At 72.5% G+C, this 56,021-nt stretch carries 54 protein-coding genes; 29 read left to right on the forward strand and 25 right to left on the reverse strand.

The features are described 5' to 3' along the window. The first annotated feature begins 322 nt into the window (after positions 1 to 322). From H488_RS21875 to H488_RS36935, 3 genes are all read left to right on the forward strand, one after another. Positions 323 to 1,147 (forward strand): sugar phosphate isomerase/epimerase family protein, encoded by an 825-nt coding sequence (locus H488_RS21875; RefSeq protein WP_017832222.1) that lies wholly within the window; start codon positions 323 to 325, stop codon positions 1,145 to 1,147. Positions 1,148 to 1,176: 29 nt separating this feature from the next. Continuing rightward, positions 1,177 to 1,950, forward strand: a complete 774-nt coding sequence (locus H488_RS21880; protein WP_031282360.1) for an SDR family NAD(P)-dependent oxidoreductase — start codon at positions 1,177 to 1,179, stop codon at positions 1,948 to 1,950. A 75-nt stretch (positions 1,951 to 2,025) separates the two neighbouring features. After that, entirely contained in the window at positions 2,026 to 2,280 is a 255-nt protein-coding gene (locus tag H488_RS36935) for a hypothetical protein (protein WP_017832224.1), read from the forward strand. 207 nt (positions 2,281 to 2,487) lie between these two features. Here the strand turns inward: H488_RS36935 and H488_RS21890 are convergent, their stop codons facing one another. Both H488_RS21890 and H488_RS21895 read right to left on the reverse strand, forming a co-directional pair. Beyond that, positions 2,488 to 3,519 (reverse strand): transketolase family protein, encoded by a 1,032-nt coding sequence (locus H488_RS21890; RefSeq protein ID WP_017832225.1) that lies wholly within the window; start codon positions 3,517 to 3,519, stop codon positions 2,488 to 2,490. Next, on the reverse strand, positions 3,516 to 4,379 hold the full coding sequence (locus H488_RS21895; protein ID WP_017832226.1) for a transketolase: 864 nt from the start codon (positions 4,377 to 4,379) through the stop codon (positions 3,516 to 3,518). Before H488_RS21895 ends, H488_RS21890 begins: the two co-directional genes overlap by 4 nt. Before the next feature lie 386 nt (positions 4,380 to 4,765). Between H488_RS21895 and H488_RS21900 the strand changes: the two genes are divergently transcribed. From H488_RS21900 to H488_RS21910, 3 genes are all read left to right on the forward strand, one after another. Further along, entirely contained in the window at positions 4,766 to 5,425 is a 660-nt protein-coding gene (locus H488_RS21900; RefSeq protein WP_017832227.1) for a GntR family transcriptional regulator, read from the forward strand. A gap of 884 nt (positions 5,426 to 6,309) precedes the next feature. Then, entirely contained in the window at positions 6,310 to 7,737 is a 1,428-nt protein-coding gene (locus H488_RS21905; RefSeq protein WP_017832228.1) for a GntP family permease, read from the forward strand. Positions 7,738 to 7,772: 35 nt separating this feature from the next. Next, entirely contained in the window at positions 7,773 to 8,648 is an 876-nt protein-coding gene (locus H488_RS21910) for an NAD(P)-dependent oxidoreductase (RefSeq protein ID WP_017832229.1), read from the forward strand. A 143-nt stretch (positions 8,649 to 8,791) separates the two neighbouring features. Here the strand turns inward: H488_RS21910 and H488_RS21915 are convergent, their stop codons facing one another. Both H488_RS21915 and H488_RS21920 read right to left on the reverse strand, forming a co-directional pair. Continuing rightward, on the reverse strand, positions 8,792 to 9,892 hold the full coding sequence (locus H488_RS21915; protein ID WP_373419172.1) for an IS30 family transposase: 1,101 nt from the start codon (positions 9,890 to 9,892) through the stop codon (positions 8,792 to 8,794). A gap of 136 nt (positions 9,893 to 10,028) precedes the next feature. Further along, entirely contained in the window at positions 10,029 to 11,150 is a 1,122-nt protein-coding gene (locus H488_RS21920; RefSeq protein WP_237740411.1) for an MFS transporter, read from the reverse strand. Between the two features lie 312 nt (positions 11,151 to 11,462). Between H488_RS21920 and H488_RS21925 the strand changes: the two genes are divergently transcribed. The 3 genes from H488_RS21925 (at position 11,463) to H488_RS21935 (ending at position 13,357) form a co-directional block, all read left to right on the forward strand. Continuing rightward, entirely contained in the window at positions 11,463 to 12,011 is a 549-nt protein-coding gene (locus H488_RS21925) for a B3/B4 domain-containing protein (RefSeq protein ID WP_373419171.1), read from the forward strand. A 71-nt stretch (positions 12,012 to 12,082) separates the two neighbouring features. Beyond that, entirely contained in the window at positions 12,083 to 12,982 is a 900-nt protein-coding gene (locus H488_RS21930) for a dihydrodipicolinate synthase family protein (protein WP_017832233.1), read from the forward strand. Positions 12,983 to 13,051: 69 nt separating this feature from the next. After that, positions 13,052 to 13,357 carry a hypothetical protein gene (locus H488_RS21935; RefSeq protein ID WP_017832234.1) on the forward strand — a complete coding sequence of 102 codons (306 nt, stop codon included), beginning with the start codon at positions 13,052 to 13,054 and terminating at the stop codon, positions 13,355 to 13,357. A 120-nt stretch (positions 13,358 to 13,477) separates the two neighbouring features. On the opposite strand, the gene H488_RS21940 is transcribed toward H488_RS21935, so the two are convergent. Both H488_RS21940 and H488_RS21945 read right to left on the reverse strand, forming a co-directional pair. Then, a complete protein-coding gene (locus tag H488_RS21940; protein ID WP_043738533.1) occupies positions 13,478 to 13,837 on the reverse strand; it encodes a PadR family transcriptional regulator in 360 nt (119 codons plus the stop codon). Further along, positions 13,834 to 14,835 (reverse strand): hypothetical protein, encoded by a 1,002-nt coding sequence (locus H488_RS21945; RefSeq protein ID WP_017832236.1) that lies wholly within the window; start codon positions 14,833 to 14,835, stop codon positions 13,834 to 13,836. Before H488_RS21945 ends, H488_RS21940 begins: the two co-directional genes overlap by 4 nt. Before the next feature lie 360 nt (positions 14,836 to 15,195). Here H488_RS21945 and H488_RS21950 point away from each other — a divergent pair, with 360 nt between their 5' ends. Further along, positions 15,196 to 15,477, forward strand: a complete 282-nt coding sequence (locus H488_RS21950) for a hypothetical protein (protein WP_150110264.1) — start codon at positions 15,196 to 15,198, stop codon at positions 15,475 to 15,477. Between the two features lie 134 nt (positions 15,478 to 15,611). Next, entirely contained in the window at positions 15,612 to 16,049 is a 438-nt protein-coding gene (locus H488_RS21955) for a VOC family protein (protein ID WP_031282369.1), read from the forward strand. Here H488_RS21955 and H488_RS21960 read toward each other — a convergent pair. From H488_RS21960 to H488_RS21970, 4 genes are all read right to left on the reverse strand, one after another. Then, positions 16,012 to 16,497 (reverse strand): hypothetical protein, encoded by a 486-nt coding sequence (locus H488_RS21960; RefSeq protein ID WP_017832239.1) that lies wholly within the window; start codon positions 16,495 to 16,497, stop codon positions 16,012 to 16,014. The two genes, H488_RS21955 and H488_RS21960, sit on opposite strands and share 38 nt — an antisense overlap. 26 nt (positions 16,498 to 16,523) lie before the next feature. After that, positions 16,524 to 16,691 carry a hypothetical protein gene (locus H488_RS37350; RefSeq protein WP_017832240.1) on the reverse strand — a complete coding sequence of 56 codons (168 nt, stop codon included), beginning with the start codon at positions 16,689 to 16,691 and terminating at the stop codon, positions 16,524 to 16,526. Positions 16,692 to 16,923: 232 nt separating this feature from the next. After that, positions 16,924 to 19,461 carry a PEP/pyruvate-binding domain-containing protein gene (locus tag H488_RS21965; RefSeq protein ID WP_017832241.1) on the reverse strand — a complete coding sequence of 846 codons (2,538 nt, stop codon included), beginning with the start codon at positions 19,459 to 19,461 and terminating at the stop codon, positions 16,924 to 16,926. Positions 19,462 to 19,700: 239 nt separating this feature from the next. Next, positions 19,701 to 20,393 carry a LysE family translocator gene (locus H488_RS21970; protein WP_017832242.1) on the reverse strand — a complete coding sequence of 231 codons (693 nt, stop codon included), beginning with the start codon at positions 20,391 to 20,393 and terminating at the stop codon, positions 19,701 to 19,703. Positions 20,394 to 20,505: 112 nt separating this feature from the next. On the opposite strand from H488_RS21970, the gene H488_RS21975 reads away from it, so the two are divergent. Beyond that, positions 20,506 to 21,432 (forward strand): LysR family transcriptional regulator, encoded by a 927-nt coding sequence (locus H488_RS21975; RefSeq protein WP_017832243.1) that lies wholly within the window; start codon positions 20,506 to 20,508, stop codon positions 21,430 to 21,432. 74 nt (positions 21,433 to 21,506) lie between these two features. Here H488_RS21975 and H488_RS21980 read toward each other — a convergent pair whose 3' ends face one another. The 5 genes from H488_RS21980 to H488_RS22000 form a co-directional block, all read right to left on the reverse strand. Further along, the gene (locus H488_RS21980; RefSeq protein ID WP_017832244.1) at positions 21,507 to 21,863 is read right to left on the reverse strand and encodes an MmcQ/YjbR family DNA-binding protein; all 357 of its coding nucleotides are present in this window, start codon (positions 21,861 to 21,863) and stop codon (positions 21,507 to 21,509) included. Between the two features lie 37 nt (positions 21,864 to 21,900). Then, positions 21,901 to 22,476: a dihydrofolate reductase family protein gene (locus tag H488_RS21985; RefSeq protein ID WP_031282373.1), complete on the reverse strand. Its 576-nt coding sequence runs from the start codon at positions 22,474 to 22,476 to the stop codon at positions 21,901 to 21,903. 82 nt (positions 22,477 to 22,558) lie between these two features. Next, positions 22,559 to 22,888 carry a hypothetical protein gene (locus tag H488_RS21990; RefSeq protein WP_017832246.1) on the reverse strand — a complete coding sequence of 110 codons (330 nt, stop codon included), beginning with the start codon at positions 22,886 to 22,888 and terminating at the stop codon, positions 22,559 to 22,561. Between the two features lie 294 nt (positions 22,889 to 23,182). Then, on the reverse strand, positions 23,183 to 23,674 hold the full coding sequence (locus H488_RS21995) for a beta-class carbonic anhydrase (protein ID WP_017832247.1): 492 nt from the start codon (positions 23,672 to 23,674) through the stop codon (positions 23,183 to 23,185). A 209-nt stretch (positions 23,675 to 23,883) separates the two neighbouring features. Then, positions 23,884 to 24,579: a hypothetical protein gene (locus H488_RS22000; protein ID WP_051063713.1), complete on the reverse strand. Its 696-nt coding sequence runs from the start codon at positions 24,577 to 24,579 to the stop codon at positions 23,884 to 23,886. Positions 24,580 to 24,813: 234 nt separating this feature from the next. Here H488_RS22000 and H488_RS22005 point away from each other — a divergent pair, with 234 nt between their 5' ends. The 4 genes from H488_RS22005 (at position 24,814) to H488_RS22020 (ending at position 29,780) form a co-directional block, all read left to right on the forward strand. Further along, positions 24,814 to 25,509, forward strand: coding sequence for a FadR/GntR family transcriptional regulator (locus tag H488_RS22005; protein WP_031282375.1), 696 nt, complete (start codon positions 24,814 to 24,816; stop codon positions 25,507 to 25,509). A 184-nt stretch (positions 25,510 to 25,693) separates the two neighbouring features. After that, positions 25,694 to 26,692, forward strand: a complete 999-nt coding sequence (locus H488_RS22010) for an asparaginase (protein ID WP_017832250.1) — start codon at positions 25,694 to 25,696, stop codon at positions 26,690 to 26,692. A gap of 109 nt (positions 26,693 to 26,801) precedes the next feature. Then, positions 26,802 to 28,205, forward strand: a complete 1,404-nt coding sequence (locus tag H488_RS22015; protein WP_017832251.1) for an aspartate ammonia-lyase — start codon at positions 26,802 to 26,804, stop codon at positions 28,203 to 28,205. A gap of 42 nt (positions 28,206 to 28,247) precedes the next feature. Continuing rightward, a complete protein-coding gene (locus H488_RS22020) occupies positions 28,248 to 29,780 on the forward strand; it encodes an amino acid permease (RefSeq protein WP_081615684.1) in 1,533 nt (510 codons plus the stop codon). Between the two features lie 37 nt (positions 29,781 to 29,817). On the opposite strand, the gene H488_RS22025 is transcribed toward H488_RS22020, so the two are convergent. Both H488_RS22025 and H488_RS22030 read right to left on the reverse strand, forming a co-directional pair. Next, the gene (locus tag H488_RS22025) at positions 29,818 to 30,315 is read right to left on the reverse strand and encodes a hypothetical protein (protein WP_126346297.1); all 498 of its coding nucleotides are present in this window, start codon (positions 30,313 to 30,315) and stop codon (positions 29,818 to 29,820) included. A gap of 307 nt (positions 30,316 to 30,622) precedes the next feature. Further along, on the reverse strand, positions 30,623 to 31,015 hold the full coding sequence (locus H488_RS22030; protein ID WP_017832254.1) for a VOC family protein: 393 nt from the start codon (positions 31,013 to 31,015) through the stop codon (positions 30,623 to 30,625). A 36-nt stretch (positions 31,016 to 31,051) separates the two neighbouring features. On the opposite strand from H488_RS22030, the gene H488_RS22035 reads away from it, so the two are divergent. Beyond that, a complete protein-coding gene (locus tag H488_RS22035) occupies positions 31,052 to 31,846 on the forward strand; it encodes a hypothetical protein (RefSeq protein ID WP_017832255.1) in 795 nt (264 codons plus the stop codon). Positions 31,847 to 31,922: 76 nt separating this feature from the next. Here the strand turns inward: H488_RS22035 and H488_RS22040 are convergent, their stop codons facing one another. Further along, positions 31,923 to 32,225: a hypothetical protein gene (locus H488_RS22040; protein ID WP_017832256.1), complete on the reverse strand. Its 303-nt coding sequence runs from the start codon at positions 32,223 to 32,225 to the stop codon at positions 31,923 to 31,925. A gap of 162 nt (positions 32,226 to 32,387) precedes the next feature. Between H488_RS22040 and H488_RS22045 the strand changes: the two genes are divergently transcribed. The 10 genes from H488_RS22045 to H488_RS22090 all read left to right on the forward strand — a co-directional run bounded on the left by H488_RS22045 (position 32,388) and on the right by H488_RS22090 (position 43,861). After that, positions 32,388 to 33,695 carry a Mur ligase family protein gene (locus H488_RS22045; RefSeq protein WP_031282377.1) on the forward strand — a complete coding sequence of 436 codons (1,308 nt, stop codon included), beginning with the start codon at positions 32,388 to 32,390 and terminating at the stop codon, positions 33,693 to 33,695. A gap of 11 nt (positions 33,696 to 33,706) precedes the next feature. Beyond that, positions 33,707 to 34,429 (forward strand): type 1 glutamine amidotransferase, encoded by a 723-nt coding sequence (locus tag H488_RS22050; protein ID WP_017832258.1) that lies wholly within the window; start codon positions 33,707 to 33,709, stop codon positions 34,427 to 34,429. A 141-nt stretch (positions 34,430 to 34,570) separates the two neighbouring features. Further along, positions 34,571 to 35,332 (forward strand): YebC/PmpR family DNA-binding transcriptional regulator, encoded by a 762-nt coding sequence (locus tag H488_RS22055; protein ID WP_017832259.1) that lies wholly within the window; start codon positions 34,571 to 34,573, stop codon positions 35,330 to 35,332. Positions 35,333 to 35,358: 26 nt separating this feature from the next. Beyond that, a complete protein-coding gene (gene ruvC, locus H488_RS22060) occupies positions 35,359 to 35,955 on the forward strand; it encodes a crossover junction endodeoxyribonuclease RuvC (RefSeq protein ID WP_017832260.1) in 597 nt (198 codons plus the stop codon). Between the two features lie 90 nt (positions 35,956 to 36,045). Then, on the forward strand, positions 36,046 to 36,690 hold the full coding sequence (gene ruvA, locus H488_RS22065) for a Holliday junction branch migration protein RuvA (RefSeq protein ID WP_017832261.1): 645 nt from the start codon (positions 36,046 to 36,048) through the stop codon (positions 36,688 to 36,690). A gap of 26 nt (positions 36,691 to 36,716) precedes the next feature. Next, positions 36,717 to 37,814 (forward strand): Holliday junction branch migration DNA helicase RuvB, encoded by a 1,098-nt coding sequence (gene ruvB / locus H488_RS22070; protein ID WP_043738545.1) that lies wholly within the window; start codon positions 36,717 to 36,719, stop codon positions 37,812 to 37,814. A 106-nt stretch (positions 37,815 to 37,920) separates the two neighbouring features. Continuing rightward, entirely contained in the window at positions 37,921 to 38,373 is a 453-nt protein-coding gene (gene yajC / locus H488_RS22075) for a preprotein translocase subunit YajC (protein ID WP_017832263.1), read from the forward strand. A gap of 90 nt (positions 38,374 to 38,463) precedes the next feature. Continuing rightward, entirely contained in the window at positions 38,464 to 40,305 is a 1,842-nt protein-coding gene (gene secD, locus H488_RS22080; protein ID WP_017832264.1) for a protein translocase subunit SecD, read from the forward strand. Further along, a complete protein-coding gene (gene secF / locus H488_RS22085; RefSeq protein ID WP_017832265.1) occupies positions 40,305 to 41,324 on the forward strand; it encodes a protein translocase subunit SecF in 1,020 nt (339 codons plus the stop codon). The genes secD and secF overlap by 1 nt, the downstream gene beginning before the upstream one ends. Positions 41,325 to 41,536: 212 nt before the next feature. After that, a complete protein-coding gene (locus H488_RS22090) occupies positions 41,537 to 43,861 on the forward strand; it encodes a RelA/SpoT family protein (RefSeq protein ID WP_305808698.1) in 2,325 nt (774 codons plus the stop codon). 17 nt (positions 43,862 to 43,878) lie between these two features. On the opposite strand, the gene H488_RS22095 is transcribed toward H488_RS22090, so the two are convergent. Both H488_RS22095 and H488_RS22100 read right to left on the reverse strand, forming a co-directional pair. Then, positions 43,879 to 44,475 carry a type IV toxin-antitoxin system AbiEi family antitoxin gene (locus tag H488_RS22095; protein WP_017832267.1) on the reverse strand — a complete coding sequence of 199 codons (597 nt, stop codon included), beginning with the start codon at positions 44,473 to 44,475 and terminating at the stop codon, positions 43,879 to 43,881. Positions 44,476 to 44,566: 91 nt separating this feature from the next. Beyond that, positions 44,567 to 45,994 carry a DUF349 domain-containing protein gene (locus H488_RS22100; RefSeq protein WP_017832268.1) on the reverse strand — a complete coding sequence of 476 codons (1,428 nt, stop codon included), beginning with the start codon at positions 45,992 to 45,994 and terminating at the stop codon, positions 44,567 to 44,569. Between the two features lie 377 nt (positions 45,995 to 46,371). On the opposite strand from H488_RS22100, the gene hisS reads away from it, so the two are divergent. Beyond that, positions 46,372 to 47,730 carry a histidine--tRNA ligase gene (hisS, locus tag H488_RS22105; protein ID WP_017832269.1) on the forward strand — a complete coding sequence of 453 codons (1,359 nt, stop codon included), beginning with the start codon at positions 46,372 to 46,374 and terminating at the stop codon, positions 47,728 to 47,730. Positions 47,731 to 47,921: 191 nt separating this feature from the next. Here hisS and H488_RS22110 read toward each other — a convergent pair whose 3' ends face one another. Continuing rightward, complete coding sequence (locus H488_RS22110; RefSeq protein WP_017832270.1) at positions 47,922 to 49,220, reverse strand: APC family permease; 1,299 nt, start codon at positions 49,218 to 49,220, stop codon at positions 47,922 to 47,924. 144 nt (positions 49,221 to 49,364) lie between these two features. Between H488_RS22110 and aspS the strand changes: the two genes are divergently transcribed. Then, positions 49,365 to 51,167, forward strand: coding sequence for an aspartate--tRNA ligase (gene aspS, locus H488_RS22115; protein ID WP_017832271.1), 1,803 nt, complete (start codon positions 49,365 to 49,367; stop codon positions 51,165 to 51,167). A 168-nt stretch (positions 51,168 to 51,335) separates the two neighbouring features. Here aspS and H488_RS22120 read toward each other — a convergent pair whose 3' ends face one another. From H488_RS22120 to H488_RS22135, 4 genes are all read right to left on the reverse strand, one after another. Continuing rightward, positions 51,336 to 52,637, reverse strand: a complete 1,302-nt coding sequence (locus H488_RS22120; RefSeq protein ID WP_017832272.1) for a winged helix-turn-helix domain-containing protein — start codon at positions 52,635 to 52,637, stop codon at positions 51,336 to 51,338. A gap of 147 nt (positions 52,638 to 52,784) precedes the next feature. Continuing rightward, complete coding sequence (locus H488_RS22125) at positions 52,785 to 54,080, reverse strand: APC family permease (RefSeq protein ID WP_017832273.1); 1,296 nt, start codon at positions 54,078 to 54,080, stop codon at positions 52,785 to 52,787. Then, a complete protein-coding gene (locus tag H488_RS22130) occupies positions 54,077 to 55,315 on the reverse strand; it encodes a glutathionylspermidine synthase family protein (protein ID WP_017832274.1) in 1,239 nt (412 codons plus the stop codon). The genes H488_RS22125 and H488_RS22130 overlap by 4 nt, the downstream gene beginning before the upstream one ends. Continuing rightward, positions 55,315 to 55,743 carry a hypothetical protein gene (locus H488_RS22135; protein ID WP_126346302.1) on the reverse strand — a complete coding sequence of 143 codons (429 nt, stop codon included), beginning with the start codon at positions 55,741 to 55,743 and terminating at the stop codon, positions 55,315 to 55,317. Before H488_RS22135 ends, H488_RS22130 begins: the two co-directional genes overlap by 1 nt. Positions 55,744 to 56,021: the final 278 nt, after the last annotated feature.

Raw genomic sequence — 56,021 nt, forward strand, 5'->3', positions numbered from 1 at the left:
GCCCGGGTTCACGGCTGCGCGCGACGTTCACGACGTCGTCGCGGAACTCCTTGGGATAGGGCTTGGGCATGGTGTACATCCTTCCATCGACGCCTCTCAGCGCCACAGATCAGGTGTCACCGAACCGTGCATCAGTCCCCTGTGGTGAGTTCATGACGTCAGCATTCCAGGGTCTGTGGTCCCCGCGCGGGTTGGGCGCAGCCCTTTGGCTTCCTGACGAAAGAGTCACACCGAGATGACGAATGTTGACTGTCAACAGTCGGCCGCGATAGCGTGATGCACAGCACACGTTCTCGACGGCTACAGGCAAGGACGGCATCGCATGATCTCTTCCCGGTTGGGCTGCTCGTCCATCAGCTTCCGGCACCAGCCGCTGCCCGAGGCGCTACGCACCATTGGAGGGCTCGGCTTCGAGGAGATCGATCTGGGGGCCCTGCCGGGGGTCTGCGACCACGTCCCCTACGTGCTGGACGCCGCTGCCGTCGAGCAGGTCGCCGCCGACGTGCACCACTCGGGTCTGCGCGTGCGCTCGGTCAACGGGGACGTGGGTGATCTCAACGTGGTCCTGGACGAGGCGCAGCGTGCAGAGCGCGCGGACCACCTCGACATGCTCCTCGAGCTCACGGCCGCCGTCGGCGCCGAGGCCCTCGTCCTGCCCCGCGGGGCGCTGGACCACGAGCCGATCCGCTCCCTCGAGGAGGACGTCCGTACGGTGGCCGGGGAACTGGCCCAGGCATCCCGGCGGGCCGCGGCGGCCGGCGTCGAGCTGTGGTGCGAGTCGTTGCACTTCTTCCGGCTGTGCTGGAACGAGGACCGCGCGCGGCGGCTGGCGGACGAGCTCGAGGGCACCGGCGTGGGTGTGGTCATGGACTTCAGCCACATCGTGGCCTCCGGCGGGGATCCGGTGCGCTTCGTGGAGAGCTTCGCCGAGCAGCTCACCCACGTGCACCTGCGCGACGCCACCGCGGGAAACATCAACCTGAGCATCGGCAACGGCGAGGCCGACTTCGCCGCCGGCCTGCGGGCTCTGGAGCGTGTCGGGTACACCGGCCACTTCTCGCTCGAGCTCGAGACCCGCGACGTCAGCCACGACCAGCGCCCGGCGGCCGCCCGCGTGGCCGCCGCGCACATCACGTCACTGCTGTAGAACCCATCATCACTCACCCTAGGAGCACCATGTCGATCGTTCAGCGCACCGCCGTCATCACCGGAGCCACGTCCGAGAAGGGCATCGGAGTCACCACAGCCCGCCGTTTCGCTCGTGAAGGATGGGGGGTGGTGATTCTCGATCTCGACGCCGAGAAGTCCGCCCGGGTCGCCCAGGACATCGGGCAGGAGTGCGGCGTGCCGGCCTTCGGCCACGCGATCGACGTCGCGGACGAGGCCTCGGTGACCGCCGCCCACGACGCGGTGGCCGCCGAGGTCGCTGCCGGCGCCCTTCCGCCGGTGGGGGCCGTGGTCAACATCGCCGGGATCACCTCCCCGGTCCCGTTCCTGGAGACCACCCTGGAGCTGTGGCACAAGGTCATGGACGTCAACGCCACCGGCACCTACCTGGTCACCAAGGCGTTCCTGCCCGAGATGATCGAGCAGGGCTGGGGCAGGGTCGTGAACATGTCCTCCGTGTCCGCCCAGCGCGGCGGCGGGGTCTTCGGCAAGGTGCCCTACTCCGCGGCCAAGGCCGCCATCCTGGGCTTCACCAAGGCGCTGGCCCGCGAGCTGGGCACGACCGGGGTCACGGTCAACGCGGTGACCCCCGGGGCGGTCGACACCAACATCCGCGTGGGCAGCACCGACGAGCAGGAGGCCGCCATCGCCGCGGGCATCCCGGTCGGGCGCACGGCCACCACCGAGGAGATCGCCGCGTCCATCACCTTCCTCGCCTCCGAGGACTCCTCCTACCTCACGGGAGTGACGCTGGACATCAACGGCGGGAGCCACATGCACTAGAGCGTTCTGCCCGCCACGTGCCCGCCGCCTCCCCGCACCTGCGGGGAGGCGGCGGAACCATACCCAGGAGAACCCATGCTTCGCCCCGTCCAGCCCCGCTCCGCCGCCGCCCTGGGCCGCCCGTCCGGGACGGGTGTGCAGATCCGTGCCGTGTCCGACCTCCGTGTCGGTGACGTCGTCGAGATCCGGACCTGGGACACGGTTCACTGCCGCGGAGAGGTCGACGCGGTCTGTCCCCGGCTGGGAGTGCTGTGGGTCCTCGACGGACGACTTCGAGATCGGATGATGGTCGAGGCCTCCGGGCACACCGTGTGGAGGCTGCCGCGCTGACCGGGTCCGGCCTCCCGCACCGTGGCAGGAGAGGCGCCGTGCTCGGCGCTCTGGGAACCGCGGGGCGGTGAGTTGCCGGTCGGCCGGATCGGACGGGTCGCGAGATCGGCGCAGCATCTGAGGTCCGGGCAACGACAGCGGTGGGGGCCGGACGGAGAAGTTCTCCGTCCGGCCCCCACCGCTGTGCCGTGCTGCTCGGTGCCGTGCTCAGTCCACGCGTTCCGTGTGCCGCGGGTGGAGCAGCGTCCTGACCTTCTCGGCGATCTTGGTCGTGGAGACCCCGTAGCGGTCGTTGAGGGTGGGCAGGGCGCCGGCGTCGAGGAACTCGTCGGGCAGCCCGATGGGGGTGATCTGCCGCAGGACGCCGTCGCGGACGGCGGTGTGGGCGACCGCGTCGAAGAGGCCTCCGATGACGGTGTGGTTCTCGCAGGTGAGCACCAGCCGGTCCTTGGCGAGCTCGGCCAGGATGGTGGCCTCGTCGAGGGGCTTGAGGGTGGGCACGTGCAGCACGGCGACGTCCACCTTGTCGGCCTCCAGGGCCTTGGCGGCTTCCAGGGCGCGTTCGGTCATCAGGCCGGTGGAGATCAGCAGGACCTCGGCCCCGTCGCGGATCAGCTTGGCCTTGCCGAGCTCGAAGGTGTAGTCGTACTCGTCGAGCACCCGCGGGACCTTCCCGCGCAGGATCCGCATGTAGGTGGGTCCGTCGTGGGCGGCCAGCTGGGCGACGGCCTGCTCGATGTCCACCGCATCGCAGGGGTCCACGATCGTGAGGTTGGGCATTCCCCGCAGGATCGCCACGTCCTCGGTGGCCTGGTGGGAGGGCCCGTAGCCGGTGGTGAGCCCGGGCAGGGCGCAGACCATGTTCACGTTGAGGTTCGCCTCGGCGATGTCCAGGCACAGGAAGTCGTAGGCCCGGCGCGTCGCGAACACGGAGTAGGTGGAGGCGAAGGGCACGAAGCCCTCCATGGCCAGCCCGGCGGCGGCCCCGAGCAGGGCCTGCTCGGCCATGCCGACCTGGTAGAACCGGTCGGGCATCGCGTCGCGCAGGATGTGCAGGTCGGTGTACTTGGCCAGATCGGCCGACAGGCCCACGACCCGGTCGTCGCGTTCGGCGAGCTCCACCAGGGCGTGGCCCAGGGGAGCGGCGGTGGTCCGCTGCCCTTCCCGGGCCAGGGAGGCGCTCATCGCGTCCGAGGTCAGCCGCTTCTTCTGGGTGGCGGTGTTCGGGGTGGTGTTCATGCCTGGGACGACTCCTTCAGTCGGTCGTGGGCCTTCTGCCACTCGTCGGCGGCGACGGTCATGAAGTGCAGCTTCTCGCGGTTCTCCAGGAAGTCCACGCCCTTGCCGAGCTTGGTGTTGGCGATCAGGCACCGCGGCTGGTTCGCCTCGATGGTCCGCAGTTCTTCCAGGGCGGTCAGGACGGCGGCGACGTCGTTGCCGTCGACCCGGCGGGTGATCCAGCCGAAGGCCTCGAACTTGCCCTCGATCGGCTCCATGCCGAGCATGTCCTGGCTCTTGCCGTCGGCCTGCTGGTCGTTGAAGTCCACGATCGCGATCAGGTTGTCGAGCTCGTGGTGGGCGGCCACGGCGGCGGCCTCCCAGGTGGAGCCCTCGTTGAGCTCTCCGTCGGAGAGGATGTTGTAGACGAACGCCGGGTTGTTCTTGCGCTTGAGCCCCAGGGCCACGCCGTTGGCGACCACCAGGCCGTGGCCCAGGGACCCCCCGGAGATCTCCACCCCCGGCGTGTAGGACGCCATCGCCGACATCGGCAGCCGGGAGTCGTCGGTCGCGTAGGTCTCCAGCTCCTCCAGCGGCAGGAACTTCGCCTCGGCCAGGGCGGCGTACAGGGCGATGGCGTAGTGGCCGATCGAGAGCAGGCACCGGTCCCGGCCCTCCCACTCCGGGTCCTCCGGGCGCAGGTTCAGCTGGTCGGCGTAGAGCACCGCCAGGACGTCGGCGATGTCCAGGGCCTGGCCGATGTAGCCCTGCCCCTGCACCTCGCCCTGGATCAGTGCGTTGGTCCGGATGCGGAAGGCCGCCTCCTTGATCCGGGTCAGACGCTCGGGCTCGACCGGAGCGATATCAGTCGTTGGCTGCATGGGTTTCCCCTCATGTGGTGGTGGTCGGATCAGCCGGTCGCGCGATACGGCGTCCTGGTGGCCGCGGAACTGGTGCCTGTCGACACGGTCTGTGGTTGGCATCACAGTACGCCGTTCAACTGTTAACAGTCAACAGAAAAGATGACATCTTGATCCTCCCGGAGAAGTGCCGCCCCCGCACATCCGGCTCGGTCAACGGTTAACCGGGCCCGTATGATCGAGGGGTGAGTCGCAGTCACTGTGCGGCGGTACGTTCATGGCACTGATGTCGTCAGCGGAGCCGACCGGGCCGACACTTCCGGGGTTCCGTTCAACGCGCGGCAGGAGGCGGCGGTGCCCCCGCCGCGTCCGACCAGTCCACCTCCAGCTTCCGAAGGATGACCACGATGACCTCTCAGACAGCGGCCCTGGCCGGACTGGCCAAGGTGAACCTGCGCCAGCAGGCTCTGACGGCGCTGCGTCGGGCCATCACCACCGGCGAGCTGCCCCCGGGCACCCACCTGGTGGAGACGGAGCTGTCCGAGCAGCTGCAGATCAGCCGGGGCACCCTGCGTGAGGCCATGCGCCAGCTCCAGCAGGAGGGGCTGATCGCCGCCGGAGCCCGTGGCCGGCTGTCCGTGCGCAGTCTGGATGCCAAGGAGATCGTCGACATCTTCGCCGTCCGGGCGGCCCTCGAGTCCCTGGCCGTGCGCACGCTCAGCCGAGCGGAGCATCGCGATGCGGCCGTGGCCACACTGCGTGACGCGGTGCGGGCCATGGATGAAGCCGTCGGCCACACGTTGGAGGAGCGGATCGAGGCGGACCTGAACTTCCACCGAACGCTGTGCCGCCTCACGGACAACGCCATGCTCCTGCACTCGTGGCAGGCCCTGGAGGGGTCGATCCGGATGTCGTTCATGTGGGCCGGCATGGACCGGGCCGTGGGCAACATGCGCGTGGACCGGCACACCGCCATCGTCGATGTCATCGCGGCCGGGGACGCCCCGGCAGCCGCCGACTACATGCTCTCCCACATGGACGAAGCCGCGGCCAACCTCGTCTCCTGAGCACCGGCTGTCGAGGTGCCGCCTCCGGCCGATCGCCTCGGACTCGCAGGCCCGGGCACTGCGATGCCCAGCCGGGGGCCGACGGCCCGGAACCGGATGACGTCTCGCCGAAACTGAGCTGACCGGTCGACGCGAGCCCCTCTGTCCACGGGGGCGGTCGGACGAGCCCGGACGGATCCGCACCAGCACCCCGCGAACTGCGCCATGTCATCCCCCCGCGCGGCATATTGCGGGCCGGAGACATCGCACGGCTCCGTATGCCGTCCGCAACTCGCCCGGCTGTCAGCCCTTCTGACCCAGGGAGCTGGTGCTCCAGCCCGTCGTGGACCCTGACGGTGGGCCTGCCAGACCCATCGGCCGACTTCGGCCTGTCCGCCCTGTCCAGCGGGCCACGGCTGTGCTGCCGGTCTTCGCCCGGTTGCGGCTCTGGCTGCGGCTCCCGCCTGCGCCGGGGAACCGATGGGCTTCTTGGGCGGCATCATGCGGAGGTTTGCCGGAGGGGCCGCCCCCCGCAACCGGAGAAGCCCGTCACCAGGGCTGGATGGACCTATCCCATCTCGTCGATCAATCATTGCGTCTCGTGTGTGCTCTGTGCCACACTTCCAGCAACAGCAGTTGACTGTTAACAGTCAACTGAAGTCGTGGTCAGTGGTGAGCCGGCCGAGGACAGACATGCGTCCGCCCGAGCCCGTGCCGGGAACCGCCGCTCTCGGGTGGTAGGACCGGTCGGGTCAGGCGGCGGTGTTTCGGTGCAGTGAAGCCCGATCACCGGTCGCTGCGGCATGCCACGGCCCTGCTCGCCTCCGTCATGCGGAGCACCGCCCGTGTGACCCGACCACCATCCGCTTGCCGGTCCGTCCGGCGTCATCCACAGAGGAGCAGACATGGACACGCTCGTCCTGGTCCATCTCGCCATCTCGGTCATCGGCATCGTCCTGATGATCGTCTGGGCGAAGATCAACCCCGTCGTCGCACTCGTCGTCGGCGCACTGTACCTGGGCGTCGCCGCCGGGCTCGGCTTCACCGAATCAGTGGCCGCCGTCAATGCCGGCTTCGGGGCGCTGATGGCCGAAGTGGGCCTGATCATCGGCTTCGGCGTCATGATCGGCACCACGCTGACGGCCACCGGCACGATGCAGCGTGTCGTCGACGGGCTGCTGAAACTCGTCGGGCCCAAGCGGTCGCCCTACGTCCTGGGACTGACCTCGGGCATCATCTTCCCGTCGATCTACTTCGACGTCGCCCTGGTCATCCTCGCCCCGATCGCCGGTGCCATCGCCAAGCGCACCGGCAAGAGCATCGCCACCCTGGCCGGTTCACTGGCCATCGGCCTCGAGGTCGGGCTGCTCATCGTGGTCCCGGGTGTGGCGGCGATCGCCGTCGCCGGACCACTCGGCGTGGAGATCGGCACCATGCTGATCTGGGGCATCCCCCTGGGCATCTTCTTCATCATCTCCAGCATCTTCGTGCACGACCTGATGATGCGGAAGATCTTCGACCCCGCCACGGACCAGGACCACAGCTTCGACGACTCCATCTTCGGCGAGTCGATCGAGGAGGAACGCGCCCGCCTCGAGACCCAGCGCGAGACGGGCCCCACCACCGTGGGCACCACCGAGGTCGCCGGCACCTCGGCGGGCACCCTGACCGTGACCGCCCCGACCCGGCAGATGCCACTGGTCGTCGCCATGCTCCCCGTGATCGTGCCGATCCTGCTCATCATCCTGGACACCGTCACCGGACTCATCGGCCAGGAAGTCCCCGTCCTCGGCTTCCTCGGCAGCCCCGTCGTCGCCCTGCTCATCGGCCTGCTCATCGGCATCGTCCTGGCGGTCCCCGCCGTGACCCGCGACGGCATCGACGACCTGCTCACGCGGGGCGCTCAGACCTCCGGCTCGATCCTCCTGTTCACCGGCGTGGCCGGGTCCCTGGGCCAGGTGATCACCGAGGTCGGCATCGGCGACATGATGGCCGCCCTTTTCCAGGCCAATGCCGCGATCCCGGTGCTGCTCACCTGGACCGTGGCCGCCGTCCTGCGCATCGCCCAGGGATCGGCCTCGGTGGCCGCGATCACCGCGGCGACCCTGCTCGCCCCGATCATGGGCTCCATCGAGGCCGCGCCGATCCTGATCCTGCTGGCCGCCGGCACCGGCGCCGCGTTCGGCGCCCACGTCACGGACAACACCTTCTGGATCTTCAAGCAGATGCTCGGGTTCACCACCAAGGGCACGTTCAAGATCTACACGCTCGCCCAGTCCACCTTCGCCGTGATCGGCTTGGGCGTGTGCCTGCTGCTCGACCTGTTCATCTGAGTATGCCCTGCCCGTCACGCCCTCAGGAGGCTCCCATGTCACCCGCTCCACCGCCCCGGATCACCTTCATCGGAATCGGAGCCATCGGCCTGCCCATGGCCGAGCAGCTCCTCGGCGCCGGATTCGACGTCACCGGTGTCGACCCGTTCGCCGAGCAGCGGGCGAAGGCCACCGCACGGGGCCTGCGCGCCGAGGAGACCCCGGAATCCGCGGTCGCGGCCGACGTCGTCGTGTGCATGGTGGCCACACCGGAGCAGCTGCGGGCGGCCACCCTGGGCGAGGCAGGGGTGCTCCGGCAGATGCCGGCCGGCAGCGTCCTGGTGGTGATGAGCACCGTCGGCCCCCGTGCGGTGCGTGAGGTGGCCGCCGCGGCCCCACCTGCGGTGAGCGTGCTCGACGTGCCCGTCACCGGCGGGGTCGCCCGGGCGATCACCGGTCAGCTCAGCCTGTTCGCCGCCGGCGACCCCGCCGCGATCGACGACGTGCGGCCGGTCCTCGACGCACTGGGGGCGATCATCGACTGCGGCACGGAGATCGGCCAGGGCCAGGCCTACAAGGCGGTCAACCAGCTGCTGTGCTCGGTGCACATCGTGGCCGCCGCCGAGGCACTCGCCCTCGCGGAGGAGCTCGGACTGGACCCGGAGAGGGTGCTGCCCGCCGTCGCCGGCGGTGCCGGGGGGTCCTGGATGCTCTCCGACCGCGGCCCGCGCATGCTGCAGGGCCTGGACGCCGAGGTGACGAGCACCATCGGCATCTTCGTGAAGGACTCGACCCTGGTGAAGGACATCGCCGACGAGATCGGCTTCGACGCCCCGATGATCAGCGCCGCCCAGGCGAGATACCAGGCCGCCAAGGACGCCGGCTGGGACCGGAAGGACGACTCCCAAGTCATCCAGACCTACCGGCGGTGATCCGCCCGCCCACCCCACCACGTCCAGACGAGCACCATGGGTCGGCGCCCCGGACACGAGGCGGCGAGAGAGATCGCCGCGTGGCCTGCGGCCCGGTCGGCGGCGGACCAACGTTGCAGTAGGGGTTCGGCGGATTCTGGTGGTCATTGCAACAGCAGGTCGCCGATCACTTCGATCGGTTTCTGGAACTCTAGGCGTTTGCGGGGACGGTCGTTGAGCTCCTCGGCGACCGCGTCGAGCTCTGCGGCAGTGAACGCTGAGAGGTCGGCGCCTTTCGGGAAGTATTGGCGCAAAAGGCCGTTGGTGTTCTCGTTGATACCGCGTTGCCAGGGCGAGTGTGGGTCGCAGAAGAAGATCTCGATCCCGGCGTCCACCCGCACCTGCTTCCAGTCGCGCATTTCCGTGCCTTGATCCCAGGTCAGCGACCGTCGCAGCGCCTCCGGCAGTGTCTTGATCTTCGCGGCCAGCCCGTCACGGACCTGTTCGGGTTTGTAACCCTCGGGCAGGTGAACAAGCATCGTGTAGTTGGTGGTGCGTTCCACCAGGGTTCCGATGGCGCTCTGATTGTTCTTGCCAATGATCAGGTCACCCTCCCAATGGCCCGGCACTGCGCGGTCCTTGGCCTCAGCGGGCCGGTCGCTGATGTTGATCATGTCCGGGACCCGGTTCTTGAGTTGCCCGGCCTTGCGGCAGGGCCGGCGCACAGCTCGTCCGGTGCGCAGGTATCGGGTCAGCTCCTGTTTCAGGGCCCCACGGGACTGCACGTAGAGGGACTGGTAGATCGTCTCGGTCGACACCCACATCTCCGGCTTGTCGGGGAATTCTCGTCGCAGGCGCCCAGCGATCTGCTCCGGCGAATACTTCTTGGCGAGGTCTCTCACGACGATCGCACGCACCTCGGGATGGGTGTGCAGCTTCGCCGGCTTCGGGCGCGCTGCTCTTTCATAGGCCAGCACGTGCGCTGTCGTGGCCCGATAGCCGCCTTGGGCGGTGGCGTTACGTCGCAGCTCTCGAGAGATCGTCGACGGTGATCGGCCGATCGCCGCCCCGATCTGCCGCAAAGACTGTCCCTGAACGCGCAACAGGGCGATCTCCTCCCGCTCGGCGAAGCTCAGGCACCGGCCCTTGAGGTCGCGTCCGCGGCGTGGCCGCACCCCACCGGCCTCCTCCAGGACCCGGGCCCCGGTGCGCCGGCTTGTACGGATAGCTGCCACCGCCCCGGTGATGAACTCCCCGGCCTGCATCCGCTCCCAAAACACCTGGAGCAGATCCGGCCTGATCAAGATCGAGTACCCACCCACAACACCACCCCCAACGCTCAGTGTTGCAACCACCGCAAGAACCCGGGGTTCCTCGTCCGCGCCAGCAGTGTCTGCGGCATCAATTCACCTGCGGCCCGGCGGTGCGACGCCGCAGCGCGAGCGGCAGAGTCAGCAGTGAGATCGCACCCGTGATCAACAACGCGGTGCTGAACGAGGTCCCTGCGGCGATCATGCCCACCAGGACCGACCCGAGACCGGTCCCGATGTCGAAGCCGATGTTCCACACCGCACTGGCCGTACCGTAGTGCGGCCGGCTGACGGCGTGGAAGGTCACGACCAGGGTGAGGTTCTGCAGGCCGCCGTAGCTGATGCCCACCATCGCTGCTCCGATCATCAACATCGGGGCCTCGGTGGCCCGGGGATCGCGGACCGCCCAGGCGATGGTCATCATGCCGGCCGTGGTCAGCAGCACAAGCGGCGCGATGAACCGGCGTGGGCCGTACCTGTCGGACAGTGCGCCGATCCGCCAACGAGTGAGTGCGGCGGCGAGGTTCATCAGCAGCAGCGCCAGGGCGGTCAGCGCGGCACTGCTGCTCATCTGGGCCATGAAGGTGATCAGCGCGCCGCCGGCCAGGGTGACGCCGGTCAGCAGCGCCATCGGAGGGAGGAGGCGCAGGTAGGGCGCCCGCTCATCCTCCTCGTCCCCCTCCGGGACGCCGTCCAGCATCCGGGCCAGACCGATCGCGGGCACGACGGCGACAACGGGCAGGGCTGCCAGGGTGAACACGACCCAGAATCCGAGCTGTTCGGCGATCCAGGGTCCCGCCGACAGGAACAGGATCTGCGGTCCCGCGATCGCCAGGCCGTAGGCACCGATCGCCTTCCCGCGACGCTGTGGCTCCACCAGCTCGGCCACCAGTGCACTGCCGGTCACGGTCAGTACGCCGAATCCGAGCCCGCGCACCGCGGAGAGCACCAGGGTCGGCCCCAGGGCGTCACTGACGCCGTGGGCCAGGGCGGGCAGTCCCAGCAGGAGCATGCCCGCCACGAGGACCGGCGCCCAGCCGAAGCGGCGCAGGGCCCTGGGGACGAACAGCTGGGTGAGTACGGTGAAGAGCATGAGCACGCCGTTGACCAGCCCCGCGCCGGCGGTGTCAGCGCCGCCGTGCACCGCCCACAGTGGCGCGACGGCCAGCAGCGCGGCATATCCCGAGAAGCCCAGGGCGGTCATCGTCAGCATCAGCGGCATCCCCGGCGCCCGCCAGACCGAGTTGTTCACCATCGATCGTGGCCCGTGACGACGGCCCCGTCATCGTGGCGCGCCTCAGCGGGGGCTGTGCGGCGTAGCGGCCCTACGGGTGACTGCTGGTCGCGGACAATGATGATCGACATGATGACGCCAGCCTATGTCCGGCATCCTTCGATCCCTCGACCTGGGGGATCGCGACAGGGCCGGTCGCCAGCACGGGCGCCGGGCCCCAGCGATGCGGCCGGTGAGGCCCTGCTGCAGGAAGCCGAGGCCGCCACCGCCCGTGCCCTGGCCGACCGGCCGGTGGACCAGCTTCCGCACGTGGCCGCGTGGCGGGAGGCCTACCGGGCGTTCGGGGCGAAACCGCAGCGCACGCGCAACAGCCTGGAGGCCCTGACGCGCCGAGCGGCCTCCGGGCTGCCGCGGGTGAACCGGCTGACCGATCTCTACAACGCGGTCTCGGTCCTGCACCAGATCCCACTCGGCGGGGAGGACCTGGCCGGCTACCACGGAGCGCCGCGACTGGTACGCGCCACCGGCCAAGAGCCCTTCGACACGGTGGCCGGCGGTGAACCGGTGATCGAGCACCCCGAACCCGGCGAGCTGGTGTGGTGCGACCAGTCCGGGGTGACCTGCCGCCGCTGGAACTGGCGCCAGGGCCGGCGCACCGCACTGACAGCGGAGACCACCACGGCCCTGTTCATCCTCGACGCGCTGGCGCCCATGACGGACGAGGCCCTGCACGCCGCCGAGGACCTCGCCTCCCGCCTGGCCGATCTCGGCCCCGACGTGCGGAGCGCCCGCCGCCTGTTCACTGCCGGCGACCAGCACACCCCAGGGGACCCGTCATGACCCTTCGTCGCCCTTCCCCCACGGCGGTGCCGCCGCGATCCACCATCCGTTCCACCGAAGGAGACAGCACCATGTTCACCGGTTTGAGCGCCTTCCCCCTCACCCCCCTGGCCGACGATGCGGTGGACGAGTCCGCTTACGTGGGCCTGATCCGACGGCTGGCGGCGGCGCAGGTGGACTCCATCACCGCCCTGGGCTCCACCGGCTCCTACGCCTACCTCAGCACCGAGGAACGACGCCGTGTCGCCCACCTGGCCGTCGAGCACGCCGGGGACGTCCCGGTGTTCGTCGGCATCGGTGCCCTGCGCACCTCCCACGTCCTCACCCACCTCGAGCACGCCCAGCAGGCCGGAGCCGCCGCGGTGCTGCTGGCTCCGATGAGCTATCAGCCGCTGACCGACGACGACGTGGTCGGGCTCTTCGACACCGTCACCGCGCACTCCTCGGTGCCGGTGATCGTCTACGACAACCCGGGCACCACCCACGTCACCTTCACCACCGAGCTCTACGGCCGCATCGGGCAGCTGCCCGGTATCGCCTCCCTCAAGATCCCCGGCGTGCCCGCCGACCCCCAGCAGGCCCGGGCGCGGGTGCGCGAGATCCGCGCGGTGCTCCCGGCCCACGTGAGCATCGGCATCTCCGGGGACGCCACGGCCGCCGCCGGACTGACCGCCGGCTGCGACGCCTGGTACTCGGTCCTCGCCGGCACCCTGCCGGCCCCGGCCCTGCGCATCGCCCGGGCCGCCCTGGACGGACGGGCCGAGGAGGCCGCGGCAGCCTCCGACCGGCTGGCACCGCTGTGGGAGCTGTTCGCCGAGTTCGGGAGCCTGCGGGTCGTGGCCGCGTGCGCCGAGCAGCTGGGCCTGGCTCCCAGGGCCTGTCTTCCGCTGCCCCTGCAGGGCCTCGACGAGGGGCAGCGCGATCGGGTGGCCCGGGTGGTCGGCGACCTCGGACTCGACCATCACCGCTGACATCAGGAGCTCCGCAGGGCGGATCGCCGGGGCGCAGCACTGGCGCGACATGTCTTCGCCGCGACCCCGGTGCGCAGCACCGACGGGGGAGCGGCGGACGCCATCGTGCTCGTGGCCCGGGGCGGCGGACTGTCCGGATGGGTGGCGGGACTGTGGGCCTCGGTCACCGCTTCCCACCTGCTCGGACCGTTCATCGCCCGGCGCCTGGACACCGCCCGCGACGGGCGCAAGGTCCTCGCCATCCCGGCCCGGACACTGCGCCTGGTCCTCAGGTGCGGCCCGCTGCGCGGGGCGGCGGACCGCCTCAGGAGCGCCCTCGCCGTCCTCGCTGCCGCCGCCGTTGCCAGCATCGTCGATCGATCCCGCCCGATCTGAATCAGGCCACAGCTCAGGCCGTCCCCTCCGATTCACCTGTGGCCCGCTACCGGTCACTGCCCGCGAGAACGACGTCACCGTTGAGGTTCCGTTCCGGTATGGGCCCAGGCGTTGGCGTGGCTATGTCTTGGTCGGGGGTGCTTGATCGGCAGTAGCGGCTGGGTCGGGGCGGCCGAGGGTTTCGACCGCGGTCATGAAGGCCTCCCACTGCTCGTTCAGTTCGTGGAGCTGTTCATGTCCTGCGGTGGTCAGTTCGTAGACCTTCCGCGCGGGGCCCGGTCCGCTCTGCTCCCACCGTGCGGTGATCGCACCATCGTCTTCGAGCCGTCCGAGGGCGGGATAGAGCTGGGCTCCCTTGATGGGTTGAAGTCCTGCCGAGACGAGCGCCTGGGAGATCCCGTACCCGTGCCGTGGTGCCACCGCGAGCACGCGGAGGAGGAGCATCGGCAGGGATGCGCGCTGCCACGCGGGGAGGGTCATTGCCTCGCCCCCCAGGGTCGGTCGCCCCAAGCGGTGCCCAGCACCACGGCCGCGGACAGCACGAACGCCAGCGCGACCGGGATCGTCAGCGCCCCCCAGCTGTGGGCGGTGACGATGAGGGCGGCGATGACCAGGGGTGTGAGCGTGCCGGCGAGTGTGAGGACCCACCAGCGCCGTGTCCGAGCGATCCGATGGGTCGCGGCCAGATCGCGCGCCAGCACCAGCGGGTGCCCGAACTCGGCGTAGGCCGAGGTGCCGGACAGCTCCAGGGCCTGCTCGATCTCGGTGACGTGGTCCCGGACGGATCTGGAGGGCACCAGGCGGGTGCGCAGACCGCTGGTGAAGCGACGCAGCCACTGCTCGTCGTTCCATTCCTGGCGTAGCACCTGTTGCGGCATCCGCTGGGAGACCGCCAGCAGGACCACCCCGGGGGTGAGCATCGCCGAAGCCAACAGTGCCACGGGGACATCGCGTGCCGCGTAGTGCCCGGATCCCAGGTTTGCGGCGAAGGCGATTCCCGCGACGACGACCGCGCCGAGGACGACAGAGACGCTGATCGCCACCCCCGATCGGCCGGCTGCGAACAGAGCTCGAAGCACCACCCACCCGAGGAAGGCCAGGAGCACACTGGCGGCGACGAGCACATGGGCGATGTCCACGTCGATGGACCACCCGTGGCGCAGGACCATGAGCAGCGCCGCGACAGCGCTGATGCCCGTCAGTCTGCCGCCGATTTCCTGCAGTACCGGCCGCAGCCCTGCGCCGAGGGAAGTTCGTACCTCTTCCTCGACTGTCGCAAGTTCAGCGGCATCTTCCGTGGCCAGTGCCGTGGGATCACCGAAGAGCTCGGCAGCAGAGACCTGGGCCACCCGGACCGCGTCGAGCAGCTCGTGCTCACGTTCCTCGAGCGAGGACTCCGGGACGTGCTTGCCCGTCATCACCGTTAGGTAGCGCGTAGCCCATCCCCGGTCCTGCGCCGACCACTGATCCGCATCCATGCTGGCCACCTTGTATCTAGGTCAAAAACGTATCTACAGATAAGCACGACGCGGCGGTGTTGGCAACGTCCTGCCGGTCGGGTGTGGCGGATGGGTCTGTGGCAGGCAGTGCGCCCGATCTCCACCGACTCCCGGTTCCGGAGCGCCCCACAGTTAATCTAGGGGCGGGGAGCCGGCCACCCAGGTCGCCCGCCATCTGGACATCTCTGGGGCGGCCTTGTACCCCCGGATACAGGGATCGGCCATCTGGATGCCGCTGCGGACGCACGGCACTCCTGCGGGCCCATGCCGTCCTGAGGGCCACGCACCGATTCCATCGAATACTCCACCCTCGGTGGAGCAGAGGAGGGACAACTCTTGGTGAAGGCCCCGGTTCCTGAGAAGCGGAAGCGCATCCTGGCGACGATCGCCTGGGCGTCTTTCCCGGTCTCCACCGCGCTGACGCTGATGCTCCTCGATTGGCAGGGCACGGGAGTGGCCAAGCCGCTGTGGACGTTCGCGCTGCCCCCGGTCAGTGGACTGGTGGGTGGCATTGCCGGATTCCGCGCGCAGAAGGAGATTCTGGGGGCTGTGGCTGTCGCCTTCGGTCTGCTCTGCGTTCCGGTGGCGATCTTCGTGGTCGGACTGCTCTACGGGCCCTGACGATGATGACGACGGCGATCCGCAGCTCAGGGTCCCGACGGGTGCTGCACGGCAGTCGCCGGTGAGGATCCGTCTTTCAGAACATGAAGACGCTTCGGCAGACCGGATTGCCGCGGCTCGGTACCATGCACCACATGTCCATCAAGTTCGAGAACGTCGGTATCGCCGTCCGTGACCTCGACGCGGCGATCGCCTTCTTCACCGACCTCGGGCTGACCGTCCTGGGTCGGGACACGGTCAGCGGCGAGTGGGCGGACACCGCCGTCGGCCTCGACGGCAACCACGTCAACATCGCCATGCTCCAGACCCCGGACGGCAGCGGTCGCCTCGAGCTCTTCGAGTACATCCACCCGGAGGCGATCGAGACGCAGCCCACCCGGCCCCACGAGATCGGGATGCACCGCGTCGCCTTCTCCGTCGACGACATCGACGACGCCCTCGAGATCGCCGCGCAGCACGGCTGTCACCCGCTGCGCGGGGTAGGGACCTACAGGGACGCCTACAAGCTCGCCTATGTCCGGGGCCCCAGCGGCATCATCGTGATGCTTGCCGAGGAACTGCACAGCCACTGACGACGGGTCGATCCGTACGTTGCCAGAGGTTCTCGGCCTGCTGCTCCCAGCCGGCTTTCTCGAGGGTGCCGGTCGAAGGGTCATCGGTGACGAGGGCGACGTCCTGCCGGGGGAGTCCACCTGAGAGCTCGACGACCTTGTCGCTCCGGATGGTGGAGCATCCACCGATCCAGTCGTCGGAGGTGGCGCCGACCTGGATCAGGCAAGCCTCGTGGTCGGCGCCCGAGGCCGGTCGCGCCGCGAAATAGGAATAGCCGTCGATCTCCCCCAGGTAGCGGGCGGAGTCGCCGGCGAACTGTTCATCGGACTGGATGACTTTCGGCACCGGTCGGGTGGAGGACTCGGAGTCGAGAACAGCGAGGCCGTGACCGGTGGAGGCGCAGGCTGAAGCGGCCAGGACGATCCCGAGCGCCATGCCTGCTGCGCCGGATCTTTCGGAGTTCATCATGAGACGTCTCCTCTGCTCCACTCAGCCTATGGGCGCCAGCTGCCCGCGCGGTCGCCGTGCTTCTGCACGTAGTCCTTGATGCCGGCAGTCACGCCCTTGCGCACCACCCAATAGAACAGCAGCAACGAGATGGTGAGCATGAGCAACGGGATGAGCAGTCCGAGGAGTGCTCCGAAGCCAGCGATGTCCGTCATGAGAAGTCTCCTGTCGTCCGGTCCTTCCACGTTATCGAGTGATGGCCGGTGCTGCTGTTCCTGGCCGCGGCAGGAGTGTCGTTCCGTATGAACGAACGCTGGTTCTTCGCACCAGACCGCGCGGGCAGGACCGTGCGGGACTCGAGCACGAAGCGTGCAGCGCCGGCCGTCCGCGGCGATCGCTCCTCCGGCGTCGGAATGGTCATGCTGCACGAACCGTCCTGACATGAGCCTATTCTCCGGCTGCGGCCGGGCCCGGTCGCCCGGCCCGGTGTGCTCGAGCGTCCGGGTCGTCCGGTCGCTGCGCACCGCCGGCCGTGCCGTGCATCCGGATCAGCCCGGTGGCGCCGTCGATGGTGACCACCTGGCCCTCGGTCAGCAGGGTGGTGGCGTCGGGCACGCAGATGACGGCCGGGATGCCGTACTCGCGGGCCACGGTCGGGCCGTGGGCGATCGTGGAGCCGGTCTCCGTGATGAGTCCGCCGAGGGTCAGGAACAGCGGGGTCCAGCCCGGGTCGGTGGTCGGGGCGACGAGGATGTCACCGGGCTGCAGCCTCGCCTCCGACGGGTGGTGGACGATCCGCACCGGCCCGGTCACGATCCCGGTGGCCGCCGGCTGGCCGATCAGCACGTCCGGCCCGTGCTCGGGCGCGGTGTCGTCGGGCAGGGCCTGGGGGTTCGTGCCGTCGGACAGCAGCAGGCCGGGGACCTGCCGCCGTCGGGCCTCGCGGTGGTGCTCCCGGCGCCGACCGGTCACCACCGCGCGCAGGTCCGCGCCGTGCGAGGCGTCGAGGGCCTCGTCCAGGGTCAGGAACATGATGTCCTCCGGCTGCTCCAGCAGGCCGCGCCCGGTGAGCTCGGCCCCCGCGGCGAGCAGCTGCCGGCGCACCTCGGCCAGCGGGGTCAGCCAGAGGAACTTCGGCAGCTCGCGCAGGCCGGCCAGATCCCGGCTGCGGCGCAGCATGGACCCGGCAAGGCGGGCCCGCAGCGGCCGGGTGCGCCTGGCGCGTGCGACGAGGTCAGCCAGGGCGGCCTCGGCCTCGACGGCGGCGCGGGCGAACCGGGCCGGCGGGGCCTGGTCCGGGTCGGTCACCTGCAGGTACCCGGCCAGGGCGGCGAACACGGGAGTGGGGTCGTCGGCCCACCGGGGGGAGCCGACGTCGATCTCGGCGCTGCCGCGGATCCCGTACTCCGCCAGGAAGGCCGACAGGCCGAACTCGGGCAGCTCGCCGCGCGAGAAGCGCGCGGCGAGCTCGTCCGGGGCAGCGCCGACCAGCAGATCGCGGTGCGGGCGGGCGGCCTCGGCCACGGACCAGAGCTTCAGGTCCATCTGGGTGGTGACGTTGTGGGGCATCCCGCGCAGGGTCGCGTTCAGCTCGCCGGGCTGCAGGATGCCGTCCAGCAGCCAGCCGGCCACCCCCTGGGCGATGAGCGCCGCCCACAGGGGCGGCAGGGAGCGCATCATCGGTCCGGTCATCGTCGCGTCCTGCAGCCCGGCGGCGGAACGGACCCTTTCCGCCGTGTCCGCCGGTTCGGTCCGGGGCTGCCGGCGGACCTGTTCGAGTTCGTGGAACGCGCGCTCGCGGGCGGCGGCGGGCCGGGCCAGGGCCCGCAGCGCGCCGAGCAGCGAGGCGGGGACGGTGGCCAGGAGCAGCCGCGCGGTCGCACCGGCGGAGAACACGCGCTGACCGGGACGGGCGGGACGGGGCGCGTAGCGGGGGTCGTCCAGGACGCGCCGCACGCCCCGCGCCACGGCCGGACCGTAGACCTGCACCATCTCGGGGACGCGGGAGTGCAGGCGCGGGCTGCGGACGAGGCCGGTGAGGTCCATGAACAGCCGGCCGCCGATCTCGACGAGGAACGGATCGACCACGGCGTCGTCGACGCCGATGATCTGCAGCCAGCGGCGGGTCGTCTCCCGCAGCACGGACACGCCCATGGGGGTGACCGGGCGCCGCAGGCCCTGCATGTGGCCGACCTCCATGTAGACCCGTGGGTCGCCCTGCACCGGGTCGGTCCCGGCCGGGAGCGGGAAGAGCGTGGTGATGGGCCGGGACTGCAGCAGCCAGAGCGTGCCCTCGGCGTCGTAGGCGAACTCGATGTCCTGCGGGCTGCCGAGGGCGCGCTGCACCCGCTGCCCGGTCGCCTGGAGCTCGCGGAGCTGGTCGGGGGAGAGGCAGCCGTGCTCCTGTGTCCGGGGGAGCGGACCCTGGCCGGGCAGGACGTAGTGGTCGGTGTCCATGGTGCCGTCCACGACTCCGGTGCCCAGCCCCGGGACCGCGTCGATGACGGTCTCCGTGCGGGTGCCGGTCAGCGGGTTGGCCGTGAACATCACCCCGGCGGCCGCCGGGGTGATCATGCGCTGCACGACGACGGCCATCGCGAGGTCGCCGGTCTCCAGCCCCTGACCGGCCCGGTAGGCGACGGCGCGCTCGCTGTGCACGGAGTCCCAGCACTGCCGGATGGCCTCGAGCAGTGCGTCCCCGCCCTCGACGTCGAGGACGGTGTCCTGCTGGCCCGCGAAGCTGGCGTCCGGCAGGTCCTCGGCCGTGGCGCTGGAGCGGACGGCGACGGGACCACCGCCGAGGTGCTCGTAGGCCGTCAGCACCGCCCGCTCGGGGACGGCGCCCGAGCGGTAGGCCTCGGTGGTCAGGCAGAACCCGTCCGGCACGCGCTCGCCGGCGGACAGGAGGGCTCCGAGACCGACGGCCTTGCCCCCGACGAGCGCGGTGGTCGCCGAGGTGATGTGGGCCAGGTCGATCACGTCCATGGGATGCCTCTCTGGTGCCCCGGGGCCGGCGGGAGGTGCGGAACGGGCAGCGCCATGGGGCGTCCGGTGGCCCGTTCACAGCCGATGATCCGGTCGGCCGGTCGGCAGGTCAACCTCCCCGTGCCGTGAGGAACCAGCGTGACGGCGCGGCGGTGCCGGTGGTCGACACGGACCGGTTCGGCCGACGTGGCCCGTGCCTCCACCCCGGTCGTTCCGGCCGGCCGCGCGGGGGAGTCCGCTCAGATCCAGGTGGTGAGCACGGGGACGGTGGTCGTCAGTCCCAGTGCCACGAAGACCGCCCCGGAGGTGAGCTCGATCCTGCGGGCCACGGTGGGACGGTTGAGCCAGGTGCCGGCGGTGTGGGCGGCCAGGGCCACGAGGAGCAGGTAGATCCCGATGGTGGCCGCCACCGTCCCGCCCATCACCACCACGACGAACAGCGCCCCGGCCCCGGGCGGGGTGAACTGGGGCAGCAGGGCCAGGAAGAACAGCCCGGTCTTCGGGTTGGTGAGGCAGCACACCAGCCCTGCGGCGAACGCCGATCGCGCCCTCGGCTCGGAGGGCTCCCGGCGGTCCGGGGCGGCGGTGACGGTCGACCCCGCGGTCCGTGCCAGGCCGACGGTCATCGGCACGGCGGCGGCCGGGGCGGGAGCGTGGGCGGTGATCGCCCGGTAGCCCAGGTAGAACAGGTAGGCGCCCCCGAGGATCCGCAGAGCCTGGAAGGCGGCCGGGGAGCTGTCCAGGAAGGCGGCCACGCCCACCGCGACCAGCCCCGCCCAGGCGAAGACCCCCACCGCGGACCCGGCGGCGGCCAGCATCCCGGCCCGGCGCTGCCGCAGGGCGTAGCCCAGGGTCAGGACGGTGTCGGGTCCCGGGGTGAGGGCCAGGACCACGGCCACGCCCAGCAGGGCCAGATAGCTCGAGGTGTCCACGGCAGCTCCTTGTCGGTCAGTGGTCCGCAGACCTCTACCGTGCCACCGCGTCACCCTTCAGCACCAGCAATGATTTCCGTGGTATTGGCAGGTGAAAGCGTACGATCGGGGCATGCTCGATCCGCACCGGCTCACCATCCTGCGCGCGGTCATCGCCGCCGGCTCGATCCACGCCGCCGCCCGGAACCTCCACCTGGCCCCGGCCACCGTCAGCCAGCACCTCCGCGCCCTGGCCCGGCAGACCGGGCTGGTGCTGTTCGAGAAGAGCGGCCGGGGCATCGAGGCCACCCCGGCCGCCCGGCACCTGTGCGAGGCCAGCGCGGAGACCCTCAGCAGCCTGGAACGCCTCGAGCGCACCGTGGAGGATCTGCGGCAGGGCCGGGCCGAGCAGATCGCCGTCGCCTGCTTCGCGTCCCTGGCCGAGGCCTGGATGCCCGGGGTGGTGCTCGCCCTGCGCGCTCGGTCCCCGGACGTGGTGGTGGAAATCAGCATCAACGAGCTGCACTCCACCGGAGGCCGCCGGGCCCCCGACGTCGACGTGCGCAACGAGTCCCTCGACGGGCCCCTCGTCCACCTGGAGGGATACCAGCGCCATGCCCTGCACGAGGAGGACTTCTGCGTGGTGCTGCCGGTCGACCACCCGCTGGCCGCACGCCCCGCGGTGACGATGGCCCAGCTGCGCGACGAGCCCTGGATCGACCACGACATCCACGACGGCCCCACCGGGCGCATCATCACCCGCGCCTGTCACGCCGCCGGCTACACCCCGCACTACGTCGCCCGTCTCGACGACCACCATGCGGCCACCAGCCTCGCCGCGGCCGGGCTGGGCATCACGGTGCTGCCCCGGATCGCGCTCGCCGGGCTGCCGGCGGCTCTCACCTCGAGGCCGCTGGTCGACCCGGCCGTGCACCGGCGCATCGTCGCCCACACCCACACCCGCACCCACCCCACCCGGGCGCGGCTGATCCACACGGCCCTGACGGCGCTGCGCGAAGCCGCTCGACGGAGCCGCCCGGCACCACCGGACGAGCACTGACTCCGCGACCGCTCGGACGGACTCCGTGCTCGCATCGCGCCCCCGACGCCGGACGCGGACGGCAGGACGCCCGCTCAGGGCTGTGCTCCGGTGCGCGTGTGGCGCAGCACCGGGCGCTTGGCCCGGGGGAGTCCTTCGACGACGAGCTCGTAGGCGTTCAGCACCAGCTCCTCGACGAGGTCCGGGGTGATCCCCGGGCCGGCGGCGAGGGAGATCCAGTGCTGCTTGTTCATGTGGTAGCCGGGGGTGATCGTGGGGAACTCCTGGCGCAGCGCCATCGCGTGCGGGGGCTCGCACTTGAGCGTCACGATCGGCTTCCCGGGTGCTTCCGTGGTCATCAGGAAGATCTTGCCCACGACCTTGAACACCTCGTGGTCCGGGCCGAAGGGGCAGGTGTGCGTCACGGCCGGCAGTCCGGCGGCCGCTTCCATGGCGATCTGCTGAAGTCTCGTCCCGTCCACGCCGCTGCTATCCGGGGGACCGGGGGTGGCGGACCTCGTAGCCGACCTGGACCATGCCGTTGTCGAAGCGGCGCTCCCGGAGGAGGCGCAGCTCCAGGGACAGCCCGTCGGGGAAGACCGGGGTGCCGCCGCCCACCGTGACCGGGCACAGCAGCAGCTCGACCACGTCGACCAGCCCCAGCCGCAGGGCGCTGCCGGCCAGGGTCGGGCCCTCGATCGTGAGGTCGCCGGACGCCTCGGACCTCGCGCGCTCGAGAGCCGCGGCGGTGAACTCCCGCTCGAGCCGGGTGCGGTCGGTCCAGGTCCGGCCGAGGGAGGAGGAGAAGACGATCTTCTCGGCGCGCTTCCAGGTCTCCGCGAAGCGCGCCGACTCCGGGGACCATGTCGCCGCGGACGGGTCGGTCTCCCAGACGGCCATGGTCTCGTACATGCGCCGCCCGTAGAGGTAGGTGCTGACCGGTGCCAGGTCGGTGGTCAGGGCGGCGACGACGGCCTCGTCGGGCACGGCCCAGGAGAAGCTGCCCTGCTCGTCCGAGTTGTAGCCGTCCAGCGAGGAGGCGACGGAGTAGATCACTTTCCCCATGCCCCCACTCAACCCGCCGGAGCCGCCCGGGCACAAGAGGGGCAGCGGATCCGAGGTCCGTCGTGCGTCCAGCGGCGGGTCGTCAGCCGTGCCCGTCCCGGTCCTCGCCGCGTCGGGTCGCCTCCGCTTGCGCGGCAGCACGCACGTGCGGGTCGGTGGCGTTGTCGGCCGCGTGGCGACGGTCGGCGGCGCTCAGGTGGTCGCTGCCGAGCGCGGCAGCCGCCACGTCGACGTCGCTGTGGTGCAGGGCGATGTCGAGCAGCTCCGCCGTGTCCGTCAGCTCCTCGACCCCGTCGGTGGTCCAGGCCTGGACCCGGCGTCGGTGGTCGGCCTCCTTCTGCGCCAGCTGCCGCATCAGCTCGCCCGTGTTGATCACAGAGGTGATGGGCTGGGAGTCGTCGTGCTTCGTCACAGTGTCCTCCTGGGGGTCCGTCCGTGGTCCTTCCATTCATAGCCCACGACGCCGTCCCCTGTGCTGAATCGGCCGTCACCGGAGGCGGAAAGGAGCCCCGCGGGCCCGGGGCCGCCGCGTCGCGGAGCCCCGGGCTGCGGTTCCTGCGAGACCAGCCGCTCCCGCGTGTCGTGCTCCGGCCCGGCGATCTCCCGCCGCCGCTTCACGGTCGCCCACTGATCGCCGGACCCAGAACAGGGGCCCTCCGCCCGCTCCGGGTGGCGGGGCCCCCGAAGTGGAAGAACGGTGCGGGAGTCAGCGGACTTCGCGGAGGGAGCCGTCGGTGACGTCGTAGACGAAGCCCCGCACGCTGTCCCGGTGCGGGATGAAGGGGTTCTCGGTGATCCGCGCCATGGACCGGCGGACGTCGTCGTCGGGATCGGTGAAGGACTCCGGCGACCAGGGCGGGCGCATCCCGGTGTCGGCCTCGATCTGTGCCGTGAAGGCGTCGTCGGTGAAGGTGAGCATGCCGCAGTCGGTGTGGTGGATGAGGATGATCTCCCGGGTGCCCAGCAGGCGCTGGCTGATGACCAGGGACCGGATCTCGTCGTCGGTGATCACCCCGCCGGCGTTGCGGATGACGTGGGCGTCGCCCTCGCTCAGGCCCAGCAGTCCGTAGGGGTTGAGCCGGGCGTCCATGCAGGCCACGACCGCCACCGGCAGGGCCGGGGGCATGGGCAGATCCCCCTTGGTGAAGGCGGCGGCGTAGGCTTCGGCGTGGTGCAGGAGGTCGTCGGTGGCGCTCATGGCGGGTCCTTTCCTCGGCGGGTGCGGCGGACCGCGTCCCGGGGGCCGGCTTCGGTCCCCGGTGTCCCCGGGCGCTGCGGTCCGACCCATCCGGAGCCGCCCGGTCCGCTCCTCACCCTAGGACCGGGCGTCGCCCGTGCACACCCCTCCCGTGGTCATCGTTCGCGACGCGGAGGCCGGTTCCGGGGCCCGGCGCTGCGACCGGCTCCTCACTCCGGACCGCCCCGCAGCACGTCCACGTGCACGTGGTCGAGGTGGCGCAGGATCTCGTTGCCGGGCTCGGGCGCGTCGTAGTCCCGCCACCGCCCCCGCGAGCTGTGCGCGCTCCAGAAGCGGTCGTCGAAGATGACGTACTGGACGTCCAGGTCCTCGGCGTGCGCGACCAGCCAGTGGGCCAGCAGCCACCCCTCGCGCCGGTTCTCCTCGGTCACGGGGCGGAAGAAGACGTCGACGGCGCGGCCGTCGTAGTGCGTCGACTCCTCGCCGTGGCCCTGGCCGACGCCGCCGGGGGCGAACCCGCCCAGACTCTGCTCTCCGAACACCTCGGTCATCGCTGCGCGCACCCGCTCGGCGCGCGGGGTCAGGCCGGTTGCGGTCAGCTGCTGCTGCGGCAGGTCGTCGGCCGCTGAGCCCCGGCAGCTCAGGCTCGCGCCGGCGTCCTCGGGTGGTCCGTCGGCCAGGCGCCGCAGCACCGCCGGGTCGAGGCCGGAGGTGTCCGGGGCCTCCACCCCGCGGGCGGCGAGCGCCACCGCGGTCGTGGCCCGCTTTGCCTCCTCGCGGTCGAGCCAGACCGCTCCGTCCGCGGTCTCGACGACGCACTCGGCACCCCAGGTCAGCCCGCCGTCTCCGGTGCGCAGGCCGCTGATCAGGCCGGGCCCGAGGAACACCAGTGCTCCCGCCAGCATCCCGAGCACGAGAAGCAGTGCGAGGAGCGAGCGCAGGGGGCGGCTCCGGTCCCGGTGCGCCGTGCCGGCGGTTCTGGCGGTTCTGGCGGCGATGATGCACCTGCTTCCGCTCGGGGTGTGGGGATGCCTGCTCCAGCACAGCAGGCGGACCTGGCGAGAACCTGCACGAGACGTGCAGGAAACCGGCTCGTGATCCCTTGACAGCCCGGTGTGATCCGTATCATGCTGGACCCCATGAACCTGTCAGACAGCCGGACAGCCGGACAGCCGGTGGAGCGCTTCAGTGCGGCGGAGGCCGTCTTCAAGGACCTGCTCGCGCAGATCCGGGAGGGGCGCCTCGCCGTGGGGGAGAGGCTGCCCTCGGAGGCTGCGCTGGCCCAGGGGTACGGCGTGAGCCGGTCCGTGATCCGCGAGGCGCTGCGCTCCTGCGCGGCGCTGGGCCTGACCGTCAGCCGCACCGGCAAGGGGACGTTCGTCGTCTCCCAGCGGGTGGCCGAGGACCTGGCCCTGGGCGCGTACTCGGCCCGGGACCTGCACGAGGCCCGGCCGCACATCGAGGTCCCCGCGGCCGGTCTCGCCGCGCGCCGCCGCACCGAGGAGGACGTGCGCTTCCTGCAGGACGTCGTGGCGGCGATGGCGGCCGAGGACGACCCCCAGGCCTGGGTCGAGCTGGACACCAGCTTCCACGCCGCCGTCGCCCGGATCAGCCACAACCGGGTGTTCGAGAAGGTCATCGCCGACATCCGCGAGGCGCTCTTCCACCAGTCCGAGACCCTCAACGTGGTGGCGGCCCGCCAGAAGCGCTCGGACGAGGAGCACCTGCGCATCTTCCACGCGATCCGCGACGGCGCGGCCGACGAGGCGGAAGCGGCCATGCAGGACCACCTCGCGGCCGTGCGCGGCGCCCTCGGCGCCATCACCGGCGAGTAGCCCGCCGGCCGTCCCGGCCGCTGTTCCGGCCTCCCCGGCCTCCGCCCGGGCAGCCGCGGTCCTCGCCCTGCTCGGCCGTCCTCCTGCCCTCGACCCTGCCCTCCGTTCCGCGCGGGGCGCCCTCCGGCGCCTCCCTCCGGCGCGCGCCCTCGCCCGCCCCGATCACCTCCAGCAAGGACCCAGCATGACCACCGCAGCCCTCGGGGCACCCCTGTCCACCGCCCGCCCGCAGCACGTGCCCGTCGCCGAACAGGTCCGCGACGGCGTCGTCGAGAGCGTCCACCACGGCTCGCTCGTGGCCACGGATGCCGCCGGGCGGATCCTGCTCGAGGCCGGAGACCCCCTGGCCCTCTTCTACCCCCACTCCTCCCTCAAGCCGCTGCAGGCGGTGGCCATGCTCCGCGCCGGCCTCGAGCTGCCCGGGCCCCTGCTGGCACTGGCCGCGGCCAGCCACTCCGGGGCGCCCCGGCACCGGGACGGCGCGCGCCGCATCCTCGCCGGCCACGGCGCGGACGAGACCGCCCTGGAGAACGTGCCCGACCTGCCGTACGGGCCCGCCGAACGGGCCGCCGCCCTGCGCGCCGGCGAAGGGCCCACCCGCTTGGCCCAGAACTGCTCCGGCAAGCACGCCGCCATGGTCGCCACCTGCCGGGTCAACGGCTGGCCCGTGGCCGGCTACACCGACCCCGGCCACCCGCTGCAGCTGCTGATCGCCCAGGTCGTGGCGGAGCTGACCGGCGAACCGCTGGGGCCCGGCAGCACCGACGGCTGCGGCACCCCCCTTCACGCCGTCACCCTCCGGGGTATGGCCACCGCCTTCGCCCGGCTGGCCTCCGCCGCCCCGGGCACGCCCGAGGCCTGGGTCGCGTCCGCCATGACCGGGCACCCCGAGCAGGTGGCCGGCGAGGGCCGTGACGTCACGGAGCTCATGCGCAGGGTCCCCGGTCTGCTCGCCAAGGACGGCTTCGAGGGCCTTCAGCTCGTGGGCCTGCCGGACGGGCGCGGTCTGGCCGTGAAGATCGCCGACGGCGCCGACCGCGCCCGGATGCCGGTGACCGTGCAGGCCCTGCAGCGGCTCGGGGTGGACCCCGCGGCGCTCGCCGGCCTGGGCCGGGTCCCCGTGCTCGGCGGGGGCCGCACCGTGGGGTCGCTGCACGCCGTCGCCCTCGCCGCCGCCCCCTGAGCCACTGCTCGCTGTCCCTCCCGCTCCATGAGAGACCGCCCTCGTCCCGCTGACCCACCGTCCCGCTGCCGTCCACCACCTCGTGATACCCGAGAGAACCGAGAGAACCATGACCGCTCCCGCCTTCCGCACCGAGCACGACCTGCTCGGCGACCGCCAGGTCCCCGCCGACGCCTACTGGGGCGTGCAGACCCTGCGCGCCGTGGAGAACTTCCCCATCACCGGCCTGCCCCTGGGCGGCCACGCCCACCTGGTGCGGGGACTGGCGGCCGTCAAGCTCGCCGCCGCCCGCGCCAACCACGAGCTCGGGCTGCTCGACACCGCCCGGGCCGACGCCGTCGTGGCGGCCTGCCAGGAGATCCTGGACGGGCGCCTCCACGAGCAGTTCCGCGTGGACGTGATCCAGGGCGGCGCAGGCACCTCCTCCAACATGAACGCCAACGAGGTGATCGCCAACCGGGCCCTCGAGCTGCTGGGCGCCGGCAAGGGGGAGTACTCCCGGCTGCACCCCAACGACCACGTCAACCTGTCGCAGTCCACCAACGACGCCTACCCCACGGCCGTGAAGATCGCCACGATCACCGGCGTGCAGGAGCTGCTGGCGGCCCTGGAGGTGCTGGAGGACGCCTTCGCGGCGAAGGCCCGCGAGTTCCGCACCGTCGTGAAGATGGGCCGCACCCAGCTGCAGGACGCCGTGCCCATGACCCTGGGCCAGGAGTTCGGCACCTACGCCGTGATGATCCGGGAGGACCGCCAGCGCCTCGCCGAGGCGAGCCTGCTGGTCCACGAGATCAACCTCGGGGCGACGGCGATCGGCACCGGGCTCAACGCCCCGGACGGCTACGCCGCCGCGGCCTGCCGCCACCTGGCCGCCGTCACCGGCCTGCCGCTGGTCACCGCCGTCGACCTCGTGGAGGCCACCCAGGACGTCGGGTCCTTCGTGCACCTGTCCGGGGTGCTCAAGCGGGTGGCGGTGAAGCTGTCCAAGATCTGCAACGACCTGCGGCTGCTCTCCTCCGGGCCCCGGGCGGGGCTGGGCGAGATCACCCTGCCCGCCGTGCAGTCCGGCTCCTCGATCATGCCGGGCAAGATCAACCCGGTGATCCCGGAGGTCGTCAGCCAGGTCGCCTACGAGGTCATCGGCAACGACGTCACGATCACCATGGCCGCCGAGAGCGGACAGCTGCAGCTCAACGCCTTCGAGCCGATCATCGTCCACAGCCTGCACAAGAGCGTCGCCCACCTCCGGGCGGCCTGCACCACGCTCACGGAGCGCTGCGTGCGCGGCATCACCGCCAACGAGGAGCACCTGCGCGCGTCGGTGGAGCACTCCATCGGCCTGGTGACCGCGCTGAACCCTCACCTGGGCTATGCCACGGCCACCGCGATCGCCCAGGAGGCCCTGGTCACGGGCGCCGGCGTCGCGGAGCTGGTGCGCGAGCGCGGTCTGCTGACCGCCGAGGAGCTGGGCCGCATCCTGCGCCCGGAGCGCCTCGCCAACCTCACCGTCTGACCCGTCCACGAGCTCTTCCGCCACCACCCAGGAGACCGAGCCATGCCCCCTGTGTCCGTCCACCACCCGGACCGGCGCCACGCCACCCCGGCCCAGCCACCGACCGCCGCCCTCGACGTGCTCCACGCGGAGGACGAGGGCTACCACAAGGGGCTCAAGCCCCGGCAGATCCAGATGATCGCGATCGGCGGCGCCATCGGCACCGGCCTGTTCATGGGCGCCGGCGGGCGGCTGGCCAGCGCCGGGCCCGCCCTTGTGCTCGTCTACGCGGTCTGCGGCTTCTTCGCGTTCCTCATCCTGCGCGCCCTGGGCGAGCTCGTCGTGCGCCGCCCGTCCTCGGGCTCCTTCGTCTCCTACGCCCGGGAGTTCTACGGCGAGAAGGCGGCGTTCTTCACCGGCTGGCTGTACTGGCTCAACTGGGCCATGACCGCGATCGTGGACATCACCGCCGTGGCGCTGTACATGAAGTTCTTCGCCCGGTACTGGGCTCCCATCGGGGACGTCCCCCAGTGGCAGTACGCCCTGGCCGCCCTGCTGCTCGTCCTTGGGCTGAACCTCGTCTCGGTCAAGGTCTTCGGCGAGCTCGAGTTCTGGTTCGCCCTCATCAAGGTGGCCGCGCTCTCCGCCTTCCTGGTGGTCGGGATCTGGCTCGTGCTCTTCGGCACCCCGGCCGACGGCCAGGAGGTGGGCCTGTCCCTCATCGGCCAGAACGGCGGGCTCCTGCCCAACGGTCTGCTGCCGGCGGTCGTCGTGATCCAGGGCGTGGTCTTCGCCTACGCGTCCATCGAGCTGATCGGCACCGCGGCCGGTGAGACGGAGCACCCCGAGAAGGTCATGCCGCGCGCCGTGAACACGGTGATCGTGCGCATCGCGGTCTTCTACGTCGGGTCGCTGACCCTGCTGTCCCTGCTCCTGCCCTACACCGCCTACAAGGCCGGGGAGAGCCCGTTCGTGACGTTCTTCGGCTCCATCGGCGTGGCCGGCATGGACACCGTGATGAACCTCGTGGTGCTCACCGCGGCCCTGTCCTCGCTCAACGCCGGGCTCTACTCCACGGGCCGGATCCTCCGCTCGATGTCCCTGGCCGGATCGGCCCCCCGCTTCGCGGGACGGATGAACCGGGCCGGCGTCCCGTACGGCGGCATCGTGCTGACGGCGGCGGTGGCCGTGCTGGGCGTGGTGCTCAACGCCCTCGCGCCGGCCCAGGCCTTCGAGATCGTGCTGAACCTCGCCTCGGTCGGCATCATCAGCGCCTGGGCGATGATCATGCTCTGCCACCTCCGGCTCGTCTCCTGGTCCCGGCAGGGCAGGGCGGAGCGCCCCGGCTTCCGGCTCCCCGGCGCGCCCTTCACCGGCTGGCTGACCCTGGCGTTCCTCGTGACCGTCGTCGTGCTGATGGCCTTCGACTCCCCGATCGGGACCTGGACCGTCGCCTCCCTGCTGCTGCTCGTGCCGCTGCTGGTCCTCGGCTGGTACCGGTGCCGGGACCGGGTGCACGAGATCGCCGCGGCCCACGCCGCCGTCGCCCGGACCGCCCCGGCGGCCTCCGAGGAGACGGGGCCGCCCGTCCGGTAGGACCCCGCCCCGGGGGCGCGGCATCCGCGCCCCCGGCTCACGGACGTCCGGCCCCCCGGCTCGCCTCCGCCCGGCCTGCGGCGATCTGGGCGGCCCAGCGCACCCGGAAGGGCCGCCGATCCGGGTCCGTCGTCCCCGGCGGCTCGACGGCCGGCTCCGCGGCCCCGGTGTCTGTCCCGGCGGTCTGCTGCCGGGGCCGAGGGGAGGCGTGGCGTCGGGCGGCCGCCACCGCCTCGGCGCGGCGCTGCTCGGCCTCCGCCGCGGCGCGCTGGTCCGGAGAGCGCATCGGGGTGCCGTCCTGGTGGGTCCAGGTGCGCAGGCGGGCGGCGAACCAGGCGCCTGGGTTCTCGATCCCGGTCACCGAGTCGTGGGTGTAGCGCACGCCCTGCGGGGTCCAGTCCAGGGCGTGCAGGACGTCGGCGACGGTCCACCCGGCCTCGAAGTGCGGCCCGGCCACGGCCACGACGTAGGCGGTGGTGATCCGGCGCAGCACCAGCGCGTGGTGCTGCAGCTCCAGTCCGGCCCGCCGGAGCACCTGCTGCCGGTCACGCCGGGTCGGCGCCGTCGTCGTCGGCCGCACTGCCGCGTGGACCGGCCACAGCGGAGCTGTCCGCCGGGCCAGGGCGGCCTTGACCTCCCGCCGCTGCGCGTCGGCTCCGGCAGCGGGCCGGGGCGCGGCAGGGGCCCTCGAGGAAGGCTCCGCGCGCACGTGCGGGGAAGGGCCCGACCCCTCCGGGGGAACCGGGTCGACGTCGCGATCCACTGGCGTTGCCTCCTCTGCCGAATCGTCGGTGGTGTTCTCCGGACCAGGGGCCGGCCCGTGGGCAGGAGCCCAGGATCCCTCAGTCCGCACCGGACTGGACGACCAGCAGCATCGTGCCCTCGGGATCACGGACGTAGGCGACGGTCTCGCCCCACGGCATGGCCTCCGCATCGACAGGCACGGCCGCACCGGCCCGGCGGGCGGCGTCGAGGACGGCCGGAAGGTCCTCGACGTAGACGCACAGGTCCACCGCGTGGCCGGTCGCGGGCAACGGGGTGTCGCCGTACCGTGCCGCCGTGGTGCCGACGCCCAGGCCCAGCTGACCGTCTCCCACCCGCAGGACGAGGAAGACCGGCTCTCCCGTCCCGGGGAACCGGTACGTCTGCACGGCGTGGAACACCTCTTCGTAGAAGGCCCCGGTGCCGACCAGATCCGCACAGTTGACGATGGGGAACAGCTCCTGCCCGGTCATGGTCCGACAGTACCGGGATGTGCTCTACTCGGTCGCATGAGCGGTGACTCCCTGCCCGAGGTCCCCACGGCCGACGACTTCCGCGCACTGGCGCGCAGCTCGCCGTGGCGGTTCACCACCGTGCACTTCACCCACCGGCGGCAGCGGGACGCCGGGAGCACTCCGGACGGCGAACCGGTCGAGGCCTGGCTCGACCGGCGCCTCGGCCGTGTGGTCGTCCGCTCGCCCGGGGGCGTCGAGGTCGCCGAAGGGCCCCCCTACGGTGCGGCGGTGAGCCTGATGACCTGCGACGACGACGACGCGTGCGCCGTTCCGTCACCGCCGTCGCCGGAGCCGGAGGTGGTGCTGCGCCCGGACGGTCTGGTCGCCCGGCGCCCGGAGGACTGGCACTTCGACCACGGTGATCCGATGTGGCAGGACTACCGGTGGACGGCCATGCTCGACCCCGCCGAGCTGAGCCGGGGAGTGGACGTCGGCGAGGTCGTCGCCACGACACTGCGGGGCCGCCTCACCTGGTCGGCCGCCTGCCGGCCGCTGCTCGGTGCCGCCGAGGACCGGGAGAACGGCTACACCCCGCGGTGCGGGTGCTGCCCTCTGCTGGACAGTGCCGCCAGCCGGATCCACGAGTACGGCCGTGAGGACCCGACCCTCACCAGCGGCGACCTCGCCACGGTCTACCGCGTGCACCTCGACGTGCAGACGGGCATCGTCGTGGACATCACCCCGCTGGACGGCCTCGACGGCACCGGCCTCAGCAACGAGCTCCACGCCGTCGACGCACCGCTGGACCCTCCGCCGCAGGGACCGGAGCAGCCGGGCCGCCCTGCTTGAGGCGGCCGCCGTCGAGGACCTCGTGGACCGGGCCTGACCTGAGGGCACGGCGCGGCCGAGGTCCTCGACCCTCCGGTCACCGCCGCGAGGCGCGCCGGCCCACGAGCCAGCCGGCGCAGAAGGCCCACAGGACGAGCCCGGCCACCACACCGGCCCACCCCGCCGTGGCCTCCGGGGTCACCAGGGTCATGGCCGGGAACGCCGCGTCGCCCGGCGGGGCGTCCGCGAACCACCCGAACGACGCCTCCGCCGGGTGGAGCAGCACCAGCAGTGCCCCGCCCAGCACCAGGAGACCGCCGAGACACGCCAGGACCACCCACCAGGGCGGCATCCGGCGAGGCGGGACGGACGGAGGGGCGGCGGGGCCGGCGGCGTTCATGGTCCGACCCTACGGCCGGTGCGCCGCCCGTCCACAGCACCCCGCGGCGACACCGTGTCGTGCGTCGTCGTCGCCCGTCCCCCCTGCGGCCTGGAGGGACGCGCGGACCGCCCGCCCCAGGCGCACCCGGGTGCCCGCCGCCGCCGGGGCGCAGACCATAGGATGGAGCGCATGTCCAGACCCCACGTGCGCCTGCTCGGCCAAGGCATCCGGTACCTGACCACCCTGCGCGGCGGAGGCTCCGCCTTCCCCGGCCTCGTGATGGAGCGGCTGCACCCCGGGTTCGTGGCCGAGGAGCTCGCGAAGCTGCCGCACGGCGTGGTGCTCATCAGCGGCACCAACGGCAAGACGACCACCACCAAGATGGCCGTCCAGCTGCTGCGCTCGCAGGGCTACAAGGTCTTCACCAACCGCACCGGCTCCAACTTCGTGCGCGGCGTGGCCGCCGCCCTGCTCGGGGAGATGAGCCTCACCGGCCGGCTCGACGCGGACGTCGCCGTGCTCGAGCTCGACGAGGCGCACGCCGTGCACTTCGTCAAGCAGGTCAAGCCCCGCCACGCGCTGCTGCTCAACGTGATGCGCGACCAGCTCGACCGCTTCGGCGAGATCGACACCACCCGGCGGATGCTCGCCCAGATCGCGGCGGCCACCACGGGCACCGTGGTCCTCAACCGGGAGGACCCCCGGATCGTGTCCCTCGCGGAGCACGTCCCCGAGGGCACGCAGACCCGCTGGTTCGGGCTGTCCGCCCCGCTGCGGCCCATGTTCCCCTCCGACGACGACATGCGCTCGGCCGGCGGACCCGACGCCGAGGCCGACCACGAGGCGGAGCTGGCGCCCCGGCCGGCCGCCGACGTGGAGCTGACGTCCTTCGAGGCGAACCGGGTCCGGCTCACGGTGGGCGGGGAGGCCGTCGAGACCACCGTGGAGCTCTACGGCGTCTACAACATGTACAACGCGGCGGCCGCGCTGGCGCTGGCGCTCGCCGTGGCCGGCCCCGACGCGGACCGCGCCGCGCTGGTGGACGAGCTCTCCCGCGTCACCCCCGCCTTCGGCCGCGGGGAGACCATCACCGTGGACGGCCGGCCGCTGCAGCTGCTGCTCGTGAAGAACCCCGCCGGCTTCCGCCTCTCCCTGGCCTCGGCCCGGCCGGGCGACTACGCCACGATGGTCGCCATCAACGACGAGTACGCCGACGGCCGCGACGTCTCCTGGCTGTGGGACGTGGACTTCCACTCCCTGCGCTCCGGCGGCGTGGACGTGGTCTCCGGCACCCGGGCGTGGGACATGGCCCTGCGCCTGGACTACGACGAGGTCGCGGTGCGCGAGGTGGTTTCGGGCCTCGGCGACGCCCTGCGGCGCTTCGTCGCCGGGGCCGGGGACCGGCCGATGCGCGTCTTCTGCACCTACACGTCCATGCTCGAGCTGCGCCGGGAGCTGTCCCGCGTGGCCGAGGTCGCCGAGATCTGAGCGGAGCCCCCGTGACCGACCGCACCGTCCACCTCGTCCAGCTCTACCCCCGGGACATGAACATCTACGGGGACTGGGGCAACACCCTCACCCTCAAGCGCCGGCTGGAGAAGTACGGCTTCGCCGTGCGGCTGAGCGACCACAACCCCGGGGACCCCTTCCCGCCCGACGCCGACCTGCTGGTGGGCGGCGGGGGCCAGGACTCGGGGCAGTTCCGGGTCCAGGAGGACCTGCAGCGGATCGCCCCCGAGCTGCGGGCCATGGCCGCCGACGGCGTGCCGATGCTCGCGATCTGCGGCCTCTACCAGCTCTTCGGCCACGAGTTCCGCACCGGCGCCGGCGAGACCCTGCCCGGCATCGGCATCCTCGACCTGACCACCGTGGGCGGACCCACCCGCCTGATCGGCAACATCGTGCTGGAGTCCCCGGAGTTCGGGACCGTCGTCGGCTACGAGAACCACTCCGGGGTCACCCGGCTCGGCCCGGACCAGACGCCGCTGGGACGGGTGGTGAAGGGCGCGGGCAACAACGGGGAGGACGGTACCGAGGGCGCCCGCGTGCACCGCGTGGTGGGCTCCTACCTGCACGGGTCGATGCTGCCCAAGAACCCCGCCGTGGCCGACCACCTGATCCGCGCCGCGGTGGAGCGCCGGTGCGGCGTCTTCGACGCCGCACCGCTGGACGACACCCTGGCTGAGCGGGCCCGGGAGGTCGCGCAGGCCCGGCCCCGCTAGGCCCCCGGCCGGGGCGGCGCGCACCCGGTAGAATGGACCGGGACTTCTCCGGCCCGTCCCGGCCATCGCCGGGGCGGGCCGTGCCGGGACCACGCACCACGCGTCCCGGCCGACCGCGAACGACTTCCCGAGGAGGGACGCATGTCAGGACACTCCAAGTGGGCCACGACCAAGCACAAGAAGGCCGCGATCGACGCCAAGCGGGCGAAGGCCTTCGCCAAGTACATCAAGGGCATCGAGGTGGCCGCGCGCATGGGCGGGCCCGACACCGCGGGCAACCCGGCGCTGGACCTCGCCGTGTCCAAGGCCAAGAAGAACTCGGTGCCGGTCGCGAACATCGACCGCGCCGTCAAGCGCGGCGCCGGCCTGACCGGTGAGGTCGTCGACTACACCGAGATCCTCTACGAGGCCCGTGGGCCGCAGGGCACGGCGCTGTACATCGAGTGCCTCACCGACAACAAGAACCGCGCCGCCTCCGAGGTGCGCGTGGCCGTGACCCGCAACGGCGGCACCATGGCCGACTCCGGCTCCGTGGCGTTCCTCTTCGAGCGCAAGGGCGTCGTGGAGGTCACCCGCACCGAGGGGCTGACCGAGGACGACGTCCTCATGGCCGTCCTGGACGCCGGCGCCGACGAGGTCGTGGAGCAGGAGGACGTCTTCGAGGTCGTCTCCGAGGCCACCGACCTGCCCGCGATCCGCGCGGCCCTCGACGAGGCCGGGCTCGAGTACAACAACGACGACCCGCAGTTCCGCCCGAGCATGCTCGTGGAGCTCGACGCCGAGGGCGCCCGGAAGTTCCTGCGCCTGGTCGACGCCGTCGAGGAGCTCGACGACGTGCAGAACGTCTACGCCAACGCGGACATCCCCGCCGAGGTCCTGGCCCAGCTCGACTCCGAGGACTGACCACGGCGACGCAGCGGATCCTCGGGGTGGACCCCGGACTGACGCGGTGCGGGTTCGGCCTGATCGACATGGCCGGCAACCGCACCGCGTCCTTCGTGGACGTCGGGGTGGCCGGCACGGACGCCGCCGACCCGCTGGACGTGCGCGTGCTGCGGATCTGGGAGGCCACCGAGCGGTGGATCGAGCGCTACCGGCCCGACGCCCTCGCCCTCGAGCGGGTGTTCGCCCAGACCAACGTGAACACCGTCATCGGCACGGCCCACGCCTCCGGCGCCGTGATCGCCTCGGCCGCCCGCCACGGCGTGCCGGTGGCCTGGCACACCCCGTCCGAGGTCAAGGCCGCGGTGACGGGGGAGGGGCGGGCCGACAAGGCGTCCGTGGCCCGCATGGTGATGCGCATCCTCCGGCTCGACGAGGCGCCCCGGCCCGCCGACGCGGCCGACGCCCTGGCCATCGCCATCTGCCACGGCTGGCGCGGCGGCGGCACGGGCGTGGACGCCACCGCCCGGACCGAGACGCACCAGGGCGCCCGCCCCCTGGCCGCCGCCCGCTCCGGTATGACCCCCGCCCAGCGGGCCTGGGCCGAGGCGGAGCACCGTGCCAAGCGGGGCGGGCGCCGCTGAGCCGGCGCCCACTGCTAGAGTGGTCGTCATTCGTAGATCTGTTCGATCGACCGTGCACGGCCCCCGCCGGGCACGGGAAGGAGTTGCGCGGTGATCGCGTCCATCACGGGACAGGTCGAGCACGTCGGCCTCACCACCGCCGTCGTGGCGGTAGGCGGGTTCGGCGTCCAGGTGCAGGCGACGCCGGAGACCCTGTCCGGCCTGCGGATCGGCGGGGAGGTCCGGCTCGACACGGCGTACGTGGCCCGCAAGGACGAGTCCCCGCTGCTCTTCGGCTTCCGCAGCCCCGCCGAGCGCGAGGTCTTCGAGATCATGCTCGGCGTGAGCGGCGTGGGCCCCCGCACGGCGCTGGCGGTGCTCTCCGTGCTCGGCCCGGACGCCGTCCACCGCGCCATCGCGCAGGGGGACGCCAAGGCGTTCACCACCGTCCCCGGCATCGGCCCCAAGGGCGCCCGCCGGATCGTGCTGGAGCTGGCCGACAAGCTCATCGTCCCGGACCGTCCCGCCCAGCCGGCCGCCGCCGCCCCGATGGAGCCGTGGCGGGAGCAGGTGCTCGAGGCCCTCGTGGGCCTGGGCTGGAACGAGAAGGACGCCGCCCGGGGCATCGCCGACGCTCTCTCCGGCCGGGAGGAGCTCGCCGCCTCCGGTGACGTGCCCGCGATCCTGCGCACCGTGCTCGGGTGGCTCGGCGCGGCCAAGGCCGGGCCCCGGGTCCCGGCGGAGCGAGGAGCCTGAGCGTGGCCCGCGACGACGGCGCCGCCGTGAACTCCCGGGACCGGCTGGTCTCGGGGGAGGACGAGCCCGACGAGAAGCAGCTCGAGTCGGCGCTGCGGCCCGCGAACCTCGACGAGTTCGTGGGGCAGAAGCGGGTGCGCCAGCAGCTGTCCCTGGTGCTCGAGGCCTCGCGGCTCCGGGGCCGCTCCGCCGACCACGTCCTGCTCTCCGGTCCGCCCGGTCTGGGCAAGACGACCCTGGCCATGATCATCGCCGAGGAGATGGGCGCGCCCCTGCGGATCTCCTCCGGCCCGGCCATCCAGCACGCCGGCGACCTCGCCGCGATCCTGTCCTCCCTGACCGAGGGGGAGGTGCTGTTCCTCGACGAGATCCACCGCATGTCCCGGCCCGCCGAGGAGATGCTCTACATGGCCATGGAGGACTTCCGGGTGGACATCGTGGTGGGCAAGGGCGCCGGCGCCACCTCCATCCCGCTGGACCTGCCGCCGTTCACCCTGGTCGGCGCCACCACGCGGGCCGGTCTGCTGCCCGGCCCGCTGCGCGACCGCTTCGGCTTCACCGGCCACCTCGAGTTCTACTCCGTGGAGGAGCTCGAGCTCGTGCTGCGCCGCTCCGCCGGTCTCATGGACCTCGCGATGACCGCGGAGGGCTTCTCCGAGGTCGCCTCCCGCTCCCGGGGCACCCCGCGCATCGCCAACCGGCTGCTGCGCCGGGTGCGGGACTGGGCGCTGGTGCACGGCATCCCCCGGATCGACGCCCGCACCTCCTCCGCGGCCCTCGACATGTACGAGGTGGACACCCGCGGCCTCGACCGGCTGGACCGCTCGGTGCTCGAGGCGCTCGTGACGAAGTTCGGCGGCGGGCCGGTGGGCCTGTCCACCCTGGCGATCGCCGTGGGGGAGGAGACGGAGACGGTCGAGACCGTGGCCGAGCCCTACCTGGTCCGCGAAGGCCTGCTCGGCCGGACCCCCCGAGGCCGGATCGCGATGGCCGCCGCCTGGGACCACCTGGGCCTGCGCCCGCCCGAGCACGCGGCGTTCAAGGACCCCGGGCTGCGGGCCGCCTTCGGCGGCACGGCCGCGGCCCCGGCCGCCGAGGACGTCCCGCCGCTGTTCGAGGACTGAGCGCGGCCGCAGACCCGGGGGCTGCCTCCCGGGTGCCGTCCAGGACGCTGACGGGCCGGATCACCTACCATGGTGAGGACACCCACCACCGATCGAACGGAAGTCCGTGAGCCCGCTCCTCCTCGTCCAGTCCCTCCCCGCCCAGGCCGCCCAGCCCACGGGAGGCAGCACCGCCTGGCTGCTGCCCCTGATGCTCGTGGCCATGGTGCTCCTGCTCTGGCTGCCCATGCGCCGACAGAAGAAGGCCGTGGCCCAGGTCAAGGAGAAGCAGGCGGCCATGGGTCCCGGCACCGAGGTCATGACGAACTACGGCCTCTACGGCACCGTGCGCTCGATCGACCGGGACACCAACAAGGTGGTCCTCGAGATCGCCCCGGGCACCGCCGTGACCGTGCACCTGCAGACCGTCACCACGGTCGTCGAGGACGAGGCGGCCCCCGCCGCCGAGACCGAGGCGGCGCCGTCGGTGGTCGAGCCCGACGCCCCCGGCGCGGGATCGACCCCGGTCGAACCCCTCGACGACGACGCCCGGCGCGAGCCCGGGCAGCGCAGCGACTGACCCCCCACACGGGACGACGGGCCGACCACTGGTCGGCCCGTTCCCATGCACAGGCCCGGCCCCACCGGGCCGTCGTTCGTAAGGAAGACCATGGCACTGACCACACGCAAGACCCCCGGTGACCCGGGACCCGCCGCCCCGGACGGCCCGTCCGGGCGGGGCGGCTCGACCGCACCGGCGCGCTCGGGGGTGCGGGCCGCCCTCTCGACCGCCCGGCGGTCCCTGATCGGGCTGGCCGTGCTGCTCGCCCTGCTGGCCGGGCTCCTGGCCTGGGGCGCGGGCACCGACCGCACCGGCTGGGGCCCCAAGCTCGCCCTGGACCTGGAGGGCGGGACGCAGATGATCCTCTCCCCGTCCCTACAGGGGGAGGACGCCGGCCAGGAGATCACCGCCGAGCAGCTGGACCAGGCCGTCGAGATCATCCGCCAGCGCGTCGACGGCTCGGGCGTGGCGGAGGCGGAGATCGCCACCCAGTCCGGCAACAACATCGTGGTCTCCATGCCCGGCGTGCCCTCCGCCCAGACCCGCGAGCTCATCCAGACCTCGGCGCAGATGAACTTCCGGCCCGTGCTCACCACCGCCGCGGCGGAGCCGGTGCCCGAGGACCAGCGCGTCGCCGAGGACGAGGTGCCCGAGCCCACGGCCGAGCCCACCGACGCCTCCGACCCGAACTGGATCACCCCGGACCTGTTCCGGGAGTTCGAGGAGGCCGACTGCACCGTGCCGCAGTCCCCCGAGGAGCGGGAGGCCCAGGACGCCGACGCCCCGACCATCGCCTGCGAGCCCGAGACCGGCACCAAGTACCTCCTGGGCCCGGTCGAGATCCAGGGCACCGGGATCGAGGACGCGTCCTACGGGACGGCGCAGAACTCCACCGGGGTCTCCCTGAACCAGTTCGCCGTGAACCTGCAGTTCGGCCCCGAGGCCACGGACACCTTCCGGGAGCTCTCCGAGCGGCTCTACGGCATCGGCAGCGCCACGCCCGGCGACCCCCGCAGCCAGTTCGCGATCCTGCTCGACGGCCAGGTGGTCTCCGCCCCGTCGATGAACGCCGTGATCTCCGACGGCCAGGCCCAGATCACGGGTCAGTTCACCGAGGAGCAGGCGCAGTTCCTGGCCGAGCAGCTCAAGTACGGCGCGCTGCCCATGAGCTTCGACATCCAGTCCGAGCAGCAGATCTCCGCGACCCTGGGCGCCGACCAGCTGCGGATGGGCATCATCGCCGGGATCATCGGCCTGGTGCTCGTGTGCGTGTACTCGCTCTTCCAGTACCGGCTGCTGGGCCTGGTGACCATCAGCTCGCTCGTGGTCGCGGGCGTGCTCACCTGGCTGGCGATCACGCTGCTGGGCTGGTCCGCGAACTATCGGCTGTCCCTGGCCGGCGTGGCGGGCCTGATCGTGGCGATCGGCCAGACCGCCGACTCGTTCATCGTCTACTTCGAGCGCATCCGCGACGAGATCCGCAGCGGCCGCTCCATCCCCGCGGCGGTCGACCACGGCTGGCAGCGCGCCCGCCAGACCGTGCTCGCGTCCAAGGCCGTGAACCTGCTGGCCGCGGCGGTGCTGTACTTCGTGGCCGTGGGCAACGTGCGCGGCTTCGCCTTCACCCTCGGGCTGACCGCGATCGCCGACCTCCTCGTCGTCTTCCTCTTCACGCACCCGGTGATGGTCATGCTCGCCCGCACCCGCTACTTCGGCGGCGGCGGGAAGCACTCGGGGCTCAGCCCCGAGGCCCTCGACGCGGTGCCCCTGTACCGGGGCGCCGGCCGGCTGCGCGAGCCCTCCGCGGAGCACGACGGGCTGACCATCGCCGAGCGGCGCCGGCGCGCGGGACGGACCGCGCCGCAGGACCCCCCGTCCGCGGTAGCACCGGACGGCGCGCCGGTCGGCGCGCCGTCGTCCGCCGCCCGCACCCCCGAGGAGAACGCCTGATGTCCCGGTTCGCAGATTTCGGCAACGCCCTGCACAGCGGGCGCACCTCCTACCCCTTCGTGGGCCGGGCCGAGCGGTGGCTCGCGATCGTGGGCGTCCTCGTGCTGCTCTCCCTGCTCGTGCCCGTCGCCAAGGGCGGCTTCAACCTCGGCATCGACTTCACCGGCGGGTCCGAGTTCACCGTGTCCGCCGTGGCCGACCCGGACATCGAGACCGGCCAGCGCGCCGTCGCCGGCTCCGCGGACGCCGCGGAGGTCGAGGTCACCAACATCGCCCCGGAGACCGTCCGGGTGCGCACCGAGCAGCTCGACGACGACCAGACGCTCGCCGTCAAGGACGCCCTGGTCGAGGCCTACGGCGTGAGCGAGCAGGAGGTCACCTCCAACTTCGTGGGGCCCACCTGGGGCGCCGGCGTCACCAGCCAGGCCCTGCAGGGCCTGGTGGTCTTCGTGGTCCTGGCCACCGCCCTGATGGCCCTGTACTTCCGCACCTGGAAGATGTCCGTCTCGGCGGTCGCCGGCATGCTCGCCTCGGTCGCGATCACCGCCGGGATCTACTCGCTCGTGGGCTTCGAGGTCACCCCCTCGGCGGTGATCGGCTTCCTCACGGTGCTCAGCTACTCGCTCTACGACTCCGTGGTGGTCTTCGACAAGGTCCGGGAGAACACCGAGGGCCTGCTCGACGGCACGGCCCCGCCGGAGCTGGCCGGACGGAAGTACTCCGACCAGGTGAACCTCGCCGTCAACCAGACGCTCGTGCGCTCGATCAACACCTCCGTGGTCGGCATCCTGCCGGTGGGCTCGATCCTGTTCATCGGCTGGCTCGTCCTGGGCGCGGGCACCCTCAAGGACCTGTCCCTGTCCCTGTTCGTCGGGATCATCGTGGGCACCGCCGCCACCCTGTTCGTGGCCGCGCCCCTCTACGCGCTGCTGCGCCGCGGGGAGCCCGCCGTCCAGGAGCAGGAGGCCCGTGCGGGGGCGTCCGCCGAGCGTGCCGCCGAGGAGTCGCTCGCGCACTAGACTGTAGCCACCGTAGGGCGGGCCGTGCAGGTGCGGACCGCCACAGCAGCACACGTCGGACCCGGACCGGGGACGAGGACAGGGGCGGCGGCCGCACGGCCGCCGCCCCGCGTGCATCGAATGGGAAGGAAGTCCCGGCCATGAGCTCGTCCGACGACGGGGCCGTCCCCACGGGCCAGAGCGCCGCACCGACCCCGCCGCGCCGCTCGGACATGGCCGGCACCCACTACGTGGTGCCCGCGTCCCGGCCGATGCTGGGCCGGGCCGTGTTCCCGGGCCGCAGCGACCGCACCCGCTCGAGCCTGTCCTACCTCTCCGGCCGGCCCATGGACCACTCGCCGATCCTCGAGCCGCTGCTGCACACCGTGCGCGCCACCCACCCCGAGGAGGACCTCGAGGTCCTCCAGCGCGCCTTCAAGGTCGCCGAGAAGTGCCACGAGGGCCAGAAGCGCAAGAGCGGCGACCCCTACATCACCCACCCCGTGGCCGTGACCACGATCCTCGCGGAGCTCGGCATGACGGGCGCCACCCTGGTGGCCGCCCTGCTCCACGACACGGTCGAGGACACGGACTACACCCTGGAGCAGCTGCGCGCCGAGTTCGGCGACGAGGTCGCCGCCCTCGTGGACGGCGTGACGAAGCTGGACAAGGTCCAGTACGGGGACGCCGCGCAGGCCGAGACCGTGCGCAAGATGATCGTGGCGATGGCCAAGGACATCCGCGTGCTCGTCATCAAGCTCGCCGACCGCCTGCACAACGCCCGCACCTGGCGCTTCGTCTCCCAGACCTCCTCCTCGAAGAAGGCGCGCGAGACCCTCGAGATCTTCGCCCCGCTGGCCCACCGGCTCGGGATGAACACCATCAAGTGGGAGCTCGAGGACCTCGCCTTCGCGGCGCTCTACCCCAAGGTCTACGAGGAGATCGTGCGGATGGTGGGGGAGCGCCAGCCCCAGCGCGAGCGGTCGCTGGCCAAGATCCGCGAGCGGATCGCCCTGGACCTCTCCGAGGCCGGCATCGAGGCGACCATCACCGGCCGCCCCAAGCACTACTACTCGATCTACCAGAAGATGATCGTGCGCGGGAAGGACTTCGACGAGATCCAGGACCTGCAGGCGGTCCGGGTCCTGGTGAGCACGGTGCGCGAGTGCTACGCGGCCCTGGGCGCCCTGCACGCGCGGTGGCGGCCGCTGCCGGGGCGGTTCAAGGACTACATCGCCATGCCGAAGTTCAACATGTACCAGTCACTGCACACCACGGTGATCGGCCCGGACGGGCGCCCCGTGGAGATCCAGATCCGCACCCACGAGATGCACCGCCGCGCCGAGTACGGCGTGGCCGCGCACTGGAAGTACAAGGACCAGGCCAACCAGGCGAACTCCGCGACCCCAAAGGCCATGGAGGGGGACCTCGCCTGGCTGAGCTCGCTCGTGTCCTGGCAGGAGGAGACCCAGGACTCCTCCGAGTTCCTGGACTCCCTGCGCTACCAGATCAACACGTCCGAGGTGTACGTCTTCACCCCCAAGGGCGAGGTCATGGCCCTGCCCGCCGGCTCCACGCCCGTGGACTTCGCCTACGCCGTGCACACCGAGGTGGGGCACAAGACCATCGGGGCCCGGGTCAACGGCAAGCTCGTGCCGCTGTCCTCGGAGCTCCAGCACGGGGACTGGGTGGAGGTGCTGACCTCCAAGTCCGAGCACGCCGGACCGTCCCAGGACTGGCTGAAGTTCGTGCAGTCCCCGCGGGCGCGCAACAAGATCCGCCAGTGGTTCTCCAAGGAGCGCCGCGAGGAGGCCATCGAGAAGGGCAAGGACGCCCTCACCCGCGCCCTGCGCAAGCACCACCTGCCCCTGCAGCGCACGCTCACCCAGGAGTCCCTGCTCGCGGTGGCGCAGGACTTCCACCGCACCGACATCAGCTCCCTCTACGAGGCGATCGGCTCCGACGTGGTCAGCGCCCAGGACGTGGTCGCGAAGATCGTGGGCGACCTCGGCGGGGCCGACGGCGCGGAGGAGGACTTCGCGGAGACCACCATCGCCACCCAGCCGGTGCGCCCGCGCGTGTCCGACTCGGGGGTGACGGTCCAGGGCGCCTCGGACGTCTACGTCAAGCTGGCCCGCTGCTGCACCCCGGTGCCGCCGGACGAGATCATGGGCTTCGTCACCCGCGGCGCCGGGATCTCCGTGCACCGCAAGGACTGCGCCAACATGCTCGCCCTCACCTCCACCGAGCGGGTGGTCGAGGTCGAGTGGGCGCCCACCCAGTCCAGCGTGTTCCTGGTCGAGATCCAGGTGGAGGCCCTGGACCGCAGGTCCCTGCTCTCGGACGTGACCCGGGTGCTCTCCGAGAACCACGTCAACATCCTCTCCGCGTCCGTGCACACCTCGAAGTCGCGGCTGGCGATCTCCCGCTTCGCCTTCGAGATGGGCGACCCCCGCTACCTGGACCACGTGCTCAACCAGGTCCGCCGGATCGACGGGGTCTACGACGTCTACCGCACCTCGGGCAACCGCCCCATCTCGGAGCCCTCCGGCCGGTGAGCCGCCCGGCCGCCCCGTCAGCGCAGGGGGCGGCCGATGGCCCGGGCGGCGCGGCGGACCCGCAGCAGCGCCGCCTGCCGGCCGGGCATCCGCTCGAAGCTCTCGAGCGCGGCCTGCACCAGCGGGGGCGGGCAGTGCAGGTGCGGGGCGTGCATGAGCTTCTCCAGGGCCGCGGTCCCCTCTTTTCCCGGCACGTGCAGGGCCAGGTCCACCGCGGTGCGCAGCGGCGTGGTGACGTGCACCGGCCCGGCGTCGTGGACGTCGTAGCCGCCCAGCGTGACCTGGTGCAGCGCCAGGCCCTCCGGCACGGGGGACATCGTGGTGCGGCGCAGCTTGTCCAGCAGCACCGGCAGGATGCTGGGGCGCCCGGCGCAGTCGTAGAACCACGCGGCGGAGAGCCGCCCGAGCACCCCGCGCCGCAGCAGGTGCGGCGGCAGCTGCGCCTCGAGCGCCGCGACCTTCACCGCCCGGGTCACCGGGCGCCCGCGCAGCACGTGCGCCTCCAGCACCACGGGCACGAGCACTCCGTCCGTGACGAGGGCCGAGAGCTCGGCGCGCGAGAACGGCCGTGCGGGCAGGAACAGGGTGTCGGGGTGCCAGGGCGGGGCGTCCATGGGCCCACTCTCGTCCACGGCCGCGGCACGGGAAAGGCCCCGCGGCGCGCTGTGGACAGCGCGGTCGCGGGGCCTTCCGGGGCGTCCCCGGTCAGCGCAGGTCGGCCGCCGAACGGCGCAGCGTCTCGAGCCACTGGCGGCTGGTGGCGAGCTCGCCCTCCAGCTTGGCCGCGCGCTTGGTGTCCCCGGTGGCCTGCGCCCGGGCCAGCGCGTCCTCCTGGTCCTCGATCTTCGACTCGAGCTGGGTGAGCATCGAGTTGGACCGTGCCTTCGTCTCCGGGTTGGAGCGCTGCCACTTCTCGTCCTCGACCTGGCGCACGGCGTCCTCCACGGTGCGCAGCTCGGCCTCGACCCGGCGCATGTGGGCGCGCGGGACCTTCCCCGCCTGCTCCCACCGGTCCAGGATGTCGCCCAGGGCCCGCTTGGCGGCCTTGAGGTCCGTGACCGGCAGCAGCGCCTTCGCCTCGGCGAGCAGCTGCTCCTTCACGGCGAGGTTGCCCTCGAACTCCTCGTCGATCCGGTCGTTGTCGGCCTTGCGCGCCGCGAAGAAGGTGTCCTGGGCGGCGCGGAACCGCGCCCACAGGGCGTCGTCGTCCTTCTTGGAGGCACGCTTGGACTCCTTCCACCGGTCCATCAGACGGCGGTACTCCGCGGCCGTGGCGCCCCAGTCGGTGGAGCCGGACAGGGCCTCCGCCTCGGCGATGAGGGCCTCCTTGGCCTTCTTCGCCTCGGAGTTGTCGGCGTCCAGCTGCGAGAAGAACGCCCGGCGGTGCCGGTCGAACGTGGTGCGCGCCGTGCGGAACCGCTTCCACAGGGCGTCCTCCGCGGCCCGGCCCAGACGGATGCCGGACTTCTGGTGGGTCTTCCACTGGTCGAAGAGCTCCGCCATCCGGGCCGAGGACTGCTTCCACTGCGTGCGCTGCGGGTCCTGGGCGGCGATCTGCTCCGCCTCCGCCACGATCGCCTCCCGGGCCGCGACGTTCTGGGCGCGCTGCGCCTCGTGGGCGGCCCGCTCGGCGGCCTCGAGCTCCCGGATCGCCGGGCGCAGGGCCTCCAGCCGGGACTCGAGGGCCTTGACGTCCCCGAGCATCTTGCGCTGGCCGACCTGCTCGGCGAGGTGGTCCACGGTGCTCTGCATGTCGGCCGAGGGCGCGCCCGCGGCCACGCGCTGCTCGAGCAGCGCCACCTGCGCCTCGACGTCGTCGAACTTCCGGGCGAAGTAGCCCAGCGCCTCGTCCTCGGTCGCGTCCGGGAACTGGCCGCAGAGGACCTCCTCGCCGTCGACGACCACGTAGACGTGCCCGTCCTCCGTGACCCGCCCGAAGGCCCGGGCGCGGGCCACGGACTCCGGGGAGGCGAGGGCCGGCGCCGCCGCCGACGGGGCCGCGCTCGGGGCCACCGACGGGGTCGCCGCCGGGGTCGCGGACGGCGGGACCGCCGCGGGGGTGGGGGCCGGGCCGGGGGAGGCCTGCGCCGGCGCCGCGGGGGCGCCCGGCCGGGGGATCCCCGGCTTCGGCACGGGTCCCGGGGCGGGGACGGGGCGGGGCGTGGGCTGGTCGTCGGATTCGAGACGTTCTGTCACCGCTGGAACTCTTTCGCTCTCGCCGGGTGCCGACCCCGGGAGCGTGCCCCGCGTCGTCGCCCGGCTTCGGACAATCGTCCTGCCCATACTACCGAGGCCGCCTGCTCCGGCCGCCGGGCGCTCCCCGGTGCCCCTGCGCCGCGCCCGGCGGGGCTCCGGACGGGGGCAGGGCGCGGGGCCGGGTCCAGGGCCGGTCCGGGCGGGGCTTTGGGCCGGGCGCGCGGGGATCCCTAGGATGAGTGCGGAACCGTCGGGCCCGTCCGGGCCGGCCGTCCACCCGTCCCGCCGCCGATCCACCCGAGGAGCACGTCCCCATGGCCCGCAAGACCTCCCTGTCCGGTTTCCCCGAATGGCTTCCGGAGGAGCGTCTGGTCGAGCTGCACGTCCTCGACGTCCTGCGGGAGAGCTTCGAACTGCACGGCTTCTCCTCGATCGAGACCCGCGCCGTCGAGACGGTCGGCCAGCTGCTGCGCAAGGGCGAGATCGACAAGGAGGTCTACGTCGTCTCCCGGCTGCAGGAGGACGAGGACGCCGCCCCCGCCGAACGCGGTGACGACCAGCTGGCGCTGCACTTCGACCTCACCGTTCCCTTCGCCCGGTACGTGGTGGAGAACGGCGGGCACCTCGCCTTCCCGTTCCGCCGCTACCAGATCCAGAAGGTGTGGCGCGGCGAGCGCCCCCAGGAGGGCCGGGCCCGCGAGTTCACCCAGGCGGACATCGACGTGGTGGGCGACGGCGCGCTGCCGTTCCGCTACGACGTGGAGCTCGCGCTCGTGATGATCGACGCCCTGTCCAAGCTTCCCATCCCGCCGTTCGTGCTGCGCGTCAACAACCGCAAGCTCGCCGAGGGGTTCTACCAGGGCATCGGGCTGCAGGACACCGCCGGGGTGCTGCGCAACATCGACAAGCTCGAGAAGATCGGCCCCGAGCGGGTCGCCCAGGCCCTGTGCGACGAGGTCGGCGCCACCCCCGAGCAGGCGCAGGCCGCACTGCAGCTGGCGGCGATCCGCACCGAGGACACCTCCTTCGTGGAGCAGGTCCGCGCGCTGGGGGTGAACACCCAGCTGCTCGAGGAGGGGCTGCGCGAGCTCGCCGAGGTCGTGGGGGAGGCCTCCCGGCGCGCCCCCGGCACGGTGGTCGCCGACCTCTCGATCGCCCGCGGCCTCGACTACTACACCGGCACCGTCTACGAGACCGTGCTGGTGGGACACGAGCAGCTGGGCTCCGTGTGCTCCGGCGGCCGCTACGAGTCCCTCGCGTCCACCGGCAAGAAGACCTACCCCGGCGTGGGCCTGTCCGTGGGCGTCACCCGGCTGGTCACCCGCATGCTGTCCCAGGGGATGGCCGCGCCCTCCCGCAAGGTCCCCACCGCGGTGCTGATCTCCCTGGTGGACGAGGAGTCCTGGTCCTCGGCCCAGGACGTGGCCCAGCAGCTGCGCGAGCGCGGCATCGCGTGCGAGGTCTCGGCGAGCGCGGCCAAGTTCGGCAAGCAGATCAAGTACGCCGAGCGCCGCGGCATCCCCTACGTGTGGTTCACGGTCCGCGGCGAGGACGGCTCGCTCGCCCACGAGGTCAAGGACATCCGCTCCGGCGAGCAGGTCTCCGCCGACCCGGCCTCCTGGTCCCCGCCGGCCGAGGACCTGCGCCCGGTCGTGCGCGCCGCGGGCTCCTGACCGGTTCCCGACCGACCCCGCCGCCCCGCCCCGCCCCCTCCCGCCCCACCGAGCCCCCACATCCCTGCCGCCCGCTCCGCCGAGCCCCCACTCCTGCCGCGATTCCCCAGAAAAAATGTGGGGAAAGGGCAAGGGAATGGGGGCTCGGCGCCGTGGGTGACGGGAGAGTTGGGGGCTCGGCGCGGAGGAGGTCAGGGCCGCCGGGACAGCACCAGGGCGCGCCCGGCCAGGCCCACGGCGAAGACCCCGAGCATCGTGACCACGGACTGCCACGGCAGCGTGAACGCCAGCACCAGGCAGCCGGCCAGGCCGAGCGCGTTGACCGCCCGGGGCGCCCACCCCGGGCGCTGCCGGAGGGTGAGCGCGGAGAGGTTCGCCAGCGCGTAGTAGACGAGCACGCCGAAGCTCGAGAAGCCGATGACCGTGCGGACGTCGCCGACCAGCACGAGCACCACCACGAGCCCGGCCACGGCCAGCTCAGCCGCCCACGGCACCCGGTGCCGCTGCGACACCGCGCCCAGCGGCCCCGGGAGGTCCCGCTCGCGGGCCATGGCCAGGGCCGTGCGCGAGATCCCGGCGACCAGCGCCAGCAGCGCCCCCAGCGTGGCCAGGGCGGCGGCCGCGGTGACGACGACGGCGCCCGCGGTCGCCGGCCCGGCCGCCCAGCCCGCCTCGCGCACCACCGTCAGGAGCGGGGCGGCCGACGCCGCGAGCCGGTCGACGCCGAGGAAGCGCAGCAGCCCGAGGCCGAGCAGCCCGTAGAGGAGCAGCGTGAACGCCAGCGCCCCCAGCACGGCCCGGGGGATGGTGCGGGCCGGGTCCCGGACCTCCTCGCCCATGGTGGCCACCCGGGCGTAGCCGGCGAAGGCGAAGAACAGGGTGCCCGCCGCCGGCAGCACGCCCCAGCCGGTCCCGTCCCACCCGGGGCCGTCCCCCGCAAAGGCCCCGCCCGCAGTGGGGCCGGTGCCCGAGAACAGCAGCACGACCACGGCCAGCAGGACCACCAGTACCGGGGCGACCAGCAGCTTCGTCAGCCGGGCGGTGCGGGTGACCCCGCCCAGGTTCACCGCCGTGAGACCGAGGACGGCGGCCACGGCGAGCAGCCGCGCCCCGGCGTCGTCGGCCCCTGTGAGCTCCGCGGCGTAGAGGCCGAAGGTCAGCGCCATCGCCGCCGCGGACGCGGTCTTGCCGGTCACGAAGCCCCAGCCGGCCACGAAGCCCGGCCACGGGCCCAGCTGACGGTTCGCGTACACGTAGGTGCCGCCGGAGGCGGGGTGGACGGCGGCCAGCTGGGCGGTGGAGGTCGCGTTGCACCAGGCGACCACCGCGGCCAGCAGCAGCGCCAGCGGCAGCCACGGGCCGGCGAACCCCGCGGCCGGGGCGAAGGCCACGAACACCCCGGCGCCGACCATCGAGCCCACCCCGATCACCGTCGCGTCGAGGGTGCCCAGGCGGCGGGCGAGGGCCGGGTGGCCGGGGGAGGTGCTCATGGTCGTCCTGTCGTCGTCCTGGCGGCGGAGGCCCGGGCTGTAAACTCGTGCACGGAACGAGAGTAGGGGCACCCGGTGAATCCCCGGGAAACGCGCGATGGGCGCGGCCCCGTCCGCACCTCCCGAACAACGAAGGGTTTTTCAGTGCTGCGCACCCACAACCTCGGCGCCCTGCGCGCCGAGCACATCGGAGAGACCGTCACGCTGGCCGGCTGGGTCGGCCGGCGCCGCGACCACGGAGGGGTGGCCTTCCTGGACCTGCGCGACGCCTCCGGGGTCGCCCAGATCGTGGTGCGCGACGAGGCGGACTTCCACCACCTGCGCAACGAGTTCGTCCTGCAGGTCACCGGCACCGTGGAGCGCCGCCCCGAGGGCAACGAGAACCCGGCGCTGTCCACCGGCGAGGTCGAGGTCATGGCCGAGACCGTGACCGTGCTCAACACCGCCGCCGCGCTGCCCTTCCAGATCGACGAGCACGTGGAGGTCGGCGAGGACGCCCGCCTGCGGCACCGCTACCTGGACCTGCGCCGCCCGGAGCCGGCCCGCATCATGCGCCTGCGCTCCGACGCCAACCGGGTGGCCCGCGAGATGCTGCACCAGGACGGGTTCACCGAGGTGGAGACGCCCACGCTGACCCGCTCCACCCCCGAGGGCGCCCGCGACTTCGTGGTCCCGGCCCGCCTGGCCCCGGGCTCCTGGTACGCCCTGCCGCAGTCCCCGCAGCTGTTCAAGCAGCTGCTGCAGGTCGGCGGGATCGAGAAGTACTACCAGATCGCACGCTGCTACCGGGACGAGGACTTCCGCGCCGACCGACAGCCCGAGTTCACCCAGCTCGACATCGAGGCCTCCTTCGTGGAGCAGGACGACGTCATCGCCCTCGGCGAGCGGATCGTGGCCGCGCTGTGGAAGCTCATCGACGTGGAGATCCCCACCCCCATCCGCCGGATGACCTACGCGGAGGCGATGGCGAAGTACGGCTCCGACAAGCCGGACCTGCGCTTCGGCCTCGAGCTCACCGAGCTGACCGAGTACTTCCAGGACACCACCTTCCGCGTGTTCAAGGCCCCCTACGTGGGCGCCGTGGTCATGCCCGGCGGGGCGTCCCAGCCGCGCCGCACCCTGGACGCCTGGCAGGAGTGGGCCAAGCAGCGCGGGGCCAAGGGCCTGGCCTACGTCCTCGTCGGCGAGGACGGCACCCTGACGGGACCGGTGGCCAAGAACATCACCGAGGCCGAGCGCGAGGGCCTCGCCGCCGCGACCGGCGCGCGGCCCGGGGACTGCATCTTCTTCGCCGCCGGCGAGAAGAAGTCCTCCCGCGCGCTGCTGGGCGCGGCCCGGGTGGAGATCGGCCACCGCACCGGTCTGATCGACGAGGACGCCTGGGCGTTCGTGTGGATCGTGGACGCGCCCCTGTTCGAGTCCGCGGCCGAGGCCGTCGAGTCCGGCGACGTCGCCGTCGGCGCCGGCCAGTGGACCGCCGTGCACCACGCGTTCACCTCGCCCAAGCCCGAGTTCCTGGACACCTTCGACGAGGACCCCGAGCACGCCCTGGCCTACGCCTACGACATCGTGTGCAACGGCAACGAGATCGGCGGCGGCTCGATCCGCATCCACCAGCAGGACGTGCAGCGGCGGGTCTTCGAGGTCATGGGCATCGGCCGGGAGGAGGCCGACGAGAAGTTCGGGTTCCTGCTCGAGGGCTTCAAGTACGGCGCGCCCCCGCACGGCGGCATCGCCTTCGGCTGGGACCGCGTGGTCGCCCTGCTGGCCGGGACCGACTCCATCCGCGAGGTCATCGCGTTCCCGAAGACCGGCAACGGCTTCGACCCGCTGACCGCCGCGCCGGCGCCGATCACCGCGCAGCAGCGCAAGGAGGCCGGGGTGGACGCCAGGCCGGGGGCGAAGCAGGACGAGGACCTGAAGGCCGAGAAGGCGGCCGCGCACTAGGCCAGGGCACCAGCGGGCCGGGTCCGCCCGCTCCGGGCGGACCCGGCCCGATGTGCTCCCGGTGCGCCGGTGCTCGGTCCGGCAGCAGCACGGCGGTGCCGAGCCCCCGCCACAGGCCGATCCAGCTTGCGCCCCACCGCGATCGTCGTCGGGACGGATCCTCGGGCCTCAGCGCGGATACGGTCGGCGGAGCTCTCCCCGCAACGGACCGGTCAGATCCCCTCTCGCGTCCTCGTCCACGGCGACGGTGTCCGCGCCCAGCCACGTCGCGGTCGTCGCCAGCTCGGCCGCCAGCTCCCCGACGACGACGGAGCGCGTCGGCCACCTCGTTGCCGCGGCGGTGTCGGGACCCGGCTCCTCGGCGAAGGCGGAGCGGACCAGGAGGACGCCGCGGTCCCGGTCGTACTTGAGGTCGACCCGGGCGACGAGGGACTCGCCGAGCAGGAACGGCAGCACGTAGTAGCCGTGGGTGCGCCGGGAGGCCGGGGTGTAGATCCCGATGCGGTAGTGCATCCCGAACAGCTCCAGGAGCCGACGACGCTCGAAGACGAGCGGGTCGAAGGGGGCCAGCAGGGCACGGGCGCCCGTGCGGCGCGGCACGCCGGCGTCGACGTGCAGCCACGCCGGGCGGTCCCAGCCGGCGACCGTGACGGGCAGCAGCTCGCCGCCGTCGACGAGCTCGTCGACAGCGCGGCGGGTGACGCGCTGCCCGAGGCGGAAGTAGTCGGCGAAGCACCGGACGGTCCCGATGCCGTGGGCGCGGGCGGAGATGCGGACGAGCTCGCGGACGGCGTCATCCGGGTCCGGCGGCGGCTGACCACGGACGTGCGGGGGCAGGACGCGCTCGGCGAGGTCGTAGACCCGCTCGAACTGTGCGTTGCGGCGCGCGGCGCCGAGCTGCCCGGCGTCGAAGAGGATCTCCAGGGCTGTCCTGGCGGCGCTCCACCGCCAGCCCCACCCTTCCTCGGCGCGCTGGGCGTGGCGGGCGTCGACGAACGCCTCGACCTCCCGGCCCGTGAGCGGGCCGCGTTCGGCGACGACGTCACGGACGAGCTCGAGCACGCCCGGGTGGCGGGCCTCCATCGCGTCGGGGTCCATGCCGGCCCAGCGCCGGCGGGTCCAGGCGACGAGCGGGAAGGTGGCGACGGGCAGGTAGCAGGCCTCGTGCGCCCAGGCCTCGATGAGGCGGCGCGGCGCCCGGCCCGCCGCCCGATCGAGCAGGGCGGTGTCGTACGGCCCGAGCCGGGCGAGCAGCGGCAGCAGGTGCGCCCGGGCGAGGACGTTGACCGAGTCGATCTGCAGCAGCCCGATGCGCTCCACGGTGCTCGTGACGTGCCGCATCGTCACCACCGGGGGCCGGGTGCGGTCCAGGCCCTGGGCGGCGATCGCGACGCGGCGCGCCTGGGCCGTGCTGATCGTGCGGGTCACCCGGACGACGATACCGAGACCGGTGTGCGGAGTCGACGGCATGAGCGGCCGCAGTCGTGCGCGCGGCCGGCGCGGCGGCTCATGCGCCGCCGGCAGCGCCGCTGTGCCACGCCGCGCCCCCGCACACCCGCAGCCGGGGCATGGCGGTCCGGGCACCAGCGGTCCGGCAGGGCAGCAGCCGGCAGGGGGTCAATCGAGCAGGCTCTCCAGGTGCGGGGTGCGCTCGTGGGCGCCCGGCAGCGGCTCGCGGCCCCGGCCCAGGAGGAACCACAGCGGGACCACGAGCAGGGCGAGCACCAGGCCCACCCACATCCACGAGGCGGTCAGCGCGTACTCCGCCCCCGTCAGCACGAGGGCGACGGCCATGAGCGCGGCGCCCAGCACGCCGAGCGCCCGCGCCCCGGCGGTGCGCCCGAGCTTCGCGACCGCGGCGCAGGCCAGGCCGTAGTAGAGGGCCACGAGCACCGAGATGATGCCGATCGAGTCGTCGAAGAGCGGTCCGGAGAACGCCATCCAGGCGGCGGCGACGGCGGCGGTGGTCCACGTGGCGAAGGACAGGGACCGGAAGCGGCGCGGCAGGTGCCCGCCGCGGGCCATGGACATCAGGCCGCGGGAGGTGGGGATCATCGTGGTGCCGATGGACGCCCCCGCCGAGACCGCCACGAGCGCGGCCAGCAGCGGGGAGGCCACCGAGGACCCCGGGGCGTAGGCCCAGCCGATGGCGGCGTAGGCGGCCGCCACCACGCCGAGCGCGACCCACGCCGAGACCCGCGGAGCCCGCTGCGTGGTGGACTCCTCGGTGAGCGAGAACGTGGAGTCCCACCCCCAGTACAGGAACAGGGCCAGCAGCAGGGCGGCCGCCACGTCCCCGGCCGAGACCCCGGAGCCGGCGGCGAGCTCCGCGGCGCCGTAGAAGCCGGTCCACTCCCCGTCCTCGGCGCCCGTGCCGCGCGGCAGGGCCGGCGCGGTGCGCACCGCCCAGACCAGCACGCCGACTCCAATCAGCTGCAGGACGGCCAGGACCCACTGCACGGCGGCCGAGACCCTGATCCCCGAGGCGGACACCGCCGCGAAGACCGCCATGAGCAGGGCGGCCACGGCGGTGGTGGTCCAGGGCCCGGCGCCGATCCCGAGGGCGAACAGGGCGGAGTCGGCCGTGACCCAGGCGAGGGAGGCGAGCACGAGGGTCGCCGAGAGCCACAGCCCCCACCCGCCCAGGAACCCGGCGAACGCGCCGTAGGCCTCCCGGGCCCACCGGTAGACGGTGCCCTGGTCCTCGTAGAGGGCGTCCAGGCGGGCGAAGCAGACCGAGACGACCACCATGGGGAGCACGGCGCCGACCAGCACCACGGGGGTCCAGGTGCCGACCAGGGCGTGGATGAGGCCCACCGTGACCACGGCCGAGTACAGCGGGGCGATCGAGGTGGACCCGATGACCGCGGAGGTCGTGGTGGAGATCGACCGGGGGAGCAGGTGAGCGGTCACAGCAGACCCTTCTTGTCGATGACGTTGGGCACGAACCGGCAGTAGTAGTCGGTCAATGGGCCGTCCGACTCGCGGATGCCGATGCCGGCCGCGCCCGCCTCGCCCACCACCCACGAGCCGATGACCGGGTGGTTGGGGGCGCCGTCGGAGCCCGGGAAGTTCCGGATGGGCGTGTAGGCCTGCCACACGTCCAGCGGGGACGGGTGGGGGTGCTCGGAGCGGATCCGCACGTCGCGGGCGTGCATCTCGATGCCGTCCCCCTCGCGGCCGAACACGGGCTTGCGCACCCACTCCCGCAGCTCGCCGGGCCCGTCCGGGTGGGCGGCCAGCAGGTTCTCGTGCCCGGGGAAGCACCGCCACAGGGCCACGAGCAGGAGCTTGTTGGACTGGAACATCTTCCACGCCGGCTCGTACCAGTGGTGCATCCGGGTGGGGTCGTCGAGCACGAACGCCCCGGGGCCGTCGTCGACCATGTGCTCCCACGGGTGCAGAGCGAAGATCTCCTCGATCGGGCCGACCACCACGGGGTCGTCCACGTCCCCGGTCGCGTGCACCCAGCCGCCGGACCGGGTGTCGTAGCGGACGTCCTCGACGGGCAGCAGGACGGCCCGGTAGCCGGCCTCGACCGCGGTGTTCGCGATGACGGCGGCGTTGGCCGCGTCCTCCCCGGACTCCTCCTCCCGGGTGTAGGCCACGTGCAGGGTCTTCGTGGCCGAGTACGGCAGCCGCTGCCGCCATCGGTCCACGAGCATGGGCCACAGCCCGTTGAGCTGGTCGAACTCCGGGTGGTCCTCGCCCAGGCCCGGGAACAGCGCCTCCATGCGGCTCCACTGGCAGATCGCCCCCTCGACCAGGCCGGTGGGGGTGTCGCCGTTGAGCTCGAGCATCTTCGGCGGGCCGGTCCCGTCCCAGGCCAGGTCGAAGCGGCCGTAGACCGAGGGCTCCCGCAGCCGGAGGGAGTGCTGGGCCAGCTCGAAGGCCGCGTCCGAGAGCCCGAGGGTGCCCAGGGCGCCGGTGGCCAGGTACCGGGCGGCCTCGGCGCACATCCGGTGCAGCTCGTCGGTGACGGACTCCAGCTCGTCCACCTCGTCGGGGGAGAAGACGTAGGCGGCCGTCTCGTTCCAGTACGAGAAGGACCGGCCGTCGGGCCGCTCGGTGCGTGCGTAGGTGAGCCCCTCGGCGCGGACGGTGCGCTCCCAGCCGGGGCGCGGCGCCAGGCCGTCGATGCGCCGCATCAGGAGCCCCAGCCGCTCTTCGACCCGCCGAAGCCGCGCGAGACGCCGCTCTTGCCCACGGCGGCCCCGTCGCGGGGCAGACCGCGGGCCACGGTGGCCGAGCCCGGCGGCCGGCCGGTGCTCCAGCCCGCCGCGGACGACACCGGTGAGCCCACGGCGGGGACGGCCGTGGCCCGGGCGGAGCTCATGAGCACCCACATCGGGAAGAAGCCGCCCACCCGGGGCCCGCGGTCGTCGTCGCACTCGTCGTCGTCGACCCGCACTGGCTCGGCGCCGCCCTCGCCGTCCGGGTCCTCGACGCAGATCTGGGCGTAGTCCGAGTCCACCTCCTGCACGTCCTGGGCCTCCTGCCCGCAGCCGGTCAGGGCGATCGTCAGGGCGCCGATCGAGGCGGCGGCCATGGTCCGTGAGGAGGGGCGGGGCGGCATGCGGGGCCTTCCGGGACGAGGACGGGACGGGGTCGGTCGAGGGCTGAGGTGGCGCCGGTCCGGCCGGCGCGGTCCGCACGGCGGCGCCGGCGCACCCGGCCCGCCCGTGCGGGGTCCTCCGAGCGTACGACGTCCCGGCCCCGTCCGGGCGCCCCGGCCCGGCCCGTGTCCCGGGCGCCGCCGGCGCCCGGGGCCCGGAGGAGCGGGCGCAACCAGGCGCAACATCGGTCCTCCCGCCGTCGCCGCGCAGTAGGCTTCGGGCACCTCCGGGGCCGGAG

Source organism: Kocuria sp. UCD-OTCP (assembly GCF_000349605.1).
Classification (GTDB): Bacteria; Actinomycetota; Actinomycetes; order Actinomycetales; family Micrococcaceae; genus Kocuria; species Kocuria rosea.

Excerpts from the sequence above, each read along its gene's own strand:
- H488_RS21875 (WP_017832222.1), top strand. The coding sequence starts at position 323 with ATGATCTCTTCCCGGTTGGGCTGCTCGTCCATCAGCTTCCGGCACCAG.
- H488_RS21880 (WP_031282360.1), top strand. The coding sequence starts at position 1,177 with ATGTCGATCGTTCAGCGCACCGCCGTCATCACCGGAGCCACGTCCGAG.
- H488_RS36935 (WP_017832224.1), top strand. The coding sequence starts at position 2,026 with ATGCTTCGCCCCGTCCAGCCCCGCTCCGCCGCCGCCCTGGGCCGCCCG.
- H488_RS21890 (WP_017832225.1), bottom strand. The coding sequence starts at position 3,519 with ATGAACACCACCCCGAACACCGCCACCCAGAAGAAGCGGCTGACCTCG.
- H488_RS21895 (WP_017832226.1), bottom strand. The coding sequence starts at position 4,379 with ATGCAGCCAACGACTGATATCGCTCCGGTCGAGCCCGAGCGTCTGACC.
- H488_RS21900 (WP_017832227.1), top strand. The coding sequence starts at position 4,766 with ATGACCTCTCAGACAGCGGCCCTGGCCGGACTGGCCAAGGTGAACCTG.
- H488_RS21905 (WP_017832228.1), top strand. The coding sequence starts at position 6,310 with ATGGACACGCTCGTCCTGGTCCATCTCGCCATCTCGGTCATCGGCATC.
- H488_RS21910 (WP_017832229.1), top strand. The coding sequence starts at position 7,773 with ATGTCACCCGCTCCACCGCCCCGGATCACCTTCATCGGAATCGGAGCC.
- H488_RS21915 (WP_373419172.1), bottom strand. The coding sequence starts at position 9,892 with ATGCAGGCCGGGGAGTTCATCACCGGGGCGGTGGCAGCTATCCGTACA.
- H488_RS21920 (WP_237740411.1), bottom strand. The coding sequence starts at position 11,150 with ATGCTGACGATGACCGCCCTGGGCTTCTCGGGATATGCCGCGCTGCTG.
- H488_RS21930 (WP_017832233.1), top strand. The coding sequence starts at position 12,083 with ATGTTCACCGGTTTGAGCGCCTTCCCCCTCACCCCCCTGGCCGACGAT.
- H488_RS21940 (WP_043738533.1), bottom strand. The coding sequence starts at position 13,837 with ATGACCCTCCCCGCGTGGCAGCGCGCATCCCTGCCGATGCTCCTCCTC.
- H488_RS21945 (WP_017832236.1), bottom strand. The coding sequence starts at position 14,835 with ATGGATGCGGATCAGTGGTCGGCGCAGGACCGGGGATGGGCTACGCGC.
- H488_RS21955 (WP_031282369.1), top strand. The coding sequence starts at position 15,612 with ATGTCCATCAAGTTCGAGAACGTCGGTATCGCCGTCCGTGACCTCGAC.
- H488_RS21960 (WP_017832239.1), bottom strand. The coding sequence starts at position 16,497 with ATGATGAACTCCGAAAGATCCGGCGCAGCAGGCATGGCGCTCGGGATC.
- H488_RS37350 (WP_017832240.1), bottom strand. The coding sequence starts at position 16,691 with ATGACGGACATCGCTGGCTTCGGAGCACTCCTCGGACTGCTCATCCCG.
- H488_RS21965 (WP_017832241.1), bottom strand. The coding sequence starts at position 19,461 with ATGGACGTGATCGACCTGGCCCACATCACCTCGGCGACCACCGCGCTC.
- H488_RS21975 (WP_017832243.1), top strand. The coding sequence starts at position 20,506 with ATGCTCGATCCGCACCGGCTCACCATCCTGCGCGCGGTCATCGCCGCC.
- H488_RS21980 (WP_017832244.1), bottom strand. The coding sequence starts at position 21,863 with ATGGAAGCGGCCGCCGGACTGCCGGCCGTGACGCACACCTGCCCCTTC.
- H488_RS21985 (WP_031282373.1), bottom strand. The coding sequence starts at position 22,476 with ATGGGGAAAGTGATCTACTCCGTCGCCTCCTCGCTGGACGGCTACAAC.
- H488_RS21995 (WP_017832247.1), bottom strand. The coding sequence starts at position 23,674 with ATGAGCGCCACCGACGACCTCCTGCACCACGCCGAAGCCTACGCCGCC.
- H488_RS22000 (WP_051063713.1), bottom strand. The coding sequence starts at position 24,579 with ATGCTGGCGGGAGCACTGGTGTTCCTCGGGCCCGGCCTGATCAGCGGC.
- H488_RS22005 (WP_031282375.1), top strand. The coding sequence starts at position 24,814 with ATGAACCTGTCAGACAGCCGGACAGCCGGACAGCCGGTGGAGCGCTTC.
- H488_RS22010 (WP_017832250.1), top strand. The coding sequence starts at position 25,694 with ATGACCACCGCAGCCCTCGGGGCACCCCTGTCCACCGCCCGCCCGCAG.
- H488_RS22015 (WP_017832251.1), top strand. The coding sequence starts at position 26,802 with ATGACCGCTCCCGCCTTCCGCACCGAGCACGACCTGCTCGGCGACCGC.
- H488_RS22020 (WP_081615684.1), top strand. The coding sequence starts at position 28,248 with ATGCCCCCTGTGTCCGTCCACCACCCGGACCGGCGCCACGCCACCCCG.
- H488_RS22030 (WP_017832254.1), bottom strand. The coding sequence starts at position 31,015 with ATGACCGGGCAGGAGCTGTTCCCCATCGTCAACTGTGCGGATCTGGTC.
- H488_RS22035 (WP_017832255.1), top strand. The coding sequence starts at position 31,052 with ATGAGCGGTGACTCCCTGCCCGAGGTCCCCACGGCCGACGACTTCCGC.
- H488_RS22040 (WP_017832256.1), bottom strand. The coding sequence starts at position 32,225 with ATGAACGCCGCCGGCCCCGCCGCCCCTCCGTCCGTCCCGCCTCGCCGG.
- H488_RS22045 (WP_031282377.1), top strand. The coding sequence starts at position 32,388 with ATGGAGCGCATGTCCAGACCCCACGTGCGCCTGCTCGGCCAAGGCATC.
- H488_RS22055 (WP_017832259.1), top strand. The coding sequence starts at position 34,571 with ATGTCAGGACACTCCAAGTGGGCCACGACCAAGCACAAGAAGGCCGCG.
- secD (WP_017832264.1), top strand. The coding sequence starts at position 38,464 with ATGGCACTGACCACACGCAAGACCCCCGGTGACCCGGGACCCGCCGCC.
- secF (WP_017832265.1), top strand. The coding sequence starts at position 40,305 with ATGTCCCGGTTCGCAGATTTCGGCAACGCCCTGCACAGCGGGCGCACC.
- H488_RS22090 (WP_305808698.1), top strand. The coding sequence starts at position 41,537 with ATGGCCGGCACCCACTACGTGGTGCCCGCGTCCCGGCCGATGCTGGGC.
- H488_RS22095 (WP_017832267.1), bottom strand. The coding sequence starts at position 44,475 with ATGGACGCCCCGCCCTGGCACCCCGACACCCTGTTCCTGCCCGCACGG.
- hisS (WP_017832269.1), top strand. The coding sequence starts at position 46,372 with ATGGCCCGCAAGACCTCCCTGTCCGGTTTCCCCGAATGGCTTCCGGAG.
- H488_RS22110 (WP_017832270.1), bottom strand. The coding sequence starts at position 49,220 with ATGAGCACCTCCCCCGGCCACCCGGCCCTCGCCCGCCGCCTGGGCACC.
- H488_RS22120 (WP_017832272.1), bottom strand. The coding sequence starts at position 52,637 with ATGCCGTCGACTCCGCACACCGGTCTCGGTATCGTCGTCCGGGTGACC.
- H488_RS22130 (WP_017832274.1), bottom strand. The coding sequence starts at position 55,315 with ATGCGGCGCATCGACGGCCTGGCGCCGCGCCCCGGCTGGGAGCGCACC.
- H488_RS22135 (WP_126346302.1), bottom strand. The coding sequence starts at position 55,743 with ATGCCGCCCCGCCCCTCCTCACGGACCATGGCCGCCGCCTCGATCGGC.